Annotated in this window: 34 protein-coding genes and 2 pseudogenes; 21 read left to right on the top strand and 15 right to left on the bottom strand. The window is 59.5% G+C overall.

From position 1 onward, the window contains the following. A pseudogene (locus tag L4923_RS24575) lies at positions 1-477 on the bottom strand (hypothetical protein); the annotation flags it as partial. On the opposite strand from L4923_RS24575, the gene L4923_RS24570 reads away from it, so the two are divergent. From L4923_RS24570 to L4923_RS24560, 3 genes are all read left to right on the top strand, one after another. Then, on the top strand, positions 403-687 hold the full coding sequence (locus L4923_RS24570; protein ID WP_239369732.1) for a hypothetical protein: 285 nt from the start codon (positions 403-405) through the stop codon (positions 685-687). The pseudogene L4923_RS24575 and the gene L4923_RS24570 sit on opposite strands and share 75 nt — an antisense overlap. 561 nt (positions 688-1,248) lie before the next feature. Continuing rightward, positions 1,249-1,731: a hypothetical protein gene (locus tag L4923_RS24565; protein ID WP_239369731.1), complete on the top strand. Its 483-nt coding sequence runs from the start codon at positions 1,249-1,251 to the stop codon at positions 1,729-1,731. Positions 1,732-2,026: 295 nt separating this feature from the next. Then, complete coding sequence (locus L4923_RS24560; RefSeq protein WP_239369730.1) at positions 2,027-3,115, top strand: glycosyltransferase; 1,089 nt, start codon at positions 2,027-2,029, stop codon at positions 3,113-3,115. Positions 3,116-3,275: 160 nt separating this feature from the next. On the opposite strand, the gene L4923_RS24555 is transcribed toward L4923_RS24560, so the two are convergent. Then, positions 3,276-4,718, bottom strand: coding sequence for a hypothetical protein (locus tag L4923_RS24555; protein ID WP_239369729.1), 1,443 nt, complete (start codon positions 4,716-4,718; stop codon positions 3,276-3,278). 438 nt (positions 4,719-5,156) lie between these two features. Here L4923_RS24555 and L4923_RS24550 point away from each other — a divergent pair, with 438 nt between their 5' ends. Next, a complete protein-coding gene (locus L4923_RS24550) occupies positions 5,157-5,375 on the top strand; it encodes a hypothetical protein (RefSeq protein WP_239369728.1) in 219 nt (72 codons plus the stop codon). 579 nt (positions 5,376-5,954) lie between these two features. Beyond that, positions 5,955-6,713 (top strand): response regulator transcription factor, encoded by a 759-nt coding sequence (locus L4923_RS24545; protein WP_239369739.1) that lies wholly within the window; start codon positions 5,955-5,957, stop codon positions 6,711-6,713. A gap of 393 nt (positions 6,714-7,106) precedes the next feature. Here the strand turns inward: L4923_RS24545 and L4923_RS24540 are convergent, their stop codons facing one another. Further along, the gene (locus tag L4923_RS24540) at positions 7,107-8,546 is read right to left on the bottom strand and encodes a DUF4214 domain-containing protein (RefSeq protein WP_239369727.1); all 1,440 of its coding nucleotides are present in this window, start codon (positions 8,544-8,546) and stop codon (positions 7,107-7,109) included. 205 nt (positions 8,547-8,751) lie between these two features. Continuing rightward, a complete protein-coding gene (locus L4923_RS24535; protein ID WP_239369726.1) occupies positions 8,752-9,789 on the bottom strand; it encodes a glycosyltransferase family 4 protein in 1,038 nt (345 codons plus the stop codon). Positions 9,790-10,208: 419 nt separating this feature from the next. Between L4923_RS24535 and L4923_RS24530 the strand changes: the two genes are divergently transcribed. Beyond that, positions 10,209-11,339 (top strand): glycosyltransferase family 4 protein, encoded by a 1,131-nt coding sequence (locus L4923_RS24530; RefSeq protein WP_239369725.1) that lies wholly within the window; start codon positions 10,209-10,211, stop codon positions 11,337-11,339. On the opposite strand, the gene L4923_RS24525 is transcribed toward L4923_RS24530, so the two are convergent. Continuing rightward, positions 11,332-12,564, bottom strand: coding sequence for a glycosyltransferase (locus L4923_RS24525; protein ID WP_425531006.1), 1,233 nt, complete (start codon positions 12,562-12,564; stop codon positions 11,332-11,334). The two genes, L4923_RS24530 and L4923_RS24525, sit on opposite strands and share 8 nt — an antisense overlap. A 248-nt stretch (positions 12,565-12,812) precedes the next feature. On the opposite strand from L4923_RS24525, the gene L4923_RS24520 reads away from it, so the two are divergent. The 3 genes from L4923_RS24520 to L4923_RS24510 all read left to right on the top strand — a co-directional run bounded on the left by L4923_RS24520 (position 12,813) and on the right by L4923_RS24510 (position 15,561). Then, positions 12,813-13,685 (top strand): glycosyltransferase family 2 protein, encoded by an 873-nt coding sequence (locus L4923_RS24520; protein ID WP_239369724.1) that lies wholly within the window; start codon positions 12,813-12,815, stop codon positions 13,683-13,685. A gap of 13 nt (positions 13,686-13,698) precedes the next feature. Continuing rightward, positions 13,699-15,009: a polysaccharide biosynthesis/export family protein gene (locus L4923_RS24515; protein WP_239369723.1), complete on the top strand. Its 1,311-nt coding sequence runs from the start codon at positions 13,699-13,701 to the stop codon at positions 15,007-15,009. 315 nt (positions 15,010-15,324) lie between these two features. Further along, entirely contained in the window at positions 15,325-15,561 is a 237-nt protein-coding gene (locus L4923_RS24510) for a hypothetical protein (RefSeq protein WP_239369722.1), read from the top strand. Between the two features lie 12 nt (positions 15,562-15,573). On the opposite strand, the gene L4923_RS24505 is transcribed toward L4923_RS24510, so the two are convergent. After that, complete coding sequence (locus tag L4923_RS24505; protein WP_239369721.1) at positions 15,574-16,368, bottom strand: sugar transferase; 795 nt, start codon at positions 16,366-16,368, stop codon at positions 15,574-15,576. A 105-nt stretch (positions 16,369-16,473) separates the two neighbouring features. Next, positions 16,474-18,318, bottom strand: a complete 1,845-nt coding sequence (locus L4923_RS24500; RefSeq protein ID WP_239369720.1) for a GumC family protein — start codon at positions 18,316-18,318, stop codon at positions 16,474-16,476. A gap of 491 nt (positions 18,319-18,809) precedes the next feature. Between L4923_RS24500 and L4923_RS24495 the strand changes: the two genes are divergently transcribed. From L4923_RS24495 to L4923_RS24460, 8 genes are all read left to right on the top strand, one after another. Next, positions 18,810-20,330, top strand: coding sequence for a phosphomannomutase/phosphoglucomutase (locus L4923_RS24495; protein ID WP_239369719.1), 1,521 nt, complete (start codon positions 18,810-18,812; stop codon positions 20,328-20,330). A gap of 13 nt (positions 20,331-20,343) precedes the next feature. Next, entirely contained in the window at positions 20,344-22,644 is a 2,301-nt protein-coding gene (locus L4923_RS24490) for a mannose-1-phosphate guanylyltransferase/mannose-6-phosphate isomerase (RefSeq protein WP_239369718.1), read from the top strand. Between the two features lie 359 nt (positions 22,645-23,003). Beyond that, positions 23,004-23,723 carry a Crp/Fnr family transcriptional regulator gene (locus L4923_RS24485; protein ID WP_239369717.1) on the top strand — a complete coding sequence of 240 codons (720 nt, stop codon included), beginning with the start codon at positions 23,004-23,006 and terminating at the stop codon, positions 23,721-23,723. A gap of 295 nt (positions 23,724-24,018) precedes the next feature. Then, positions 24,019-25,233, top strand: a complete 1,215-nt coding sequence (locus L4923_RS24480) for a DegT/DnrJ/EryC1/StrS family aminotransferase (protein WP_239369716.1) — start codon at positions 24,019-24,021, stop codon at positions 25,231-25,233. A gap of 5 nt (positions 25,234-25,238) precedes the next feature. Continuing rightward, a complete protein-coding gene (locus L4923_RS24475) occupies positions 25,239-26,912 on the top strand; it encodes a lipopolysaccharide biosynthesis protein (RefSeq protein WP_239369715.1) in 1,674 nt (557 codons plus the stop codon). Next, on the top strand, positions 26,899-27,951 hold the full coding sequence (locus L4923_RS24470) for a GNAT family N-acetyltransferase (protein WP_239369714.1): 1,053 nt from the start codon (positions 26,899-26,901) through the stop codon (positions 27,949-27,951). The genes L4923_RS24475 and L4923_RS24470 overlap by 14 nt, the downstream gene beginning before the upstream one ends. Positions 27,952-28,003: 52 nt before the next feature. Continuing rightward, entirely contained in the window at positions 28,004-29,191 is a 1,188-nt protein-coding gene (locus tag L4923_RS24465; protein WP_239369713.1) for an acyltransferase family protein, read from the top strand. 20 nt (positions 29,192-29,211) lie between these two features. Continuing rightward, positions 29,212-30,306 carry an acyltransferase family protein gene (locus tag L4923_RS24460; protein ID WP_239369712.1) on the top strand — a complete coding sequence of 365 codons (1,095 nt, stop codon included), beginning with the start codon at positions 29,212-29,214 and terminating at the stop codon, positions 30,304-30,306. A 6-nt stretch (positions 30,307-30,312) separates the two neighbouring features. On the opposite strand, the gene L4923_RS24455 is transcribed toward L4923_RS24460, so the two are convergent. The 4 genes from L4923_RS24455 to L4923_RS24440 all read right to left on the bottom strand — a co-directional run bounded on the left by L4923_RS24455 (position 30,313) and on the right by L4923_RS24440 (position 34,960). After that, positions 30,313-31,278: a glycosyltransferase family 2 protein gene (locus L4923_RS24455; RefSeq protein WP_239369711.1), complete on the bottom strand. Its 966-nt coding sequence runs from the start codon at positions 31,276-31,278 to the stop codon at positions 30,313-30,315. A 6-nt stretch (positions 31,279-31,284) separates the two neighbouring features. Continuing rightward, a complete protein-coding gene (locus L4923_RS24450; RefSeq protein ID WP_239369737.1) occupies positions 31,285-32,250 on the bottom strand; it encodes a glycosyltransferase family A protein in 966 nt (321 codons plus the stop codon). A gap of 2 nt (positions 32,251-32,252) precedes the next feature. Continuing rightward, a complete protein-coding gene (locus L4923_RS24445) occupies positions 32,253-33,071 on the bottom strand; it encodes a polysaccharide deacetylase family protein (RefSeq protein ID WP_239369710.1) in 819 nt (272 codons plus the stop codon). A 242-nt stretch (positions 33,072-33,313) separates the two neighbouring features. Beyond that, complete coding sequence (locus L4923_RS24440) at positions 33,314-34,960, bottom strand: glycosyltransferase family protein (protein WP_239369709.1); 1,647 nt, start codon at positions 34,958-34,960, stop codon at positions 33,314-33,316. A 110-nt stretch (positions 34,961-35,070) separates the two neighbouring features. Here L4923_RS24440 and L4923_RS24435 point away from each other — a divergent pair, with 110 nt between their 5' ends. From L4923_RS24435 to L4923_RS24420, 4 genes are all read left to right on the top strand, one after another. Next, positions 35,071-35,556 carry an acyltransferase gene (locus L4923_RS24435; protein WP_239369708.1) on the top strand — a complete coding sequence of 162 codons (486 nt, stop codon included), beginning with the start codon at positions 35,071-35,073 and terminating at the stop codon, positions 35,554-35,556. A 307-nt stretch (positions 35,557-35,863) separates the two neighbouring features. Beyond that, positions 35,864-36,889: a Gfo/Idh/MocA family protein gene (locus tag L4923_RS24430; protein ID WP_239369736.1), complete on the top strand. Its 1,026-nt coding sequence runs from the start codon at positions 35,864-35,866 to the stop codon at positions 36,887-36,889. A gap of 1 nt (position 36,890) precedes the next feature. After that, positions 36,891-37,994 (top strand): DegT/DnrJ/EryC1/StrS family aminotransferase, encoded by a 1,104-nt coding sequence (locus L4923_RS24425; RefSeq protein ID WP_239369735.1) that lies wholly within the window; start codon positions 36,891-36,893, stop codon positions 37,992-37,994. Between the two features lie 69 nt (positions 37,995-38,063). Beyond that, positions 38,064-39,059 (top strand): NAD-dependent epimerase/dehydratase family protein, encoded by a 996-nt coding sequence (locus L4923_RS24420; protein ID WP_239369707.1) that lies wholly within the window; start codon positions 38,064-38,066, stop codon positions 39,057-39,059. A 335-nt stretch (positions 39,060-39,394) separates the two neighbouring features. On the opposite strand, the gene L4923_RS24415 is transcribed toward L4923_RS24420, so the two are convergent. From L4923_RS24415 to tig, 4 genes and pseudogenes are all read right to left on the bottom strand, one after another. Beyond that, positions 39,395-40,153, bottom strand: a complete 759-nt coding sequence (locus L4923_RS24415; RefSeq protein WP_239369706.1) for an ABC transporter ATP-binding protein — start codon at positions 40,151-40,153, stop codon at positions 39,395-39,397. Beyond that, positions 40,150-41,151, bottom strand: a complete 1,002-nt coding sequence (locus tag L4923_RS24410) for a FecCD family ABC transporter permease (RefSeq protein WP_239369734.1) — start codon at positions 41,149-41,151, stop codon at positions 40,150-40,152. The genes L4923_RS24415 and L4923_RS24410 overlap by 4 nt, the downstream gene beginning before the upstream one ends. A 53-nt stretch (positions 41,152-41,204) precedes the next feature. Then, positions 41,205-42,185: an ABC transporter substrate-binding protein gene (locus L4923_RS24405; RefSeq protein WP_239369733.1), complete on the bottom strand. Its 981-nt coding sequence runs from the start codon at positions 42,183-42,185 to the stop codon at positions 41,205-41,207. A 415-nt stretch (positions 42,186-42,600) separates the two neighbouring features. Beyond that, positions 42,601-43,617 (bottom strand): annotated as a pseudogene (gene tig / locus L4923_RS24400) (trigger factor); the annotation flags it as partial. Between the last annotated feature and the right edge of the window lie 2,261 nt (positions 43,618-45,878).

The following is a 45,878-nucleotide window of genomic DNA, read 5'->3' as shown; positions in this document are numbered from 1 at the left end:
GTGCCCGTTGCCACCGTCGCCGCCATTGGCGTGGCCGGAGCCGCCGCCACCACCACCGCCGCCGCCAGCCGTGAGGCCGTCACCGGATCGGGCGTCGCCGCCGGTGGCATCGCCATTCTGCTCGAAGATGCCAGTATTGGAAACCGATGCGTTTCCAATCGAATCGTCGTCGCTCATATTGTTGACCTGGGCGAGCGAGACGGCGGTATCGTTGCCTTCGCCGTTGAGCGAGCCGTTCAGGACGTCGTTGAACGAGGCGCCATCGCCGGGATTGTAGAAGATCTGGCCATCATGGTTGACCAGCAGCTTGTCGATCTGGGCACCTCCGTCGAGCTTGATGTCGGCGAAATCATCGTCGCTCGGCTGATAGCCGGTGAGATCTAGTCCCACATCGACATTCACATGCGTGGTGCTGGTATTGGTGTTCGAGTTCGTATTGGTGCTCGAATTCGAATTGGTGTTCGTGCTTTCGTTGATGGCCTTGTTCAGATTGAGGTTGCCATTGCCATTCAGGTTGAGATTGCCATTGCCATTGCCGTTTTCATTGCTGGAGTAGCTGGATTGATGCTGGCCCTGGCCTTGACCCTGGCCTTGGCCTTGGCCTTGCGCTTCTACCTGGAGCTGAGCTTGAGCTTCGCTCTGTTCCTGGTTCTGATCCTGACTGGGATCGAGCGGGAAAAACGTTGAATGCTGGGAAGAGTTTCGGGGAGCCATAGTTCCATCTCATGGTAAGGCCGATCCAGCATGACCCCATTCATCTTCAAGAGGTCCTTGGCCGCATCGGCGGTTGCACATCAGGGCAATTGAGCTTCCAGAACTAGGAACAAACCAGCAGCCCCCCGACTGAAGCGCTCTGGAAGCAAAAAACCCTCTCGGAAAAAACGGCTGTCATCCTCATTCAGTGCAACTGAACTCCGGACCGAACACCCCTCGGAGCCTTCGACACTGAAAAATAGGAAAGCCGCGCCTCTGACTTTTCGAGACGCGGACAGTCTGTGACCGCGAGGAGCCCGCGCCTAGTTATGCGTTGGAGCTAATTTAGAGCACCAAATGGATGAAAAACCCATCATCCGGCCGGCAATGCGTCACCGGTGCACAGTCAATTGGCTGATCCTGTACCACCAAGGAAGGACGTCAATCCCGCCAATCGACTAGACCCTCCGGCGGGAGCTTTCGGCGTGGTTGAACACGACTGCAGCATGATGCACAGAATAACAGCATCGAAAGGCGATGACGCGGGGATTGAGGATGGACGACTTCCAGCGAATACTCCTCCTGATCGGGCGTCTGAACTACACATGGACGAACACTGAAAGCCTGCTCATCCACCTGATTGCCGGCCTGGCGAAGGTCGACAAGGAAACCGCCATCGTCATCTTCCTGACCCTCAATACGACGCGAGCCCGGATCGACCTCGTTGAACGGCTCGCGAAGATGAAGAAAACCCCGAAAAAATACCGAGAGGAAATTCTTCCGCTTCTCCAGCGGCTCAATGAACAGTCCAAACTGCGGAACAAATACAACCACTGTATCTATTCATTCGACAGCAAGGGAGACATCTCCCACACGCATCTGATGCGCATCTTCGACGGCAAGGATTCGATCAAATACGGGAAAGTGGAAGCGATGGATAATGCGGAAATCGCCAGGATTTCCGATTGCATCGGCGACATTACCGAGGTGAACAAGGGAATCTGGCACGTCGTGCACACCAACGGCTTCCCGCAATAGAGAGGCCGTCTATTCCTCGGCGGGTCGGCGGCTACTGAGTTATCCAATAAGCTTAGTACTAACCCGTCCTTTTTGGCGAGCCTCCTGGCTAGCGGTTCTGTTGACAAAAAAAGCCGCCGATCAATAGGCTGTTAGCAATCAAACTGAAACTTACGACGATTTTCCCGATATGGCCTGACTATCGGATGAAAGCCGCCGACAGTCCAAAGACTGCAATCGGGGGAACGATTTGCTGGATATCGAGAAGCGGCAAGGTCCGGAGGATGGACCGGCAAAAGCACGACCGGCTCCCTCGGTGGCGGCACCCGCCGCCGAACGCCTGCTTTTTGAAAACTCCCTGTCGATATTGAACAGAACCGGGGCCTGGCACATTGCCAGGGACCTATGCCAGGAGTTCGTGCCGGAACACGCGCAGGTTCGGTACTGGCGCCTCGGTAGCAATGCTCCCGAAGGGCTGGTCCGCAAGATCGCCGCCCGGTTGATGATGATGGAAATCAACTGGCTTAAAGACAGTCGACGATGCTTGATCGGTTCCAAGGCCAGCGGGAAAAGCACTCGCGTCTTTCTCGATCCTCTGTTTGTGTTGAGATCGGAGCTGACTGAAAGAGACATCGTCCTTTGCCACGACGTCGGCCCTTTGACCCACAGCGATCTTTATGACACCTCGACCGTCGAGAATTATCGCGTTGCGTATGACAAGATCTGTAGGCATCGGCCTGGCGTTGTTTTCGTCAGCGACTGGTCGAAGAACAATTTCATTGCAATCCATGGTTTGAACTTCCGCTTCTTGACCACAATTCCGCTGTACGTGCGCGCAGGCTTGTTCGAAGGCCCGCTCAAGGCGCTTCCCGGGCTCGACGGTGCCTTCTTCTTGACGGTCGGTGCCTTCGAAACCCGCAAGAACCAGATCGCTGCGCTCGAGGCATATCGTGACGGTAGGTTCTATCAGCAGGGCATCAAATACGTGCTATGCGGATCGCGCGGCGAAGGCCGCGACAGGATCATCGAAGTCGCGAAATCGGTGCCTGGCATCGTGATGCCGGGATATGTTCCGGATTGCCAGTTGCGCTGGCTTTACACCCATGCCGAAGCGTTCGTCCTGCCGAGCCTGCTCGAAGGGTTCGGCATGCCGGCGTTGGAGGCTGCCTATATGGGCCTGCTACCCATTGTCACCGAACAGAGTGCGCTGGTGGAAGCCGTGGAGGATGTTTGTTTGCAAGTACCGGCCAGGGACGCAGCCGCAATTGCAGCCGCCATGCGGCACGCCCTCACACGGACTTCAGCCGAAAAAGCAGAGACCAGTGACAGGTTGCGGGAGGTTGCCGCACGCGCCTCGAAAGAACGCTTCCTGCAGAGGTGGAGAGATCTTCTGATGGAGCGGTGACGCAACGCTGGGTGCTCATCTATCAAGGTAGGCATACCTCCCCTTTGAGCTGCCGCAGTGTGACCGTCGTTGCGAATGAAACAGTGAAGCCAGCCAACTCCACTCATCGCAACGATGGGTACGGGAGAACCCTCCAAGCAACGGCTAGCGTGCAGTTGGCCTAGCGGATATCGAAGGCAGGGCTCGATTGTACAGGCCGAAAGGAGTGGCGTCGCGCAATGTCAGTTGCTGTGCGCAAGGCCTTGACCCTCGTGGCGGAGACAACGGCGATTGCGATGAAAAAGAGGACGCCGGGGTCGGCACTGCCTCCTGATACCGAGTTGGCAATAATGCCGGCAAATGCGGCATTCCTGATGCTCATTACGACAGCAGCCGCCTCAGGCGCCACCCATTCCTGCACGCCCCTCAACCCCCGGATCAGGACGCCGAGCAGCATCGCCATCATCAGCGACCCAAAGAGGCCGAGCTGAGACAGCACGGCGATCGGCCAGCTTGACGCCCTCGAACTGCCAAAACCAACTCCGAGGCCGCCTGTGTCGATAAAAGACTGCAGGCTTTTGACGTTCCAGTAGGCGCGCTCATGCCCGGAGGCGGAATCCGCCTTGTTGATGATGGTGCTGTTGATGAGTCTCACGAAGGGATCCAGCGCGTCAGCACGGTAGAGACTGATACCCATCATGCTGACCACACCAACCACCATGAGCAGGACAATCAATATCTCCTGGCGCTCTATCTTACCTCGGAGGACGGATGCTGACATTGAGAGCATGACCGGAATGCACAGCACTGCGAGGCCGACATAGGCGGTCGAAGACGTTGATAGAATAGTCAGGGAAAGCAGGATAACCGACAGCCACAGCGAAAGACGTGACTTGGTTCGTCTCCAATAGGTGTAGGAGAATGCCAGGCAAGCCAGGGAAGCGCCGGCAAAGGAAGAGGCCTCCGAAAAAGGCCCTGTAATGCGCGCGAAGCCAGCCTCGTAGGCGTTGCTTATTATCGCATAGTTGGCGGTTCTGATCGGGGCGAGCATATCGCCGATCCCTGCATTCTTGCCGACAAAATCGACCACGCCCATGCCGGCGTGCAGACCGCACCACAGGAAGAATCCCCGGCGGATCTGATCGATCCTTTCCTCATGCAGCAGCAGGGTGCAAAGCGCGATGGTGGTTAGCCCACCGAGAATGAAATAACCTGTCTGAGAGATATTGCCCGAGACCGGGGTCAGTGAGGCTTCCACGACGGTACCGCGGATTTTCGACTGGACGAAAACGACGGTCTGCCCGGCAAAGAACCGCGGAAACAGCCAAGCTCCGATCACGGCGTAGATCATGAGGCTTGCGAGAACCCAGATCGGGCGAATGCTCCCGAACACGCCTCCGAGGTCGAGCCAGATGCGACGTCTCGCAGCGACGGCCGTGACGAGCAAAGCCTCGAACATCGTGTAGATCAGCGGAGAAGACCCGCCCAGGAAAGTGAGGGTCGCGGCGGTTGTCGCTCCGAATGCCTGGGACGTGATCAGCCCGACCATCAACATGCCCCGGGCATAGTAAGCAATGGCCAGAATTGCCACGCACACCAGCAGCCCGAACAAAGACACCTGCATTGCTGATGAGCCGCTCCCTCGGCTGCCCATGATCTGGCGCACAGCGCTCTCACGATGCATCTTTCGACACGCCCACAAGCTCGGCAAGTGAGTCAAACGGCGTAGTCGTGCATTCCACAGGAAGCCGTAGCCTCATTCCAATCAACACGATGCAGCGTTGCACATCCCGCTGAGAGAACGCGAGCATGGGGCACCTGGACCAGCGCAAGACTTCCACCGGCGACTTTCGGACTTCGACCGTCTCCCTCCTGCAAACGGCTGACCTCAAGTTTGCGGGCCCAGACTAAAGAACGCCTCGACGGCGGAGAATGCCACGCCTATACAACGGTTGCAGGCACGCTTCTGCGCACAATCGCTGGATGTCGTGTCAATTGGAGACTGATCGAGTTCTGGGTATGGGCTGGCTTTTCCAGGCTCCGGCATGAGGAGTTAAGCGCTATGACCACCCAAATTGCGCATCGCGCATTTGGCCCCAAGCAGGTGGAGCAACTCAGAGAAATATACGATCGGGCGCGGGCCGTGACCACCCGATATCCCGAGTCCCACGTTGCCAATAAAGCCGCCCGGAAGTTGATCGATGCCTTCGAAGCCGCAGCTCGCAAAGAAGAAGCAAGCGAGCGCTGGCTGAGTAAGGTCGATCCACAGGGAAACGCCTGACGTCCAGACAAATTGATCTCTATCCGCCTGACTCCAAGCCGGCAGGCGGCTCCCACGCAATTCGGTCGCATCGGAGCGATAGGGGGGCCACTTGGGGGCTGGGCGGGTGGCCCCCCTATCCTGTCCCGAATTATCCGTAGACAGACCCCGTCACCCGGGCAGACGCAGGCGCACCGATGTTCGTCTCGGGCAGCGTATGCCGTCAACGAAGCCTTTTGGGCTAGGCGCCCCAACAGACACCCGGCCCATCATCCCCCTTCGGATGAGCATGTCGGCTTTCCTGCATAACCGGGTTACCAACCTGAGCCGATCAGCCCGTCACCCGCAGTCCTTTGAGCGCTACGGTAGTAGCCAAAGATTTTTTTTTAAGAAAATTAACTTAGGTTAGCGACCGTTTGTAAAGCATAAACTATTCAATTCTAGGTGGCGTAGGGAGAAACGGGCGGGCGCTCTAAGTTGCAGAAGTCCGGCTGTGTCTTCACAGGCCGCTTAGAAAACTTCAAGAATTTCCGGAAATTTGAGGAGGTTACAACGGGCCGCCATGAGGCGACGCGTATGGGCGAAAGTGGGGTATTTAGTATGGGTTCTGCAATCGGACTGCATAATCTTGTTTCGACAAATCAGTCGGAAATCACATCGAGCACTCTTGGAGAAGGAAAGGAACAGGCAGACAGAGAATGCCTTCTTATTCTGGACGGAAGGGCCTTGGACCGGGAGTGCCTGGCCGGTGCCCTTGAGGACCATGATCTTGGCATGACAGTTGCCGCCATGGGCACAATCGAAGAGTGGCGCACAAAGAAAGGAGCATATCCTCCTTTGACTGCCATTTTATTCAACCTTGGCGGACGCAAAATCACCGAGCAAAGCATTGCGAATGAGATCAAGTTGATTTCGTCGGAGTTCAGTTCAGTCCCGGTAATATTATTGGCCGATACAGAAGACTTGGCACAAATATTAACGGCACTCGAATGCGGTGCACGCGGCTACATCCCGACATCCGTTGGCATCGACGTCTGCGTTGAAGCCGTCAACCTTGCAGCAGCTGGCGGTATCTTCGTACCGGCCAGCAGCGTGCTGCCAATGCGGCATCTGATCGCTTCAGGAAGCCGTGACACGCGTTCGCTGACGACGATGTTCACACACCGGCAAGCGGAAGTTGCTCAAGCGCTTCGGCGCGGTAAGGCGAATAAGATCATAGCTCACGAACTGAACCTGCGCGAAAGCACTGTGAAGGTTCACATTCGAAACATCATGCGGAAATTGAAGGCGACCAACAGGACGGAGGTCGCTTACAAGGTCAACGACCTTTTCGGTGAAGGCGCTCTGGCGCAAGAATGATAGTGTTTCAGATGGTCCGTCCAGGCTTCCCTCGACGGACCATTTTTTGCTTCTCTTCACCTTTTGGCTGCTCCGCAATCGCCGCAGACCGATCACTGATCGCTGCCGTGCGAAGGTCGCCTCGCGCATCGTGCCTTTCACCGAAAGAAATGTCGGGCGCCATTCGGATCTGGCTAACGCTGCTGCTTGTGGGATTCAGTTGTCCTGCGTCGCGAGGTAGACGCTTAGCGACCCACCCTTGCGTTGAGAGCTTCCTGCATCGGTTAGCCGCGTTTCCGTGGCGGTTTGCCATCAGATCGATGGTCAGCAACGAAAAGTAGGAAAGCGTCCCGAAATGGGGCTCACCCTGGGTTCGGATCTTTCTTTTCGGACGATTTGCCGGCGGCACTCGATTCAACCCGGCGCCGGTATGTCCGAGGCGTCCCTCATGGCGGCATGCCGGGATCTGAATTCGCTTGAATTAACAATGCCCAAAGCCACCGCTTCGCGCGTCATTGATCCTCTTCGCAACTGGCGAGCGTAGGTTTCCAGTCCGTAATTGTCCGCTGGGCGATTCAACAACAGCAGGTAAAGAAAACTGACATAGGCCCGATCCGTGAGGCCGATCGCAGCGTATTTGGCCTCGAATTCCTTGGAGCGGATCACATCCATGATTACGTCGACAACTCCGGCACCCCCACTCTCGAGCGCGTCAGACCAACGCTTCACGCCGGCGGCATCGCCGTCTTGGCCAAGAACGAGGCAATAAGCAAAACGCACCTGCCGGATATGGTTGGATTCATCGGCAGCATTGGCATCGGCATTACAGTGTCGCTCCGGCTTGGGCAGCGGCCGCGGCCCGCGGGTGATGTCGCGAACGGCCATGTAGGCAGGTTTCGGTTCGCCCGTTATCCATTTGCCATGGTTGTTGGCGGCGAGCCGGACCAGACCCATATTCGCTTCGAAGCTTGGTGCCCAATAGGTCTCATCCAACAGTTCATAGATGTGCGCTGCTTCAACGTTGTACTTGTCTTGGAGTTCGGCAAGCCGCGTCATGGTTTGCCTGACGCCATCGGCCTGCTCCCGCTCGCTGCGCTGGCTGCCGTAGGGGTTGTTGAATTCGGTGACCCAGATAGGCTTGCCGTAAGACGAAATCTCGCGGAAAGCCCATTCCGGATCTTCTCCGTACATATGCCAGACCGAGATGTCCCAGGCGATCCCGTCCTGCTTCATTCGCGCAAAGGCGCCAGTATGACCCCAGCCAGCCGTACCCATTGCCTTTCTTATGGTCGGGTCGATCGCCGTCATTCCGTCGGACATGCCCCTGAGGACGGCGCTCACCTTCGCCCAGCGCGGACCATAGTAGTCGAGCACTCCAGTGCCGGCCGCAGTGCCCCAGGCACAGGGATATTGCGATCCATCATCGCGTTTTTCGCAAGGCTTTATGAGGGCGTAGATCTCCATCTCGTTGCCGAGTTCCCAAACGCGGATATCGCTCTTGAATCGGGAGCCTAGGGTGACCGCCAGTTTCCGCGCTGCGCTATAGAGCTGATCCGGGCTGTTCTCGGCTAGATCCAGTCCGGGTGTGATCACAGGCAGGATGTCGATCCCTCTCTCTTTCCCCGCCACCACAACGCTAGCAAGCTTATCTGCTTCATCTGCGGAGGTAACATTGACCCGATATGACTTGAGGCCAAGGTCCTTGACGAAATCGAGTTGTTTTTCGATCGGGACGTCCGGGTAGGAGATTATCGGATGGCCATTCACCCCCCAAAGCAAATCGGCGGAAGCGGGAGCGGCGGTTGTCAGCAACACAGCAGCAGTAGCTGCGAAACGAAACGACATGGCAATCATGCCTCCCTGCACGATATTGGATGTTGGAATAGTCGGAACTGCGGAGTTGGGAAGCAATTTGCCTATAAGGGCATGGGAAGCTTCAATGTACCTCTTTTGAAGGCGGAGACCTAACCATCGGGCGGCATAACCTTTTGACTGCAATTGCCTCGATCGGCGCCCGGAAGAGTTGAGCTCAAGATGAAGGGAATTGAACCGCTGTCGGCTATTCGTTGAATTCCCCGAAATCCGCATCGACCTGGATCATGAGCTCGAGATAATTCCACGCGATCCAGCGCCAGGAATAACTGCTCGCCCTGGCATGCCCCTTCTCGACCATTCGTTTGCGGAGGTCAGGGTCGATTGACAGTTGGCGGACGTTTTCGACCCATGACCGGACGTCGTCAGGATCCGAATAGAGCGCCGAATCTCCGCAGATTTCAGGCAAACAAGGCGAAGTCGAAGCTATGACCGGGCAACTCGAAGCCATCGCCTCGACAGCAGGCAACCCGAAACCTTCGATCCGGGATGGGAACAGGAAACAGAGAGCCCCCTCAAGCGCCTTTTTGAAGTCATCATCGCTTATGCGGCCAAGGAGGACGATGTTCGCCGGCATTTCCGGGACGTGCCGCAGGATCGCGGTTTCGTCGGCATCGCCTGGCATCCAGAGGTCAAGACCCATCTCATCCAGAAAAGGGGCGAGTTCAGCGAGAAGCCGTACGTTCTTGTATTCCTGATCTGCTCGGCCGAGGCAAAGGACATAGGGTCTGGCCCGATTGACGGCCAAGGTAGACCTTGCTGAATCCCATTGCTTCGCGTGGTCGCTGCCGTTGTAGGTAACGACGATGTCTTGCTCGCGTGCAATCCCGAACTCGATCAGATGTCTGCGCGAAAGCTGCGAAACCGTCGTGATCCGTGCAGCCCGCCTGCCCAGCAGCGGGAGGATGATGCGGTGGGCCCAACGGAACCCTCGTGCGTAGCTCGAGGGCATCAACCTTGTATGCATATCATGGACACATGCGATCTGGCGTCTCAGCACGACTGGTGCAAGGTTGCAAAAGCTTAGCAGTCCTCCCGGCACATGCCAGGGCAACTGCGCCTGAACCCAGAACTGAGGAAGCCGGGGGCTGTCGAACTCGGGAACGACCCGTACCGGTATAGATTTCAGCGGAAGAGGTTCGGCCAGCGGACGTGGCACCACGAGGTCGATTTCCAAGTCATGGCTGAGGGGATGCCCTTCCGAAATGAGAGCATCGAGCGCCATCGTCACTTCGCGAGCGTAACGCGCTATCCCATTACGCCGAAGCAGGGTGAAGTCTCCGTTTATTGTCCAGCGCCGTTTGGGTAGATCGAAGTCCGTCAACGTCCGGTCGCGACGATCAATGAGATATCGAGAGGCTCCCGGAAGTGAGCGAGCCGAAGCTGCTGCGACGCTGTTTCCGTTCAAATGCCGGCCTCCCTCCGCCGGCGCTGCATAGACAGTTTTGGCCATCGCCCTTCCCCACCTTGCCGGACCTGCAGCAAGACTAGCACTCCGGGAAAAGCAGCGACCCTCGAACGTTTGAGGTATCTAGACCATCTGCTCTCGGCTGGCTGGATGATCCTAAACGCCTCCAGATGACCCAATGGCCGTAGTGACCGCACGCGATCGCGGCTTCAAACTAAGGACATCGCGAGGCTGGTATGGCACGGCACTGGACGATCAACGGGCGTTTCCTTTCCCAGCCGACAACCGGCGTTCAGCGGTATGCAAGAGAGATCGTCCGTTCCCTGGACGCCTTGATCACCGAGCGGGGTCCCCTCACCCGCGGGCTTGAGCTCAGGCTTCACTGCCCGCAGGACAGCTCGGACTTTCCGCTCAATTCCATCGAATATTGCAGGATCGGCAGCACGGGCGGGCATCTGTGGGAGCAGACCAAGCTGGCCGCCTCGCTACACGGCGGCGGGCTACTCAGCCTCTGTAACACAGGGCCGCTCCTGTCGCACAAGCATATAGTCTGCATTCATGATGCTAACGTCTGGAACGCGCCTGAGAGCTATTCGCTTGGCTTCAGGACTTCGTACAAGGCGTTACTTCCATGCCTCGGAAAAACGGCATGTAATATTTCGACGGTTTCCCATTTTTCACTGACCGAACTGGTTCGTCGCGACATTGTCCCCTCGTGCAGAGCCTTCGTTGCTCCGAACGGTCATGAGCACGCCTTGATGTGGAAACCCGAACATTCGGCGGCGACGAGGTCTGTCGCCTCGCGGAATACCATTGTCATGATCGGCAGCGCTGCACCTCACAAGAATGTAGATCTCATCCTGGGCCTGGCAGACCGCCTTGGAAAGGTTGGAATGGAGATCGCGGTTGTCGGAATGTCGGATTCGCGTGTTTTCAGTAGAGGAACAGCCAGGGCTGAAGCCCGCAACATCCATTGGCTCGGACGCATTGGCGACAGCGAATTAGCCGCACTGCTGATGGACTCGCTTTGCCTGGCGTTTCCTTCGCTGACGGAAGGGTTTGGCCTGCCGGTTGTCGAGGCGATGGCCCTAGGCTGCCCGGTCGTGGTGTCCGATCGCGCCAGCCTGCCAGAAGTCTGCGCAAATGCCGCCCTGTATGCCCCAGCCGACAATCCGCATGCATGGCTCGACCGTTTCATCAGCCTTCGCAACTCCAAAGCCCTGCGCCTGCAACTGGCCGCGAAGGGGAAAGCCAGAGCCTTGGCCTACAGCTGGAGGACGAGCGCCTTGCGTTACCTGGAGGCGATGGCCGTTGCTGACGGCATCGATACCGACACCAGGGTCGTTAGGTTGCGCGAATTCACATGACCCCGTGAAGTGCCTGGACAGTTCCGATCGACTCCAGGATGGCTCGATCGAAATTCTCTTCCGAGAAGCGCTGGGCGTTGCTGGTGCAGGCTTTCGGCGCGATGAGGAGGCTGTTTTCCTCGAACCGGTTGACCGCCTCCTTGAGCTCCTCAACGGTCTGAGTCTTGAACAACACGCCCGTTGGCTCGGGGTCTGTCCCCAGGCGTCGAACGATATCGACTGCGCCGCCCCGGCCGAATGCGATCAGGGGTGTTCCACAGGCCTGTGCTTCGGCGAGCGCTATGCCAAAATCCTCGCAACCGGCGAAGACCATCGCCTTCGCCCGAGCGAGCGTGTCGACGTATTCCTCGCGGGGGAGGAACCCTGAAAATGTGACATTCGGACCGGCCAGTGCCCTTAGAGCGGCTGATTGCTGCCCTTCCCCCACGATGATCAGCCGTCGCGACGGCATCTCGTTGAAGGCCCTGATCACCAGATCGGTGCGCTTGTAGGGAGCGAGGAAGGATGCCGAAACGTAGTAATCGTCCTTGTCCTCGACGCAGGGGAGTTCCTCCAGGCAAACCGGCGGAAAAACCACACGCGCGTCACGTCCATATATGTGCTGGATTCGGGAGCGGACATAGTTTGAATTTGCCAGCATCAAGTCTGGGCCGTGAGCGGTTCTCGTGTCCCAGGTTCTCAAGCGATGCAGCATATAGCGGTAGAGCATTCCCTTCGGTCCGAAACCGAGCCTGCCCTGCTGAAGATAAGAGAATTGCTCGTCCCAAGCGTAGCGGACAGGGCTGTGCACGTAACACAGATGCGGCTGATCGGGTCTTGTAATCACCCCCCGCGAAAATGCGGCCGAAGATGATATCACAGCATCATAGCCGGTAACGTCGAACTGCTCGATCAGGAAGGGGCAGAGGAAAAAGAGAGACCGATAGAATTTCTCGATCATCGGGATCCGATTGACCGCAGAGGTGTGGAATTCCACGTCGCGGAAATATTGTTCCTTCACCTCGGCTGGGAGGAAATCGAACAGTGTGAAGACCTCTGCGTTGGGAAACTGCTTGCAGATTTGCGCCAACACGCGCTCGCCGCCCCGAAAATTTGGGCACCAGTCGTGAACAACCGCTATCTTGCCATATCTGTCGACCCCGGCGGCCGAAGCAGCGGGAAGCTCGTCAATGGGCATTTCGACCTTGGCGGCGATCGCCAGGTCGGAAGAGCGTTCATGAAGCATGATACTTCCCTGCCTCTGTGAGGTCCCCAGTTTCCTTGTCCTCCCATGACCCTCGCAAGTTGTCCGATCGGTCACAGATTGCTCCCGTCGAATGTCTGCCTACTGCTTATGGCTGGGAGTAGCGCACAGGTGATACGCCGACAGCATGTGCTGCGAGGTAGGTGGAACTCGCAGAACCCACTTTTATGCAGGCTGTCTGAAGCCTCGCGTCGTCATAGGCTTGGAAGGAGTAACGTCCCGGACAAGCAATGAAAATTGCAGTGATTATCCCAACCCTCGGTCGCAGCGAGCAGGTTGCTCGCTTGTTGGAATATCTGGGCGGCCAGACGAGGCTCCCCGACGAGGTCATACTGTCGGTACCAGACACGACACACATCGAACTTCCGGATGGCCGTCCGTTCCCGCTGTCGAGTGTCTCGGGCCCCATGGGATTGGCTGCCCAGCGCAACACTGCTCTCGCGCCGTTGTTGGATCGCTTCGACATCGTCACGTTCTTCGATGACGATTTCGTCCCGTCCGGGCGATACCTCGAGCAGATCGAGCGGGCCTTTGCTGAAAATGATGATTGGGCGGTTGTGATGGGCAAGGTCGTCAAGGACGGCGCCAACAATGCCGGTCTAAGCTGGGCCGATGCAAACGCTGCGCTAAAAGATGCAGAAGGGCGAAAACCGAATGGGCCGCCGGTGGTCGACCATGTGGGTGCCTATGGATGCAACATGTCGTTCCGCACTTCACTGATAGGCGATTTACGCTTCGACGAGCGTCTGGTCCTCTACGGCTGGCAGGAAGACATCGATTTCACGAGTCAAATGAGATCTCGAGGGCGCGTCGTGTGCGTGACCTCGATCATAGGCGTTCATCTTGGCATCAAGACGGGACGTGTCAGCGGAAAGCGGTTCGGCTACTCACAGGTCGCCAATGCGATCTACCTGATAAGGAAAGGAACGGTTCCAGCCTCCTTCGCGCTCCCCCTCATGTTTCGCAATGTTGCAGCCAACCTCGCAAAGAGCCTCTGGCCAGAGCCATATGTCGACCGCAGGGGCCGCCTAAGCGGCAACGCGCTCGCGATCGCGCATTTCGCCATGGGCCGCATTGAACCGGAATACATCTTGAAGATCTGACGAGGTCGCGACAATGCGGAAATGGCTTTCAACGGTGGCAGGCATTTCATTGGTAGCGGCCGTCGGTTCGTCGCAGGCATCAGCAGCGGAATATCTGCTTGGGCCGCAGGACAAGGTCAGGCTCAAAGTCTACGAATGGCGTGCATCACGCGATGTGATCTTCGAGTGGACCGCTCTCAACGACAGTTTCGATATCGGCGCCGACGGCACGCTCTTCTTACCCTTTGTCGGACAGATACGCGCTCAGGGCACCGCTCCCGGCGATCTTGCCCGCTCGATAGCGGACCGGCTCATGCAGCGCATGGGTCTTGGCCGCCAGCCGGACGTGGCCGTGGAGATTGCCCAGTACAGGCCGTTCTATATCGTGGGCAACGTCAAACAACCCGGTGAATTTCCATACAGGCCTGGCCTCACGGTGCTGCAGGCTCTGGGCATCGCCGGCGGATTGCCGACACGCGAGGATAACATGTCTCGGCTTGAACGAGAGGTCATCTCGGGCCAGGGCGATATCGGGCTCCTTGCTCTGAACAGTGTCAGCCTGATTGCCCGAAAGGCACGGTTGCAGGCAGAACTGGCCGGCAGTGACGACGTCGCTTTCCCTTCCGAACTGACGAGAAGGGGGGCAAACGAAGCCGTCGCGCTGGCGATGGAGCAGGAGCGCAAAATATTCGCCATCCGAAAGGATGCTCTTGCAACGCAGCTGCGCTCATTACGCGAACTCAAGGATTTCCTGCAGAAGGAGCTGACCTCGCTCGAGCAACAGCTGACTTTCCAGAACAAACAGATCGAGCTCATCCAAAAGGAACTCGCGGGCGTCTCAAGCCTCGTGCAGAAAGGCCTTGCGATTGCACCACGCGAATTTGCCCTTGAGGGAGCCATCGCCCGGATGCAGAGCGATCGCTTGGCGGCTGAAACCTCGATGCTGCGTGTCAGGCAGGAGATGAGCAAGACCGACATCGAAATCCTCAATCTCGGCAACCAGCGTTCCAGCGAGATTGCAGAGAGCTTGCGCGAGACGCAGCAGCAGCTCAACGAAGTCACCAGCAAATCCGATACCGCTGCACAGCTGCTGCAGGAAACACAAGTGATGGCGCCAGCTCTGTTGGCCCTCAGGCGCGGCGCTCAAAGGGTCGAGCCGATTTTCAAGATCGTAAGGCCGAAAGACGGCGGTACGGAGGAGCTTGCCGCCGAGGAGACAACTCTTGTGGAGCCTGGCGATACCGTGAAGGTCGAAATCCCGCTGCCGCAGTCTGGCCTGGATGGCTTAACCCCGGCGAATACAGCCATTCGGGCGGAGACGAGTGCTGTTCGGAATACGAACTGAGCTGATCCGGGTTGGGTCAATCGTTGCAGTACTTTTTTGGCGCAGCCATAAGCGGTGCGCCGGCAGCCTTGGCCGGAAAAGCGAGTTAGCGAAGGACATTTCCAGGGACTGGTACTAGGCTTGCCTTGTCCTTCGAGGCCGCATATCAGCTGGGGCGTTTCCATTTTTCACGGAAACGCGAACGCACCAATTCTTTGTTTTTTCGCAATTCTGGATGGAAAACCGTTACGCACCTTTCCCGGAATTGCTTTAGGTTTGGCGAACTCTCGACCGCAGCAGGCCGACTGGTTTTCGCGGGTGTCACTGGAGATATTGGTGTTAACGAGCATACTTGTCGTATTGGTGGCAGGCATACTGCTCGGCTTATGGTTCAAGGCCGCTGCGCTGCTGGCGGCGACCGCAGTGCTTTTCGTCGGTATCTTAGTCTGGAACGCCCTGGGGTTGCCCAGCCATATGACCATCGGCAAATCGCTGATCCTGATGTTTTGCTTGGCTTGTGGCTACTTGGTGGGCTTGGCTTTGTCACTGCATCGTAATCGAAACGAAGAGTGATACCACCGGTGTTCAGGAAGCCCTGTCGACCCGCATGACTGCAACGATGGTTCTGAGCAAGATAGCGAGATCGAGCCAGATCGACCAGTTCCGCACATACTGGCTGTCGAGCGCTACGCGGTTTTCGTAGTCCATACTGCTTCTTCCGCTCACTTGCCAAAGGCCCGTGAGTCCCGGCCTCGTTCTGAGGTACTCGGCCTGGTGCTCGCCGTAGCGCCGGAGTTCGTCCTCGACGATGGGCCTTGGACCTACGCAGCTCATGTCCCCACGCAAGATGTTGATGAGTTGGGGCAGTTCGTCCAAGCTGGACTTGCGCAGCATTCGTCCGAAGAAAGTAACCCGGGGATCATTCCTGATCTTGTGGGTCTCTACCCACTCCTTGCGCGCCTCCGGGTTTGCATCGAGGTATGTTTTCAGAACTTCGTCTGAATTCGCGACCATCGAGCGGAACTTGTAGCATTCGAACGGCTTTCCACCGAAGCCAACTCGACTATGCGAGAATATTGCCGGCCCTCCGGCCGTAATCTTGATCAGCAGACCTACGAGAATCATGACAGGCGCAGCCAGAACAAGCGCTGGGCAGGCCACGGCGATATCCATGATGCGTTTGAGGAGTCCTCCAACGGGAGGGTTTGTCGTTCCCGTGTTGATGACCCTCGATGGATTGTTCAAGGCTGTTCCGGCACTGGCATAGCCCCGCGGGGCAACAATATGCAGCACTACCCTGCTCTCGACCGCCGCCGGAACAACCGGCTGATCCCAGATCGCTTCCCCCCGTTGCGAATGCTTTTCAAAGGCGTTTGTCATCTGACGGTCGCCGTTTCTAGGTGTTTGACTTCGGTAGTCTTCCAAGGACGGAAGGCCCCGGCAAGAAATGCAAAGGAGGTAGCGCGGTACTTCCGAGGTTGCCCCCTAATCCCGACGTATGATTGCCCTATACGCATGGACGACCGTCGCAAGCATCGTGCCTAGCCGAAGCCACCGGCGCTTGGGCGCCATTACCCGTGCTTTTGCGAGAAGCACGCCAAGTATTGGCGTCCTGGAGGCTGTCAGCGTCCTGACCAGTTCCTGCAGGGCGTCGACGTGTGTCTTTCCCCACTCCGCAACGATCACGACACCGTCAAGGACGGATCCAACGACCAGGTCATCGGCCCCGGTTTCAAGGGTCGGCAAGTTAACGATGACTTTGTCGTAAGCTGCCGCCCCGTCGGTGTTCAGTTCGGAAAGGAATGCCTGCATGTTTTTTGGTAGGAGCAGATTTCTGGCATCCACTGTCGAACTGGAAAGCACGTCGAATCGCCCCGGCTTGCGAATGATATCGAGCCGAACAAGAGCCTTGCCCTCCTTGCCCGGCATCCCCGAATGGTCCGGCAGCCGGTTGGGGAACGTCGGCCTCCGAAGATCGGCATCTATGACCAGCGTCTTGAGGCCCGACATTGCGTAGAGCGTGGCGAGATTGGTCGCAACGGCACTCTTCTGGCTGTTGTTTGAGACAGCGGTCAGCCCAAGGAACCTTACAGGGTGGTTCGTTTCAGCAAGGCTGATTTCGGTTCGCGCTTTCCTCAAACTCTGGCTGTATCGGGACCAAGGGCGTCTGGCCACATCGTCGATGTCTCCGAACTCCTGCCTGCTACTCGCGGGTGGCAATTCACCCACGCAGTCGATTCCCAGATTATCGCGGATATGACGTGGCGAGCGTACGGTCCAGTCGAGCGAATGCCGCACGAAAGAAATACCGATACCGAGGATGAGGCCTGCGACAGCCGCAAAAGCCAACACCAGCTTCGGCCTTGGAGCGCTTGGGGAAAGTGGCGCTGTCGCAGCAGTGATCACTCTTGCATCGGCAACCGGATAGGATTGCTGGCTCACCGAATTCGTATAGGCTTGCAGGAAGCTCTCGTACATTTTCCGATAGGTGTCTGCCGTCACCTCAAGCTCTTCGAGGGTCGGCTCCGGATTGACACCGACATCGGCGTCTCGACCTACGCTGTAGTCGTGCCGAGAACGGAATTCTTGGGCTCTCGCCATTGCTTCGTTCATCTGGGTGCGCAGTTGTTGCAGGCGTTTTTCCAGCCAAGCTCCGCCCTCTTTTGCTGCGTCGGCCTTGGTTTCCACCTGTTCGTGCACGAAGGCGTCGGCGGTTGCATTCGCAATCTTTGCTGCACCCTCGGGATCGGCCGAAGTGAAGGATATGTCGATTGCGTAGGAGACACCGACCCTTCGCACATCGAGGCTATTGCGAAAGATCGACATGGTAAGGCGAGATCTTTGATAGTCTGTCAGTTTCGCGAGCGCCTCCGAAGCCCAGGTACTTTTCGGGAGTCCCAGAGCCTCAGCTATGTTGTCCCTTATTTTCCTGAATCTCTCGACCAACATCGGTGCCCGAGGACGATTGAAATTCCTGTTTTCAATCAGTCTCATGCGATCGATGACCATCGAGGCAATCTTTTCGGACTGCATAACCGCAATCTGGCTTTCCACTTGCGCGGTATCCAACGAGAGATTTATTTCCGCACCTTCCTGCAAATGTTGCGGAAGTCTCGGCTCGATCAATATCTGTGCTCTAGCTGTAAAAACCGGGTCTGTGGTTGAATTGTAAAACCACGCGACCAAAAGTGCTGCGGCAAGGCAGGCCGTTATTGTTCCGACGTAATGTCTCAGAAATCCGGTTATGTCCGACAGGCCAATGAAATCCTGCCCGGCATTGGCCTGCTGATTGGTCACCAAAGGCCACTGGCTGGCGAACAAGCGGTTCATCTAACGTCTCCGGCGGACACGAAGGCGTATCCTTCGTGTGCTCAGGCCTGGCACGGGCGTGCATGCAGGCCTGACACAGGAGTTCCATGGCGCCCGACCAATGTTCTCATGTGCACCCAGGGGCCCCCGCGATCCCAAGCTTTACGAGAAAGACTACCCGGGCACAGGGGAAGGTAAACGCCTCCAATTGGAGTAGGCCTACGCCCCTAATGCAGAAAGGTCCGGCAGCCGTCGCTGCGGATCGCGATCTTCGGAGGAAATCTCGTCCCGAGTGAGTATCGACGGCTGTATGACACCAAAGTGACGCCGGTTGCAGACCGAGTTTCCGCAATGCCGCTTACTCTATCTTGGCCAGACATCCTTTCGGCGATTGATCAGAACCACCTATTGGATGAGGAGGCACGAACCAGGGAGTAAGGCTACCCGAATTCATGAAGGGGCCGTCGGAAGCCGTCATGTTAGAAATAGTGCCGCAATTCGGAGCGGTAGCCGTGACCCTGAAAATCGTCGATCAAGCCAAGCCGAACACTTTTGCATTCGAGAACAACGCTCTCATCAAAGCCACCGGTTTCCGGGAATACGATGCACGCTGGTGGCTCGGCCAACCGAATTCACAAAAAGAACCCGAGCTCAATTTGATGGGCGCACAGGCGCTGGGCATGGGTCTTGGCACGCTGATCCGCAGAATGGGCGTAGGGCCGGAGATCGTCACCGGCCACGACTTTCGCAGCTATTCCATGTCCATCAAGATGGCGCTGGTCTCAGGGCTGATGGCAGCGGGCGCGCGCGTCAAGGACATCGGCCTGGCGCTTTCCCCGACTGCTTACTTCGCCCAATTCGCACTCAATGCTCCGTCTGTCGCCATGGTCACGGCCTCTCACAACGAAAACGGCTGGACTGGTGTGAAGATGGGTGCGCAAAGGCCCCTCACATTCGGGCCCGATCAGATGACGGCCCTGAAGGCGCTCGTGCTGAACGGCGACTTCGACCTGGTCGGTGGCGGAAGCTATCAGTTCGTATCCGATCTTCGGCAGAAGTACGTTGAAGACCTGGTCGTCGGGAAACACATTCACCGACAGCTGCGGGTGGTTGTTGCGTGTGGCAACGGCACGGCCGGCGCGTTCGCGCCGCAGGTGCTGGAGAGCATCGGCTGTCTTGTGATCCCCCTCGACGTGGAACTCGACCACTCGTTTCCACACTACAATCCCAATCCCGAAGATATGGAGATGCTGCACGCAATTCGCGACAAGGTTCTGGAGACCGGCGCTGATCTAGGGCTGGGCTTTGACGGCGATGGCGATCGCTGTGGCGTGGTTGACAATGAAGGTAACGAAATCTTCGCCGACAAGGTCGGTGTCATGCTGGCGCGGGACATCTCCAGCCAGCATTCACCGTGCACGTTTGTCGTCGACGTGAAATCAACCGGACTTTTCGCGACGGACCCCGTTCTTACGCAAAACGGTGCAATCACGGACTACTGGAAAACGGGGCATTCCTACATCAAGCGGCGGGTCGCCGAGCTTGACGCAATCGCCGGCTTCGAGAAATCGGGGCACTTCTTCTTCAATCCACCGATCGGACGTGGTTATGACGATGGGCTCGTCACGGCTATCGCCGTCTGCGAGATGCTCGACCGGAATCCGGAAAAGACGCTGGCCGAACTTTATCGCGCCCTGCCCGTCACTTTCGGCACCCCGACGATGTCCCCTCATTGTCCTGATGAAGTCAAATACGGAGTCGTCGACAAGGTCGTTGGAGACTTCATGAAAATGAAGGGCGACGGGATAGAGTTTGCCGGTCAGCCGCTGGCTGATCTGGTCACCGTCAATGGGGTGCGTGTGGTGGCTCAAGATGGCACCTGGGGCTTGGTAAGAGCATCGTCGAACAAGCCCGAAATCGTCGTCGTTGTCGAAAGCCCCGTTTCTTCGGAGCGACGCCGGCAGATGTTCGAGGCGCTCGACGCCGTTCTGCGCCGCAATCCAGAGGTCGGAGCCTACAACCAGACATTCTAAGGGGAGCTGAAGCATGGCGGGCCGCATCATCAGTTTTGTCATGAGCGGAGGCGTGGGGTCACGACTGTGGCCGCTCTCGCGTGAAGACAATCCCAAACAATTCCACGATCTTTCCGGGGATGGCTCCATGCTGGCGAAGACGGTGCGCCGCCTCAAGGCGTGGCCGAACGGCGACACGCCGATCTACGTCATCGCATCTGAAAGACACGCCGAACGCGTTATCTCGGACATCAGTCCGCTGGGCTTGAACGGGGGAAAGCCGATCTTCGAGCCCTTGGGCCGCAATACCGCCGCAGCGGTGGCCATCGCCACACTTCAAACCATCTCTGAATACGAAAGCGATGCGCTTGTACTCGTCGTTCCGTCGGACCATGAGATTTCGAGCGAAACACAGTTCTGGGAAACGGTGGAAGCGGGCATACCTGCAGCCGACTCGGGTAGCATCGTTGTGTTTGGCATCACACCCACCCATGCAGAGACCGGATATGGATATATCGAGGTCGCTGCCAACGGAAACGGTGCGGCTGCAGTTTCGCGCTTTGTCGAAAAGCCGAACCTTGAGACGGCTCAAGCCTATTTGTCGTCGGGAAGATTCTACTGGAACGCCGGTATTTTTCTTTTTCGTGCCGAAACGATGCGCGAAGCGTTGCTGGAGTTTCAGCCGCAGATCTGGGAGACAGCTGAACGAGCGCACAGAACCGCCCGGATCGACGTTTCGGGTCTCTACCTGCCACAAGGGTTCTATTCTGCAGTACCTTCGACGTCGATCGACTATGCCGTCATGGAGCATGCGCGCAGCATCGCGATGGTGACGGCGTCGTTCCGCTGGAACGATCTTGGCTCCTGGCAATCGTTGCTTGAAGCCAGTCCAACGGACAACAACGGCAACGTGGTGATGGGTGATGTCGTTGCGCTGAACTGTGACGATTCCTACCTGAGAAGCCAGGGCAGGCTGCTGACCGTCATCGGAATGAAGGATGTCGCGGTGGTGGCGACACCGGATGCGATATTCGTTGCTCCCGTCAGCCACAGCCAGAACGTGAAGAAAGTCGTCGAACAGCTGGAAAAGTGCGGACGCCTCGAGACGAAATTCACCGCGTCGGAAGACCGTATCATCATCAGCGGATCATGGCGCAAGCGCGTGGAGCATTGGCTTTTCGAGGAGACCCTGCCGCTATGGTCCACCGCGGGTGTCGACGATGTATACGGGGGCTTCCACGAGGCTCTCGGTTTCGATGCGAGACCCTTGGGCAAACCCAAGCGTATGCGGACCATGGCACGCCAGATCTATGCATTCGCGGTGGCCAAGGAACGCGGCTGGGCCGGGCCGTCCGACAGGCTCATCGATCACGGCATCGACTTCATCGCACAACACGGCCGGACGGACCGTGGCAGTTGGGTGCGTACGTTGAATGTGGATGGCAGCGTGGTGGACCCTGCGGAGGATGCATACGATCATTCCTGCGTGCTCCTCGCGCTTGCCCACGCTCATCGATGCGGGCACCAAGGGGCGCTGCAGCTCGCACAGGAGACATTCAACTTCATCGACTCGCACCTTGAGGACGGCAGTCTGAGTGGTTTTCTCGATACCCCTGCCTGGAAGGGAGTGCGGTCTTCAAATCCACATATGCACATGCTGGAATCCTTCCTTGCCTGGTATGGCGTGACCGGTGATCGCACATATCTCCGTCGGGCGGCTCGCATTATCGATCTCTTCCGCTGCCATTTCTTTGACCAGGACAGTTGGACGCTTGGGGAATATTTCGACGCCGACTGGCTTCCGGCGCCCGGAGAAAAGGGGCAGTGGACCGAACCAGGGCATCACTTCGAATGGGCCTCGCTTCTCGTCGATTTTGCACGGGCAAGCGGACAAAAGGATTTGTCTGCATATGCGAGGAAACTCTATTCGTCGGCGGTCGCCAGCGGATTGAACCGAGCGACAGGTCTCGCTTACGCAGCCGTGTCACGACAGGGAATGCCCTTCGACAGGCTTTCACGCAGTTGGCCACAATGCGAGGCCATCAAGGCGGCAATCGCCTTGGACCATATTGGTGGGCCTGATCTGAAACCCGAGATTGAAGCGCGCGTCGCGCGTCTCTTCAGATGGCATATCGATCCTGCTCCTCTTGGCTTATGGATCGATCGGATCGACGAGCGTGGACGGTCAATGGCCACGGAAGTTCCTGCCAGTATTTTCTACCACCTTGTGACGGCTTTGATGCAATATCTGGACAAGACGGAAGGGCAGATCGAAACGTTTCCACTGCCTTCACAAGAAGACGGAAAATTCGTCCTTAAGCAAAATTACGGCTGATGGCTTCTACTATCATCATACTGCGCCGTTGCAGCGGCATTCTTTGGACGAAATCCGATCCGAGTGAATTTTCGGACTAAGTCACCAACATTTACCAGATACTACCAATAGGTAGCCCCTCCGTGCCTTACCACCATCTCGGAGTGCAGTTATTCTGCGGGCTAAATTCAATCAGAAGAATGGCCCAGCGGGTGTGAACTGAGTCACATACCGCCCGGATAGGAGGCGCTAGAATTCATCTCCTTAGCGCGCAGATCGCCGGAGTGTTCAAGAACGCGTCATTTGACTTTGCGCAATACCGCGGGTCATTTTTTGTGCAGATGAGGATGTGAGAAGGTGTAAATCGCACGGCGGCAAGGATGACCTATGCTTCACGTTCGCTTTTGAGATGGGATGCGTCCCGCTCGTCCCTCGTTGGACTTAACGGCGACAACGCGGCGCTTATGAAGTCTCTCGGGTTCACGTCGAAGCGATATTCAGCCAACACGGTCATCTTCAGTCAGGGCGACAACAACGATCGCATGTACATTGTCGAATCGGGTTGGGGGTGCATTTCGCACCAGCTTGCGACCGGACAGCGCCAAATCCTGGACTTTGCTCTCACTGGCGATGTCATCCTGCCCCAGTCGCATGAGGGCGGTGTTCTGGAAACCTTCTTGGCGCAAACTGAACTTTCAGTATCGACGGCATCTCTCAAGACTTTCACGATTGCCGCCATGAAATCACCCGAGCTTTTTTCTTTCCTTGTTGAGGCTCTGACACACAACGGTGCGGTAATAGCTCAACATCTCGCCAATGTAGGACGACGCAGCGCCCTGGAACGGACAGCGTACTTACTGCTCGAACTGACGGCGCGTTTGCAAAGAGTTGGTTCGGTAACTGATAGCGGCTTTGAATGTCCGCTGACCCAGTACGATCTCGCGGACGCCCTTGGCCTTACCCCGATCCATGTAAACCGGATGTTGCGTGAACTGCGCGAGCGCAAATTTCTTGAGTTTCGGCAGGGCTACGTCCGCCTGCTCGATCATGCAGGCCTTATGAAGTTCGCGGGTTTCGACGGCGAATACATCGAGAGTTGAGCATCGACTTTTCCTGGCGATCGACGTCGCTACTGACCGCCGCCAACAGCATCCCCTGCTGATCTGTCACTCTCATCACCCGACCCATATGGCTACGAGGCGGCGCCTCATCAGTTCGAGCCGATAAACATCAGGCTCGCGTGGCGTGTCCGCTGACCGAAAGCGGTATCCGGATCGCCAGCCATCGGTGTCACCATTCCACATTCGGACAAGGTGAGCGGCCCACCTTATCGTGATACGACAATCGCAGCTTCTGGCGCCGAGGTGGAACTTTGGTTCAGCTGAGGATCCCGACATGATTCCGATAATCAAGCCTACGATGGATGAGGCCGAGGCCGAGGCGGCGCGCCGCGTCATCCTGTCGGGCTGGGTCACGCAAGGCCCCGAGGTTGCAGCCTTCGAGACGGAGTTCGCCACCTTCACGGGCGCACCGCACGCTGCGGCCGTCTCGAACTGCACCACCGCCCTGCACCTGGCTCTGCTGGCGGCCGGGGTAAAACCCGGCGACGAAGTGGTCACGGTCAGTCACTCTTATATCGCAACGGCCAATTCGGTGGCCTACTGCGGTGCGATCCCGGTTTTCGTCGACATCGATCCGGCTACCTATAATATCGACCCGAACCTGATCGAGCGGGCACTTTCGGCCAAGACCAGCGCGATCCTGGTCGTGCACCAGATGGGCCTGCCCTGCGACATGGCCGCGGTGGTCGATATCGCCAAGACCAAGGGCTTGCCCGTGATCGAGGATGCGGCCTGCGCCAGCGGCAGCGAGATCCTCTGGAACGGCCAGTGGGAGAAGGTCGGCAAGGTGCACGGCGACGTGGCATGTTTTTCCTTCCACCCGCGCAAGATCATGAGCACCGGCGACGGCGGCATGCTGACCACCAAGCACGCCGACTGGGCCGCCAAATTCAAGCTGCTGCGCCAGCACGGCATGAGCGTACCAGACACGGTGCGCCACGGCTCCGCGCAAGTGATCTTCGAGACCCATCCGGTTCTCGGCTACAACTATCGGATGACCGACATCCAGGCTGCTGTCGGTCGTGAGCAACTCAAGCGCCTGCCCGGCACCGTGGCCCACCGCCGTGCGCTGGCCGACCGCTACGCCGAATTGCTCGGCGAGGCGCAGTGGCTGAGCTTGGTCCGAGAACCATCCTACGCACGCACCAACTGGCAGAGCTTCTGCGTCCGCCTGCCGGATTCTGCCGACCAGCGCACCGTCATGCAGGCCATGCTGGATGCCGGTGTCGCCACTCGGCGTGGGATCATGTGCGCCCACCGCGAGGACGTCTACGCTTCCCAACCCCTGCGCATGTCGCTACCCGAGTCGGAAGCGGCCCAGGATCATGCCATCGTTCTTCCACTCTATCCCCAGATGACCGACGAAGAGCAACAGAAGGTCACTTCGACCCTGATCGGGGCTACTCGACCCAAAATTCACAGCCCAAAACTCCAACGCTGGAATTTAAGGCCCCTTCCCATCGAGGCAAGCCTCATCGTAAGTGAGTGATAGGAATGGCGAGCGTTCGGCGCGCGGTGGTCGCGGTCTATTTCGAGAAATACGCCACCCTCGTCCTCAATTTCGCGACGCTCTACATTTCGTCGCGACTTTTAACACCCAACGAAATCGGGGTGGCCTTCCTTGGGGCCAGCCTCGTCGCGCTCGCCGAGGGTCTGCGGGACTTCGGCGTGACCAACTACATCGTCAACGCCGAAAATCTCACGAAGCAGGAAATACGCACCTCCTTCACCATGATGCTGATGGTCGCCGTCTTCCTTACGACCGCTTTCGTCGCGACGGCGGGCCTCTATGCCGACTTTGCCCACGAGCCCCGCCTGGAAAACTTCGTCCGCATCGTGGCGTTCGGCTATCTGTTCGCCAGCATCGGCTCGCCCATCGTCGCTTTGCTTCGCCGCGACCTGAAGTTCTGGAACATAGCAGCCATCAACCTGGGCTCGGCCCTGGTCGGCAACATCACGACCATCGGCTTGGTGATGATGGGCGTCGGCTATATGAGTTTCGCCTGGGGCTCGCTGAGCTATCCGCTCTCCACGTTCGTCTTCGCCATTCTCATACGGTCGGATCTCTCCATCTTCCGCATCGAGTTCACCAAATGGCGTGAGATTCTGGCCTTCGGCGGCTTCAACACCGCGACCGGCCTCCTGACCGCCCTCGGCTCGGTCATTCCAACTTTCATGCTGGGACGAGCCAGCGGCAGCACCGATGTCGGCCTCTACAGCCGAGGCCAACAGGTCACGGAGATGCCCAGCCGCCTGGTGATTTCGGCGATCTCGGCAGTAGCCCTGCCGGGCTTCGCCGCCCATGCCCGTACGGGTCGCCCTCTCAAGGATCCCTATCTCAAAGCCGTCGCCAGCCTGACCGCGTTTCATTGGCCGGGTCTGGCGATGGTCATCCTCTTTGCCCATCCCTTGGTGCACATCATGCTTGGGCCGCAATGGGACACCACCATCCCGCTGGTGCAGGTGATGGCAGCGGCAACCATGCTCTCCTTCCCCGTCCCCCTGATGTTCCCCGCCCTGGTGGCTGCTGGCGGGATCCGCGACACGGCCAAGGCCTGGATCATCTCTCTGCCGATCACCAGCCTGATCATGATCCTGGCGGCCCAACATGGTCCGTTCATCCTGGCACTCTCGATCTTTGCCACCACGCCGATCCAGGTGGCGGTCGGTCTCTGGTTCCTGATGCGCCGGCTGAAACTGAGTGTTGGCGAATATCTGCGTGCGCTGTTGCCCAGCGCCGCCGTCACCCTGGTTACAGCGCTGGGCCCGCTCATCGTCATCGCGCTGAATGGCTTCGACATGGATATATCGATCTCGCATGCGGTGGTGGGCGGCGGACTGGGCTGCGTGTTCTGGTTTCTGGCGATGGGGTGGACCCGCCATCCCTTCGCCGACGAACTGGCCTATCTGCTGGGCAGGGTTCAGACCTTGGCGCCTGCGCGTCTGCACGCCCCCCTCGCCCTCATCCGGCATTTCCTAGATGAGGGCACGAAACACGGACAGGTGCCTGCGCCGAGCCCCCTGGACAGCGAAATCAACATCGTGGGCTGCCGGGATGGCATGCAATCGGTGTGGTCGGTTGTCAAAGGGCGGTTTGGCCGCCTCTTCGAACGCCTGGATGGCAGACAAACAGGAAAGGTGGAGAGTATCAGTGATGAGTCACTCTGACGCCATAGAGTTCTCCGGCGCGAACGCCTCCACCTCGGGCTTCAAGCGTGTGCTGGGTCATGTCGCGGCGCCCGCCGTCGCCTCTGCCGCCCGCATCGTCACACGGGTGACGACGCGAGACGTCCACATCGCCTGGTTCGACGCCTGGAACTCAACCCTTGACCAGGCGCTGAACGCCCTACCGGCCATTCCCGGTTGTGACCGCGACCTTTATCTTGGGCTCACCCAGCCCACGAGCGTCCCGAAGCGCCACGCCCTGGCAACCGAGAAGGGTCAACCGATCGCGTTGATCTCCCTGCGGCGCCGCCGCCATTACTGGGAGCCCGTAGCCTATCAGGCGCTTCCCGGCGTAATCGCCCCCGCATCCTCTCCCGCCGCCCTTGGCCGGGCACTGCACGCCTTGGGCCTGGAGGTGCGGATCGAAGCGGGGCTCGACAACAGCGTCCTGGATCTCAATCCACGATGTCACTGGTCCGCAGAAAACTACCGCGTCGACCTGAGAGGCGACTATGAAGCACGCTGGAGCCGCAACCATCGCAAGAATGTGCGCAAGGCAGTTAAACGTTGCGACGATTTCATGCGACTTCGCATCGACGACTTGGGCGACCTGGAATGGTGCTGCGCTCAGTGGGAGCGTATATGGGAAGGCAGCGATGCCGGGGAGACTGTTGCCACCGAGGATCGCCTGCGGTTCTGGCCAGCCTTCATAAAACGGCAGAGCGCCGACAGTCCGATCCAATTCCACACTCTACAGCTGCTCGACGGCGATCGGCACACGGCCGGCGTCATCCTGATGTGCAAGGACGGCGTCGCCCTTGGCCAATGCATCGTCCGCGACCCCGAGTATGACCGATTTTGGGTCGGTGTCCGCATAATGGAGGCATCGATCAAATGGGCGGCAGGCGCTGGGTATCGTCAGTTCGATCTCGGCTCCGGGCAAGACTACAAGCAGAGTTGGGGGGAGCCCGTGGCCGGGCGTTATGGTGCGATCTTTCGCCCCCGTGCGATCAGCGCGCTCTATCGGTTCGGACTTTTGTGACTTCGCTGCGTGTATCTGTCGATATGCGCAGCATCGGCTCGAGTACGGGTCCATGGCAACGCTTCATCAGGATACGGTCTTCGCCACCCGGCCAATCAAGGCTGTTACCCGGCCGGCGGAGAACCGCATCGCCGGCTTCGACGGTGTGCGTGCGATCGCCGTGCTAATGGTCTTCATCAGCCACAAGACGACCCTACCGCATCACGATTCCTATGGCTCTGTCGGTGTCTGGCTCTTTCTCGTGCTCAGCGGCATGCTCATCTCCTCGATCCTGTCGGAGATGCGTAGAAAAGTCGAGGCCGGAGCCCAGTCCAGTTGGCAGTCGATGGGCGACTTCTATCTTCGCCGCAGCCTGCGCATCTTCCCGCTTTATTACGCCTGCCTCAGCGTTTTCGCGCTGGGGTCGCTGTTCACTTCATTCGTCGGCTTCTCGCGCATGGAAGCGACGATCTACGCCCTCTATGGCACCAACATCTATATCGAGGTCACGCCGACTGCGGACCACGGTCATTTCGGCCATCTTTGGTCGCTGGCGGCGGAGGAACAGTTCTACCTGCTCTTCGCGCCGATCTTGCTGTTCACGCCGCGCAAATATCTGGCTCGCATCTGTATCGGTTTCATGTTCGCCGGCGCGGCTATGCTGGCCTGGCTCGTGTCGGTGAAGACCCACCCGAATGCGATCCACGTCGATCCACTGATTGCCTTCGGCATGCTTGGCGTCGGCGGCTTCGTCGCTTCCTTAAAAAACCTCAAGCCGCCTGCGTGGCTGGTGAGTGCGCCAGCGCAGGCCGCGGCTGGCATGGCGCTGATCGCGATCCCGCTGGTCTTCGGATACTTCCGCGACATCTGGAACGTCTGGGGACCGCTGACCTGTACGGTTGCCGGCCTGTTCCTGTTCCAGATCGCGCGTAATCAGCAGACGCCAATCGTGGGTTTCCTCGACGTATGGCCGCTGCGCTCACTCGGCCGGGTGAGCTATTCCTTCTACGTCCTGCACCAGTTCATCCATTTCTACGAGGTCCAGGCGGTGTTCCATAGACTGCACATGGACATCGAAGCACCGCTCGTCGTGCAGCTGGCCCTGGAGTTTCTCATCACCGTCGCGCTGGCGACGCTCTCCTGGCATTTCTTCGAGCGACCGCTCGTGCGGTTGGGCGCCCGATTGACTGCGCGGGAAGGCGTGGAGGCCAACAGTGCGACCGCCGTCTTGTCTCCCGGACGGCAAACGGCCACGAGATAAAGGCAGACGGGGTTCCGGCGATGCGCTTAGATGACGAACGCCGCATCAAGGGTTTCGACGGTCTGCGTGCGATCGCCTTCATCTTCGTCTTCATCAGTCACAAGGTTGGCTTCGACAAAGGAACTTATGAATCCCTCGGCGGCACTGGGGTATTGCTCTTCTTTGCTCTCAGCGGTCTCTTGATCACCCGTATCCTGACCCGCACGCGAATGGCGGTCGAGGCGGGCGAAACGACCATGCTTGAGGGTCTGGCCCGCTTCTATCTTCGGCGCACAGCCAGGATACTCCCCATCTACTACACGACGATCGGCATCTTCCTAATCGCCTCGCTATTCGTCCACTTCAATGGCTTCGAAGGCGGCGCGCCCTTGGCCATGCTGCTCTATGCCACGAACGTCTACGTCTTCACGACCGGCCACTGGGTGGGACACTTCGGCCACTTCTGGACATTGGCGATCGAGGAGCAGTTCTACCTCCTGTTCGCGCCGTTGCTGCTGTTCGCGCCGAGCAAGGCCGCGGGAAGCATCTGCGCCACCTTCGTGGTCCTGGGTCTCGTCACCCTGGTGGGCCTTCAATTGGCCGGCGCCTCGGTCCTGGCCATCGATCTTAACTCCGTGACCGGCTTCGGCTACCTGGCCCTGGGTGGCCTGGCAGGCCTGAATCTTCACTGGCAAGCGCCGAGATGGCTGATCTCGACACCGGCCCAGACCGCTGTCGTGCTCACTCTTCTCATCGCTCCCCTCATCGTTCTCAGTGACCAAAGCGTCTGGAGGACCTATGCGCCGGCAGTGGCTGCTACAGCTGTCCTTCTGGTCTTCCAGGTCGCCCGGAACCAGGCTACCCGCTTCGTCGCCTTGCTGGAGACCTGGTCGCTGCGCGGCCTCGGGCGCATCAGCTACGGCTGCTACATCTTCCACGAGTTCGTGCATTTCTACGATATCGAAGCGGTGTCCCAGAAGTTAGGCATCGTGTTCGAAACGCCGGATTGGATCTCTGTCCCCATCGAGTTTGCGATCACCGTCGGCTTAGCGACCGTCTCCTGGCGATTCTTCGAACGACCAATCATGGCCTGGGCTCATCGGGCAACGCAGAAAGTCGCGCCGGCTGCCGCCTGAGCCCACTCAACTTGCCGGGGCAAACAGCTTTCGAAGCAGGCCAAGATTGTGGTTCAGGCGCAGGTAATATTCGTGTTCCGGCCGGTCGAGCATCTGGAGCACGGCCAGAATTGGGGTGGCGACGAGCATCTTTATCGCACGCAGGCTCTTCCGGCCGGGCGTTTTCAAGCTCCTCAATTCCACCTCACCTTCCTTGCGGGCACGCTCCGTGAGCCATGCGCGCGTCAGGCGGCCGGCATGGACCTTGTGGTCAACCACGAAGGCGTCCGAGTACCAGCAGCGATAGCCGGCCCCGATCAGGTCGGTCATCATCTGGGCCTCCTCCCCGCTGGCAAGGTTCGATCCGACCCGACCGGTCGTGATGTCGAACCCGCCATGCGCTTCCAGCACATTGCGGCGGAACAGCATATTGGCGCCGACGCCGATGGGATGGTCGGTCGTGTCGCGGAAGCCATCCTCATCGACAACGGACAACAACAGGCGCGCGCGCGGCCCAAGCTGACTCGGGGGCATTTCAAGGCTGCCGACACCGTCAGGCCAGTGCGGGATCACCCGCCCGGCCAGGATGGCGGTCTGGAGATTACAGCGCGCCGCGTACGTGATCGCCGCCTCTACCCAGCCGGGGCGCGGCACGGCGTCATCATCCAACAGCGCAATCCACTCACCCTTGCCGGCCTGGAAACCCGCATTGCGGGCACGGGCAACGCCGGGCTCGTCGAGCCGGATGAATGTCAGTCCCTCGCGCCTCTTCAGGGTCTCCAGGACCGCAGCGTGCGCCGGCGCCGAGGCACTGTCGACGACGATGACCTCCACCGGCTGGCCGGCGCATTGCGGCAGCAGGGCGTTGACGTTCTCCAAGACATCGTGGCTGCGGTTATGGGTGGCGATGACGATGCTGATGACAGGGGCAACCACACCGATCCCTGGGGCTGTCTTGGCCTCTTCTATATCCATTCGATCGTCAAGCCCCACGCCCACTCAGTCCAACTTCGCGTCTTCGGCGACCAGCGGGCGCGCACCCAGGCCGATCGACCATAAGAACGCCGTGCGCAACGGCGTCGGCATCAGGAGTTGCCTCAGCGCCCGGAACGGAAACACCAGCAGCGCATGACGCACCGCGAACCGCACCCCCTTCGCATCTCCCTTGGCCGCCCGCTCCACCGCCGCATCGGCGAAATAAGTGTAGAATCCCAAAAGCGTAGCGAAATAAGAATGCAGCCACTCCTTCGGCGAGCGCCATTTGCGCCAGACGGGGATGGCGTGCCGCATGAATACCTTGCGCGTATAGGGAATCCGGCTCAGGACCAAGGCATCGTAGGATCCCGACGGTCGCTGGCGAAACGAGACGCAAGGCACAGCCACATGCTCCATGTGCCCCCCGCCGGCGACGCGCAAATGCCAGTCCCAATCCTGGTCGGCGAGCAAGCTCTCATCGAAATAACCGTAAGCGTCGCGCACCTCGATACGCGCCATAGTGGCTCCGATCTGAGGGAAATAACCGTCCAGCATCATCTTCAGATGATCGCCGTCGGAACGGATATCATCGGGGATGGGGGGCGCGATCGGCCGCAGATCAGGATCGGTCATCACCACCTGGCCGAAGACCGCTTCGATTTCTGGATGGCGATCGAAGATTTGCAAATGCGGCCGTATATGTTGCTCGGTCCACACGTCATCGTCGTCCAGGAAGGCCAGGAACTCCCCCGTGGCTGCCCGCATCGCCGCGTTGCGTGCGGCGCCGGCGCCCGCCGCCGTCACGATAAGATGCCGCGCTCCGTGGGCCTGCGTCACCTTATTGGTCGCCTCGTGGTTAGAGCCGTTGTCGCCAACGAGGATCTCGAACCTCAGATCCGGGCCCTCAAGCGCGCGAATACTCGCCAATGCATGGTTTAGGAACTGAGGACGGTCCCGGGTCGGGACGATGACTGAAACGATGCGCGCCATAGTCACGCCCACTCCTCCCACTGATCGAAGACGCCCGACAGGGCCGCCGAAAATACCCGCATATTGTCGAAGCGTGTGATGAAGGTCCGCGCGATGGTGCCAGCCGAGCGTGTCTCCTCGGCCTGTGCGTAGACCAGATCATAACCTGCTGCCTTGGCCTCACTCATGGCGACTGGCGTCCAGTTGGCCGACTGGCCGTGGGGGATTGCGAATGACGTCGGTGCAAAGCCAAGCCGGGCCTCAATCGTAGCGCGCGAGCGCTCCAGTTCTTCGCGGGCGGCGGGGCCGTCCAACTGTCCGAAATCGGGATGTGTGGCGGAGTGGCTGCCGATTTCGGCGCCATCTGCAGCCAAGCGTTCCAGATCGCGCCAGCCCAGAACTTCGTCGGTGGTCCAGGGTGAGATGCCTTCGCTCCAGTCGGTGACCACGAAGAGGCTCCAAGGCGCTGCGAAATCCTTCAGGATCGGCACAGCTTCGGTCATCACGCTACGCAGGCCGTCGTCGAAGGTGATGGCAAGGTCCATCGGGCCGCCCCCCGTCCGCGCAATTTCCGAGGCTGGGACGAACCGGTATCCCTGCGCCGTGGCCCACTCCAGCTGGCGGCGGAACAGCTTCGGCGGCACGTCGTTATGGTTCATCAGCGGCTGGCCGACCGAGTGGTAGGCAAGAATCCGGCCTCCCGAACGGCGCACGCGACGGCCAAGGACGGACATGCCTGCACGTTCAAGGACCATGCGCGGGCCGACCAGATGGCGCCTTTCGACACCGAATGCGCGGACAGCCCGCTTCAGAAGCTTCGGTGCTCGCGCAAGCGTACCCACTTTCGCCCTCTGTTTTTCAGTATCGAACAGCAAGCCTCATACTAGCTGTGATGTCCGGCGCGCCAACGCCGCCATATTGAGCCCGGCGCGCGCATCGGCCTTATCCTTTCGAAGGAGACGCTCATCCAAACCGGCGGCCACTTCAGGCGATGGTGGTAACGCAGTAAGGTGGCGAGGGATCGTTTGGTCTCGGTCCAGGCGTCGCAGACGGCCGACGATGTGCCAAACCCTGTTTTTGAACCTCACATCCGGCTGCCGTCCCTCAGGCGACTCACGGACCGAGGCAGCCATTCGGGCAGCAGGTTGCGCACTGCGTCGCGAGACCCGTCAAAGGTCCTGCTACGCGCCAGGCGCTGCCAGACCCGGAGCCGTTCCGGCAGTGTCATCAGGCGTAGGGAACGCTTAAGGATCGCCTCAACGCTATCGAGCTCGCCAAACACCGCGTTGAGCAGAATGTCGGGATAACCGTCATAGAACTCCTCGTCCGCGGGCGCTCCCGTATCGTGCAGCGGCGTGACTGACGGGACCGCCAGGGCTCTGGAATAGAGCGCCTCCAGGCTTTCGAACCAATTCGGCGTGGTATGCAGCCGCTTGACGTTTGCCGCCGTCTCATCACCCCGTCGACGTAAGGCCTCAGGGTCGGCGAGCCAGTCCGCCAGGATACGGTTATAGTCCGCCATCGAGGTGGCGAAGCCAATGGTCGGTGCCAGCCCCGGCATGTCGGTGCTCATGACATTGGCATCGGACGGATAGGGAAACAGCGTCACGCAGGGCGCGCCCAGCCCGCCCGCTTCCAGCATCGAGGTAATCGACACGAAGGGGTGGGAGTCGAGATAGATGTCGGCCGCCTCGAAGGCGAGTGACGGATCCGGTGTCTCCGGCCGCCCCATGATCCGCCCGCCAGTCGCCAATATGGCGTCTTGCCAGTCAGCCGGCTCCCCTGGGCCAACGACCAACAACCGCGCATCGGGATGCGCCAGGAGCGTCTCGACATGCATGTCGGCGAACGAGACTCCGCCCATCGTGCGGTATTTTACGCCGCGGGCCACGGAAACCAGAAGCGAGCCATCTGCCGAAAGGCCGAGCTTCTGACGCGCCTCAGCCCGGTTGTACTTGCGCAGCGGTGGATCGATCTGAATCGGCAGGATGACGTGGCGCTCCGCCGGTATTCCACGCCGCTCCACCACCAACCTCTCACCAGAGACGCGTGAACTTGCGATTAGGTCACACACGGAGAGGCCGACCCAGAAGGCGTGGTCGGCGTGGTTGACCAGCACCACGGGCGGTCGATTGCGCTCGTCGGCGAAGGCTATGACCGGCGTCGTCTCCTCGTTGCTGACGTGCAGGACGACCAGATCGAAATCCAGCGACAACTTCCGGAGCGCCGCGGCCCATTCTACCGGCCCGCCGCGCGTCGCGCCGATCATGTGTATCTGGCCGCCGCGAGCCTCCACGGCCTGGCGCACCGACAGTGGCGTCGGCCCGGGATGGCGCAACAGGGCTAGAGAGTGATGACGCTCCTCGTCGGCGACGATCCAGCGGCGCATCATCCGCGTCAGGCCGCCGACCTCGTTCAGGACGGTGGCCACGTGCAGCACGCGGCCGATCTTCGTCCGCGTCGGTCGCGCAGCTTCGAGCTTCGCGGGGAGCGTCCGTCGCGCGATCTCGATCAGTATTTGCTCGAGCGGTTCGGAGCGATAGAAGCCGCAGTGCCGCTTGCGCGCAAGCGTGACCGCCGCCTCCACATAGGCTGCGGCGGAGTTAAGATCGCCAGCCTCAAGGCAGCGCTCAGCCTCACGTCGAAGGGCTTGAAACTCTTCGTAGTTGTGACGCATGCGCGCCACCTCTGCGGCGGACAGTTCCGTTTCCGATCCTATCGTCTCCGCCATCCTTCCCTCGGTCGCCCGATCACGTTGCCCGAGTGGCCACAGCTTGCCAAGCGACAAGGCAGGTTACATAAAACCATGACCGACCGACAGACGGCCGTAAGGGGGAAGCGATGCCGATTTCGGACAGTGTGGTGCTGCGGGGGGAGGTCGTCATCCACCACCCCGATCTGGTGAACCTTTACGGCTGTGAGGTCGGCAATGGCTCGCGCATCGGCGCCTTCGTCGAGATCCAGAAGAATTCCTACATCGGCGAGCGCTGCAAGATCTCGTCACACACCTTCATCTGCGAGGGCGTGACGATCGAGGACGAGGTTTTCATCGGCCACGGCGTGATGTTCACCAATGACCGCCTTCCCCGAGCCACCAACCTGGACGGGAGCGCCCAAAGCGAAGCGGACTGGAAGGTCGAGCCGACCCTGGTCAGGAAGGGCGCCTCCATTGGCTCCAACGTTACCATCACCCCGGGGGTGACCATTGGCGAGCGGGCCCTGATCGGCGCCGGCGCCGTCGTCACCCGTGACATCCCCGACTTTGCCATCGCTACCGGCGTGCCCGCCCGCGTGGTCGGAGATGCTAGGACCACAAAGGCTGGCTGACTCCCTTCATCGGTCTTGTTTCGTACGCCGAGCTGCAATCTTTGGCGTAATTAAAGATATCGTTTGAGGTAGTTCCAGCACCTGCCCTCGCCTGGCCGGATGACCCTGGTGTGGTCCTGATGACCCAACGGCCAACGTGACTTCGCGGCTTCAAACCAACAATTTGAAGAGGTCGAGATGGCTTGAAGAGGTCGAGATGGCACGACATTTGACGATCAGCGGGCGCTTCACCTCTCAGCCAACGACCGGCATTCAACAAGACCTCCAGGACTCCAATGAGCGGAGCTGGGGCGAGAGCCAGCCCAAAATCATCAATATCGGCATCATCGGTTACGGCTACTGGGGCCCGAACCTCCTGCGCAACTTCATGGAGCTTCCCGACGCCCGGGTCCGGATAGTCGCCGACCTCGACCCCAAGAAGCGCGAGTTGGTGGAGCGCCGCTATCCGGGTGTTCAGACCACCAGCGACGTCCAGGCTCTGCTCCAGGATCCCGAGATCGACGCGATCGCGGTGGCGACGCCGGTCAACAGCCACTTCGAACTGGGCATGTCGGCGCTGAAGGCCGGCAAGCATCTCTGGCTCGAAAAGCCGATGACCGAAACCTCGCTGCAGGCCAGGATGCTGGTCAACGAAGCCGACAAGCGCGGATTGACCCTGATTGTCGATCACACCTTCATCTATACCGGCGCAGTCCGGAAAATGCGCGAGATCGTTGCCGCCGGCGACCTCGGCCAAATTTATTATTACGACGCCACCCGGGTGAATCTCGGCCTCTTCCAGAAGGACGTGAATGTTATCTCCGACCTGGCAGTCCATGACTTTGCGATCATCGACCATCTGTTCGAAGAGCATCCGACCGCGGTTTCGGCCAGCGGCATCAACCATTTCCCCGGCACCCCGGAGAATCTGGCCTACATCTCGCTGTTTTACGACTCCGGCATGATTGCGCACATCAATGTGAGCTGGCTGGCTCCGGTGAAGGTGCGCAATATCCTGGTTGGTGGCTCCAACAAGATGATCACTTACGACGATCTCGAGCCTTCCGAGAAGGTCAAGGTCTACGACAAGGGTGTCTCCTTCACCGATGATCCGGCCAAGATCCATGAAATGCGCGTCGGCTACCGGACAGGTGACATGTGGGCGCCCAAGCTCGACTCCGCCGAGGCCCTGCGCATCGCCGGTCAGGAGTGGATCGACTGCATCATCGAAAAGAAGGTTCCGACCGCCGATGGCCAGCTTGGCCTACGCGTGGTGGAAATCATCGAAGCAGCTACCAGCTCCATGCGCGGGCGCGGCGAAACAATTCACCTGCGACGCAAGGGGGCCGCGTAACGTGATCCCATTCGTCGATCTGAAAACCCAGTACGCCTCGATCAAGCCCGAGGTCGATGCCGCCATTCAGCGAACCCTGGACACCTGCCTTTTCACCCTGGGGACCGAAGTCGCGGAATTCGAAAAGGAATTCGCCACCTATTCCGAGGCAGCCTTCGGCGTGGGCGTCAACACAGGCACCAGCGCCCTGCATCTAGGCTTGCTGTCCGCCGGAATTGGGCCGGGCGACGAGGTGATCACCTCCCCCTTCACCTTCGTGGCGACGGTGGCGGCCATTTACTACACGGGTGCGACCCCGGTTCTCGTCGATATCGATCCTGCGACCTACACCATCGACCCGGCCCGGATCGAAGCCGCGATCACGCCGGCCACCAAGGCGATCATCCCCATCCACCTGTATGGCCAGCCGGCCGACATGGATCCGATCCTGGCCATCGCCCGGAAACACGGCCTCATGGTTTTGGAAGATGCCTGCCAGGCGCACGGTGCCGAATACAAGGGCAAGCGCGTTGGCGCCATCGGCGACATGGCGGCTTTCAGTTTCTATCCCGGAAAGAACCTCGGCGCCTATGGCGAAGGCGGGATGCTGACCACCGACAACGCCGGACACAACCGCGCCGTCCGCATGCTGCGCGACTGGGGTGCCGAGCGGAGGTACCATCACGAACTCAAGGGCTATAACTACCGTCTGGAAGGCCTTCAGGGCTCCGTGCTGCGCGTAAAGCTCAGATATCTCGACCTGTGGACCGAACGGCGCCGTGCAATGGCTGCCCGGTATGATGCCATGTTCGCCGGCACGGGCCTGCCGACCCCCTTTGTTCGCGATGATGTGCGTCATGTCTACCACATCTATGCCGTCCGCACGCCCGACCGCGCCCGCTGGCAGGAGGCGCTGACTGCTCAGGGGATCCAGTCGAGCATCCACTATCCCATTCCGGTGCACCTGCTGCCCGCCTACGCCGACCTCGGCTACAGGCAGGGCCAGTTCCCGCATGCGGAAAAGGCCGCTGCCGAGGTTCTGTCCCTGCCGATGTTCCCTGAACTCACCGAGCAGCAGCAGGACATGGTCGTGGCCGCGGTGACGAAATTGCAAGCAAGTGTTTGACGAGCCGGGTGTTGCGTAACCTGAAACAGGCCTGAAAGGGCCATCTCCAACCGATAACAGGGGAACACGATGAAACTTGAGGGCTCTCGCATCCTGGTGACCGGCGGCTGCGGTCTGATCGGCTCGACCACCATCGACCTGCTGCTGAAGGATCACGCACCCGAAAAGATCGTGATCCTCGACAACCTTGTCCGGGGCAGCCTAGACAACGTCAAAGACGCCCTGCAAGACCCGCGCGTCGAACTCGTCGAAGGCGACATTCGCGATGTGGCGGCTGTTCACAAGGCCACCGACGGGATGGACGCCGTCATCCATATGGCAACCCTAAGGGTCATCGCCTGCGCCGCCGAACCTCGCGAAGCCCTCGGCGTCATGTGCGACGGCAGTTACAACGTCATCGAGGCCGCACAGGCCAAGGGCGTGAAGAAGATCTGCGCGGCCTCGTCAGCCTCGGTCTACGGCCTGGCTGACCGCTTCCCGACCGAAGAGAGCCACCACCCGTATAACAATCGCACCTGGTACGGCGCCAGCAAGGTCATGCTGGAGGGGCTGTTGCGCTCCTTCAACGATATGTACGGCCTGCCCTACGTGGCCCTGCGCTATTTCAACGTATACGGCCCGCGCATGGACGTTCACGGTAAGTATACCGAGGTTCTGATCCGTTGGATGGAGCGCATCGCCGCCGGTCAGCCGCCGCTGATCCTCGGCGACGGGTCCACGACCATGGACTTCGTCTATATCGAGGACGTCGCGCGCGCCAACATCCTCTCCCTCCTGTCGGATGTGGAGGACGACGTGTTCAACGTTGCCAGCGGCGTCGAGACCAGCCTGAACGATCTGGCCACCTCGCTCCTGCGGGTTATGGGATCCGACCTTCAGCCGGAGTACGGACCGGAGCGCAAGGTGAACCCCGTGTCGCGGCGCCTGGCTGACACGTCCAAGGCAGAGAAGACGCTGGGCTTCAAGGCGACTGTCGATCTCGACGAAGGCCTCGCCCGTCTGGTCGAATGGTGGCGCGCCAATCGCGAGCTGGTTACCGAAGGGCCCGCTCGGGCGGCAGCGTAACTCCTTTTGATTGGCTTCGCACTCCTCCTACGCGCCGTCCGTCCCTTCATCGAACAGCCGCTTTTGAACGATGCCGCTTATCTGAAGTCGAATTTTGGCCGTGTGGAAGGGCAGCTCATCGCACTTGGACCGCCAGGAGGCTCACACGTGCTACCTGCGCCTGCTCGACCGCCGTTGACTCAGGCCTCTCTTGGATTGCACGCCGCGAGCAGCATCGATCGTGTAACGAGAGCTATACCGACGGAACTGCGCCATCGTGTCATTAAAGTCTTCTTGTCGAAACGTCTGGGCTTGGGCGCCTGCGCACCGGTGGGTGAAACACGCCGGCTAGATTGTCACACAAAGTAGATGTGAGGTCGCCGGTGATGCGGAGAGATCTCGACCCGGGCCTCGACTGAGAAGACGTCACGCAACAAGTCCTGCGTCAACACCTCATCGGGCGTTCCCGATGCAACGATCTTGCCGGCCTCCATCACAACCAATCGGTCACAGAACATCGACGCATGGTTCAGATCGTGAAGCGCAATGATGCTGGTAATCGGCAGGCTCGATACGAGGCGCATCAAGCCTATCTGATGGTGGATATCGAGATGATTGGTCGGCTCGTCGAGGATGAGTTCCCGGGGCGATTGGGCGAGTGCGCGGGCCAGCTGCGTGCGCTGCTTTTCGCCCCCCGAAAGGCTTTGCCAGCGGTCGTTTCGCTTCGCCGCCATTCCGGTCTGCTCGAGAGCGTCATTCACGGCTGCGTCGTCGGCGGGTGTCCACCCTGAAAACATGGATCGGTGCGGAAAGCGGCCCAGTTTGACGACATCGATCACGAGCAGGTTGGAGTTGGTCGCGGCATGCTGCTCGATAAAGGCCACGCGCTGAGCGATCGGCCGGCGCCCGATAGTCCTGATATCCTCCCCGTCCAGCATGATCTGCCCCGACTGCGGACGTTTCAAGCCAGCCAGCAACCGCAGCAGCGAGGTCTTGCCCGAACCGTTCGGCCCCAAAAGGCCAAGCGTCTTTCCTGGTTCGGCCACCAAGGAGATACCGTCGATCACGGTCTTCGAACCGATTTTCCAGACCAGATTCTCGGCTTTGATGCTCATGACACGCGCTGGTAACGGTAGAGGATCAAGCAAAAGAACGGCACGCCGACCAATGCGGTGACAACGCCGATTGGCAGCACCTGCTGGGGGATCAGCGCGCGCGAGGCGATATCTGCCAGCACCATGAAAATGGCGCCGGTAAATGCGCAGGCAGGCAGCAGCCGCACATGCAGCGGGCCGACAAGGAAACGCGCCGCATGGGGCACGACAAGACCGACGAATCCGATCGTTCCGACCATGCTGACAATCGTCGCGGTCATCATCGCAGTCAGGGCAAACAGCGCGAGCTTTGCGCGTCCGACGTTGATGCCGAGCGAGGCAGCAGTTTCATCGCCGAAGGCAAAAGCATCCAGCATTCGGGCATGGAGAAGGCAGGCGATCAAGCCAAACCCCACAACGACCGAAACCAGAGCGAATTCCGGCCAGCGCACGCCGCCGAAACTGCCGAGCAGCCAGAACATCACGTCACGCGCCTGCTGCGCATTGCCTGCAGTGGTGACGATGTAGGAGGTTGCTGCGTTGAACAGCTGTGATGCGGCGACCCCCGCAAGAATGGTCCGGTCCGGCCCGCCCCGCGCCCCGTTCGAAAGCAGCGCTACAAAGCAGAAAGCCGCAAACGCCCCGGCAAATGCGCCAGCCGAGAGCGATATGGTCCCGGCACCCAGCCCCAGAATGACAACCGCGACCGTCCCTGTGGAGGCTCCGGCCGAAATACCGAGCACATAAGGTTCCGCCAGTGGATTGCGCAGCAACGACTGCAGAATCGCTCCCGAGAGAGCCAGGCCCGCTCCGCAAAAGACCGCAACCAGCGCCCGGCTGAGCCGATAATCCCAGATCACCGTCTCGTGGATCCGATTCAGCTCGATGGCGGTCCATCCCATCCGGTTCGTAACGGCGGAAAAAGTCGTCGCCAGCGGGATTGGGAGATCGCCAATCCCGACACTGATGCCAACGACAAGCGCGATGCCTGTAATAGCGACAAGGAGCAATCCGCCCAAAAGAAGGAATTGCCCGAAAGCCCTGCGCGCCCCACCCGTGTCGGCTGTGACGGTCACCTGAGACCTAGCGCCTTCAATTGATCGGCAACCTGTTCCGCACCGTAGATCGTGCGGACGGTCGGGTTCATGGCCTGGCCGTCCATGATCACGATCGCGTTGTTCTTGACCGCGGAGAGCTGACTGACGGCCGCGTCCGTCTTCAAAAACTTGATCTTTGCTTCCGGTTTGTCGAGATCCCAGCGGTTGCGGTCAACCCTCGCAACGACAATCACATCGGGATTGGTCGCAATGATGCTCTCCCAGCCCAGCATCGGCGATTCAGCCTCGGACGTGATGGCGTTCGTTCCGCCAAGAACGTCGGCGATGAAGCCGGACGCACTGTTCTTGCCCCCGAGATAGGCATCGGAAGATGGCGACGGGCTGGAGAACCAGAATACGTAAGACAGCTTCCTTTCACTCTTGGGCGCATCGGCGCGCAGAGCAGCCTCACGTCTCTTCAAATCGTCAATCAATGCCTGGCCTCGGTCCCTGACGTCAAAAATCTGCGCCAGCTCATCGATTTCCTGAAAGAGAGTGTCCATGTTCCAAAGCTGGGAACGATCACCGTAACCGAACTTGTCCTTGGCCGCCCCTGCGCTGACGCACGTGCTGGGCGAGAGATAGGTGGGCACCGCGACATTATCGAAGTCCTCACGCTTGGCGACCTTGCTCGAGGGGCCGATCAGGCTCGGCAAGGCAGCCGCCACGAAATCCGGATTTTGAGCGAGGATGGCTTCGAAGGTCGGGAATTCGACAGTCAGGAGTTTGACCTTGGCATTGGCCTCGGCAAGCTGCGGCAACACCTTGTTCGGCCAGAAGGCGGTACCCGCCATTTTGTCTTCCAAGCCGAGCAGCAGCAGGATTTCCGCGCTGTTCTGGCCCAGCCCAATTGCGCGCTCCGGTGCCTTGGCGAAGGTCACCTCCGCCCCGCAGTTTTGGAGCGTAAGCGGATACTTGGTAGAGGCGTATGCCAAATTCGTCGCAAGGCCAAGCATCGCGCACAGTCCTGCAAAGGCCAAAATTCTCTTCACGGCTCTGCTCCGTCTTCTACGCCAGCTGATCTCTTGAGATGGCCAAACGGGCCGCGATCCTAAAAACATGGATCGCGGCAACAAACAAGAGCGCAACAATCACCTTTTAGAATTGCAAAATGCCGCGGAAATTATGTGGCTTTGATCCGCGCCGACCTCAACAGCACCGTGCGCGCCAAGTGGCTCCAGACGATGGATCGCCTTCAATCGCGCGCAGAAACGTGAGCCAGATGAATAGGCGAGACGATTGCTCTTGTGGGACGTGCCCTTGGCCCACCCTCTCGGCTCATCATCTCCCTCCTTTAAAAAAAGGCGCGGATACTCACGAACAACGAAGGCCGCCTGGAGGCGGCCTTCGTAAACTTCGAACACTATCTTACTTGGTGTTCTTTTTCGCTGCCGCCCTCGTGAACTCCATATCGGACGCCATCAGTTCTTCCTTGCTCACCTTCTTGGCAGTGACCGAAACCTGGCCGAGGAGATAATCCACGACTTTCTCCTCGAACAGTTGCGCACGCAGCGCATTCGACGCTTGCGGGTTGGAGCGATAGAAGTTCAAGACTTGTTGTTGCTGATAGGCTGGGAAGCGGCCTATCTGCTGAAGGACACCGCGTTGCAGTTCCTGGTCAGTCACAGAGATGTTGGCCTTCCTTCCGATCTCGACAAGGATCAAGCCCACGCGTATGCGCTGCTCGGCCAGGCGGGCATATTCGAGGCGCGCTTTCTCCTCGGTCGTGCCGACATCGGCGAAGGTACGGCCTGCCGCCTGGAGTTCGCGGATGGCTTGCGCCCAGATGTTGTTGAACTCAGTTTCGACCAGTTTAAAAGGCACCTCGAACCGATATGAAGCCTCGATCTGTTCGAGCAGCTGCCGCTTTTCCTTCTGGCGCGTCACCGAGCCGAACTGGTTCTCGACACGATCCCGCACAACCTCCCGCAGGCGCGCCAGTGAATCCAACCCAAGGCTCTTTGCTATCTCATCGTTGAGCACCAGTTTGCCGGGTTTTGCCACTTCCTTGACCGCTACGTCAAAGGTCACTTTCTTGCCCGCAAGATAGGCGACTTGATAGGTCTTCGGGAAAGTAACGGTGACCTTCTTCTGATCGCCTGCCTTGGTGCCGATCAACTGATTCTCGAATTCGGGGATGGAACCCTTGGAACCCAGCACCACGGCTTGCTTGGCAGCAGCGCTGAGGGCAGCCTGGCTCACCTTTCCAGCATATTCGAACGTGATCCGGTCCCCTTTGGCAGCCTTTCCCTGCTTCGGCTCATAGGAGCGGACCGCTTCCGCGATATGCTTTACCTGCTCGTTGATCTCAGAATCGGGCACCTCATAGACCGGGCGTATCACCTTGATCTTGGCGAAATCCTTGATTTCAATCGCAGGAATAGCTTCAACCTTCTCCTGGTTCGGCTTGGTGCCAATGGCAACGCCGTTGTTGGAAGCTCTCTTAGCCGGGTTGCCATCTGCATAGGCGAGCAAGCCGTTCCCGGCCGCATTGACGGCATTGGCAGCAGGAGTGCAGACCATGCCGGCAATCGCGACAGTTGATCCATTGCCGCCGCCGACAACGCCATTTGGAGCAACCTGGTTGGCGGTGCCAGCGATGTTGGCGGACAAGCCATTCAAGCCCCCGCCGACGCCGCCAGCCATCGTGTTGGCAGACAGCCCGGCGATGCCACTGCCGCCGACAATCCCGTGGGGGACGTTGCCAGCCATGCCGGCAGGAGCACCGCCTGATCCAAGTCTGCCGACAGCGCTACCTGGAACGACACCGTTTGCACTTCCAGTCATGTTCGCAGGCAGACCATTCAGGTCTGTGCCATTGCCGCCAGGAGTGCCGGCAGTGGTGTTGGCAGAGGGCGTTGCGGCGTTGCTGGTTTCCGATGTACCGGTTGTTCCGTTGGGAGCACCGACGATACCATTTGCGGCAGTCGTGTTGACGCCAGATCCATTGCCGTTGGGGAGATTGCCGGCCATACCGGCAGGCACGTTGCGCGATCCAACGTTGCCGCTGGCAGCATCGTTAGGGGCAACACCGCTCAAGTTGCCAGCCGGATTGGCAGGCAGACCATTCGAGCCCGCCCCGTCGCCGCCAGTGGTCCCGTTGGGAGAACCAGCGGTCGTGTTAGCGGATAACCGACCAGCAGCGTCGTTGGGATCATCACCAGCTTGAACGCTGTCCAGATAGGCAAGCAGGCCGCTGAGACGGTTTTCTGATGTGTCAACCGTCCTGCCAGGAGTGCCAGCGAGCGTGCCGGCGGGCAACCTATTGGCGCCATTACTGCCGGCAGCACCCTTTGGAGCGTTGCCAGCCACGCCGGCGGGCGCACCGCCCGATCCGACATTGCCGCCACCTGCTGCACCGTTGGGAGCGACACCGGTCGAGGCGCCGGCCGTGTTGGGGGGCAGACCATTCGGCCCAGAACCGTTTCCAACAGGCATCCCGGTCGGCGCAGCAGGGGGCGCCTTCGCAGTCGTCGTGTCGGCAGGCAATCCACCGGCACCGTTGCCGCCAGCTGCCCCGCCGGGAATGCTGCCAGCCACGCCGAGAGGCCTACTGCTGTCCGCGCCGTTGGGAACGGTCGAGTTGCCAGTCGTGTTCGCAGGCAGCCCCTTCGAAACGGTGCCGTTACCGCTAGCCGGACTGGTGGCTGTATCAGCGGTGTCTTTAGCAGACAGCCAAACGGCAGCGTCGTTGGGATTTTCACCAGCTTGAATGGCGTTCAGATAGGCAAGCAGGCCACTCAGGCGGTTATCCGCTCCGCCAGGAGCACCGGAGGTAATGTCGGCAGATAGCCCACCGGTGCCATTGCCTCCCGCAGTCCCGTTGAGGGTGTTGGTAGACGCACCACCCGATCCAGCGTTGCTGCCGACGGCACTTCCGTTCGGAACGTTGGTAGCCACAGGCGCACCACTCGATCCGCCACCGCCGACAGCACCGCTAGGAGCAACACCGGTTGCATTGCCATTTAGGTTTGCGGACGCGCCATTTGAGCCAGAGCCGTTGCTGCTCGCTGTTCCGTTCGGGGCGGCTGCGTCGGCAGATGATCCACCGGCACCATTACCGCCAGCCGTTCCGTTGGGAGCGGTCATGTCAGCAGACTGTCTACCGGTGCCGTTGCCGCCGACAGTGCCGCTGGGAGCAACACCGGTTGCATTGCCAGCGGTGTTCGCAGCCAAGCCGTTCGGGCCGTTGCTGCCGGCTGTTCCGTTGGGAGCGCTCGCGTCGGCAGACAGCCCACCAGTGCCATTGCCGCCAGCAGTGCCGTTGGGAGCAACACCGGTTGCATTGCCAGCGGTGTTCGCAGCCAGGCCGTTCGGGCCGTTGCCGCCAGCCGTTCCGTTGGGAGCGCTCGCGTCGGCAGACAGCCCACCGGTGCCATTGCTTCCGGCTGCACCGTTGGGTGCAACACCGGTTGCATTGCCAGCAATGTTCGCAGCCAGGCCGTTCGGGCCGTTGCCGCCAGCCGTTCCGTTGGGAGCGCTCGCGTCGGCAGACAGCCCGCCGGTGCCATTGCCGCCGACAGTGCCGTTGGGTGCAACACCGGTTGCATTGCCAGCAATGTTCGCAGCCAAGCCGTTCGGGCCGTTGCCGCCAGCCGTTCCGTTGGGAGCGCTCGCGTCGGCAGACAGCCCGCCGGTGCCATTGCCGC

Origin of the sequence: Terribium retamae (genome assembly GCF_022347545.1) — a bacterium.
GTDB lineage: Bacteria > Pseudomonadota > Alphaproteobacteria > Rhizobiales > Rhizobiaceae > Mesorhizobium > Mesorhizobium retamae.
The sequence above is the reverse complement of the archived record's forward strand: the minus strand, read 5'-3'. Positions and strand labels throughout refer to the sequence as shown.

What these genes read in the sequence shown, in the direction of transcription:
- L4923_RS24570 (WP_239369732.1), top strand. Translation starts at nt 403, where the DNA reads ATGCGTGGTGCTGGTATTGGTGTTCGAGTTCGTATTGGTGCTCGAATT.
- L4923_RS24565 (WP_239369731.1), top strand. Translation starts at nt 1,249, where the DNA reads ATGGACGACTTCCAGCGAATACTCCTCCTGATCGGGCGTCTGAACTAC.
- L4923_RS24555 (WP_239369729.1), bottom strand. Translation starts at nt 4,718, where the DNA reads ATGCAGGTGTCTTTGTTCGGGCTGCTGGTGTGCGTGGCAATTCTGGCC.
- L4923_RS24550 (WP_239369728.1), top strand. Translation starts at nt 5,157, where the DNA reads ATGACCACCCAAATTGCGCATCGCGCATTTGGCCCCAAGCAGGTGGAG.
- L4923_RS24545 (WP_239369739.1), top strand. Translation starts at nt 5,955, where the DNA reads ATGGGTTCTGCAATCGGACTGCATAATCTTGTTTCGACAAATCAGTCG.
- L4923_RS24540 (WP_239369727.1), bottom strand. Translation starts at nt 8,546, where the DNA reads ATGATTGCCATGTCGTTTCGTTTCGCAGCTACTGCTGCTGTGTTGCTG.
- L4923_RS24535 (WP_239369726.1), bottom strand. Translation starts at nt 9,789, where the DNA reads ATGGCGCTCGATGCTCTCATTTCGGAAGGGCATCCCCTCAGCCATGAC.
- L4923_RS24530 (WP_239369725.1), top strand. Translation starts at nt 10,209, where the DNA reads ATGGCACGGCACTGGACGATCAACGGGCGTTTCCTTTCCCAGCCGACA.
- L4923_RS24525 (WP_425531006.1), bottom strand. Translation starts at nt 12,564, where the DNA reads ATGCTTCATGAACGCTCTTCCGACCTGGCGATCGCCGCCAAGGTCGAA.
- L4923_RS24520 (WP_239369724.1), top strand. Translation starts at nt 12,813, where the DNA reads ATGAAAATTGCAGTGATTATCCCAACCCTCGGTCGCAGCGAGCAGGTT.
- L4923_RS24515 (WP_239369723.1), top strand. Translation starts at nt 13,699, where the DNA reads ATGCGGAAATGGCTTTCAACGGTGGCAGGCATTTCATTGGTAGCGGCC.
- L4923_RS24505 (WP_239369721.1), bottom strand. Translation starts at nt 16,368, where the DNA reads ATGACAAACGCCTTTGAAAAGCATTCGCAACGGGGGGAAGCGATCTGG.
- L4923_RS24500 (WP_239369720.1), bottom strand. Translation starts at nt 18,318, where the DNA reads ATGAACCGCTTGTTCGCCAGCCAGTGGCCTTTGGTGACCAATCAGCAG.
- L4923_RS24490 (WP_239369718.1), top strand. Translation starts at nt 20,344, where the DNA reads ATGGCGGGCCGCATCATCAGTTTTGTCATGAGCGGAGGCGTGGGGTCA.
- L4923_RS24485 (WP_239369717.1), top strand. Translation starts at nt 23,004, where the DNA reads ATGACCTATGCTTCACGTTCGCTTTTGAGATGGGATGCGTCCCGCTCG.
- L4923_RS24480 (WP_239369716.1), top strand. Translation starts at nt 24,019, where the DNA reads ATGATTCCGATAATCAAGCCTACGATGGATGAGGCCGAGGCCGAGGCG.
- L4923_RS24475 (WP_239369715.1), top strand. Translation starts at nt 25,239, where the DNA reads ATGGCGAGCGTTCGGCGCGCGGTGGTCGCGGTCTATTTCGAGAAATAC.
- L4923_RS24470 (WP_239369714.1), top strand. Translation starts at nt 26,899, where the DNA reads ATGAGTCACTCTGACGCCATAGAGTTCTCCGGCGCGAACGCCTCCACC.
- L4923_RS24465 (WP_239369713.1), top strand. Translation starts at nt 28,004, where the DNA reads ATGGCAACGCTTCATCAGGATACGGTCTTCGCCACCCGGCCAATCAAG.
- L4923_RS24460 (WP_239369712.1), top strand. Translation starts at nt 29,212, where the DNA reads ATGCGCTTAGATGACGAACGCCGCATCAAGGGTTTCGACGGTCTGCGT.
- L4923_RS24450 (WP_239369737.1), bottom strand. Translation starts at nt 32,250, where the DNA reads ATGGCGCGCATCGTTTCAGTCATCGTCCCGACCCGGGACCGTCCTCAG.
- L4923_RS24440 (WP_239369709.1), bottom strand. Translation starts at nt 34,960, where the DNA reads ATGGCGGAGACGATAGGATCGGAAACGGAACTGTCCGCCGCAGAGGTG.
- L4923_RS24435 (WP_239369708.1), top strand. Translation starts at nt 35,071, where the DNA reads ATGCCGATTTCGGACAGTGTGGTGCTGCGGGGGGAGGTCGTCATCCAC.
- L4923_RS24420 (WP_239369707.1), top strand. Translation starts at nt 38,064, where the DNA reads ATGAAACTTGAGGGCTCTCGCATCCTGGTGACCGGCGGCTGCGGTCTG.
- L4923_RS24415 (WP_239369706.1), bottom strand. Translation starts at nt 40,153, where the DNA reads ATGAGCATCAAAGCCGAGAATCTGGTCTGGAAAATCGGTTCGAAGACC.
- L4923_RS24405 (WP_239369733.1), bottom strand. Translation starts at nt 42,185, where the DNA reads ATGCTTGGCCTTGCGACGAATTTGGCATACGCCTCTACCAAGTATCCG.